General features: G+C 62.3%; 53 protein-coding genes and 2 pseudogenes (1 of these 55 only partly in view). 35 read left to right on the top strand and 20 right to left on the bottom strand.

Annotated elements, in window-relative coordinates; genetic code table 11:
• From QRN45_RS19800 to QRN45_RS19785, 4 genes are all read left to right on the top strand, one after another.
• Positions 1-687, top strand: partial view of an ROK family protein gene (locus QRN45_RS19800; RefSeq protein ID WP_284764403.1) — the 3' portion only. The gene continues 516 nt to the left of window position 1, outside the view; 687 of the gene's 1,203 nt are visible here — the last part of the coding sequence; its start codon lies beyond the left edge, outside the window; its stop codon occupies positions 685-687.
• 103 nt (positions 688-790) lie between these two features.
• The gene (locus QRN45_RS19795) at positions 791-2,146 is read left to right on the top strand and encodes an extracellular solute-binding protein (RefSeq protein WP_241707832.1); all 1,356 of its coding nucleotides are present in this window, start codon (positions 791-793) and stop codon (positions 2,144-2,146) included.
• Positions 2,147-2,149: 3 nt separating this feature from the next.
• On the top strand, positions 2,150-3,076 hold the full coding sequence (locus QRN45_RS19790) for a carbohydrate ABC transporter permease (protein WP_284764401.1): 927 nt from the start codon (positions 2,150-2,152) through the stop codon (positions 3,074-3,076).
• 47 nt (positions 3,077-3,123) lie between these two features.
• Positions 3,124-3,951: a carbohydrate ABC transporter permease gene (locus QRN45_RS19785; RefSeq protein ID WP_502870737.1), complete on the top strand. Its 828-nt coding sequence runs from the start codon at positions 3,124-3,126 to the stop codon at positions 3,949-3,951.
• A gap of 11 nt (positions 3,952-3,962) precedes the next feature.
• On the opposite strand, the gene QRN45_RS19780 is transcribed toward QRN45_RS19785, so the two are convergent.
• Complete coding sequence (locus QRN45_RS19780; RefSeq protein WP_284764399.1) at positions 3,963-4,160, bottom strand: hypothetical protein; 198 nt, start codon at positions 4,158-4,160, stop codon at positions 3,963-3,965.
• A 443-nt stretch (positions 4,161-4,603) separates the two neighbouring features.
• Between QRN45_RS19780 and QRN45_RS19775 the strand changes: the two genes are divergently transcribed.
• Together QRN45_RS19775 and metE are read left to right on the top strand one after the other, a co-directional pair.
• Positions 4,604-5,572, top strand: coding sequence for a methylenetetrahydrofolate reductase (locus tag QRN45_RS19775; RefSeq protein WP_284764397.1), 969 nt, complete (start codon positions 4,604-4,606; stop codon positions 5,570-5,572).
• Between the two features lie 66 nt (positions 5,573-5,638).
• A complete protein-coding gene (gene metE, locus QRN45_RS19770; protein ID WP_284764395.1) occupies positions 5,639-7,987 on the top strand; it encodes a 5-methyltetrahydropteroyltriglutamate--homocysteine S-methyltransferase in 2,349 nt (782 codons plus the stop codon).
• Between the two features lie 87 nt (positions 7,988-8,074).
• On the opposite strand, the gene QRN45_RS19765 is transcribed toward metE, so the two are convergent.
• Together QRN45_RS19765 and QRN45_RS19760 are read right to left on the bottom strand one after the other, a co-directional pair.
• Entirely contained in the window at positions 8,075-8,581 is a 507-nt protein-coding gene (locus tag QRN45_RS19765) for a DUF2004 domain-containing protein (RefSeq protein WP_078108736.1), read from the bottom strand.
• Positions 8,582-8,632: 51 nt separating this feature from the next.
• Complete coding sequence (locus QRN45_RS19760; RefSeq protein ID WP_078108737.1) at positions 8,633-9,610, bottom strand: LysR family transcriptional regulator; 978 nt, start codon at positions 9,608-9,610, stop codon at positions 8,633-8,635.
• Between the two features lie 523 nt (positions 9,611-10,133).
• Between QRN45_RS19760 and nrdH the strand changes: the two genes are divergently transcribed.
• The 6 genes from nrdH to QRN45_RS19730 all read left to right on the top strand — a co-directional run bounded on the left by nrdH (position 10,134) and on the right by QRN45_RS19730 (position 15,512).
• Complete coding sequence (gene nrdH / locus QRN45_RS19755) at positions 10,134-10,376, top strand: glutaredoxin-like protein NrdH (protein WP_028267421.1); 243 nt, start codon at positions 10,134-10,136, stop codon at positions 10,374-10,376.
• Between the two features lie 56 nt (positions 10,377-10,432).
• Complete coding sequence (gene nrdI / locus QRN45_RS19750; RefSeq protein ID WP_284764394.1) at positions 10,433-10,903, top strand: class Ib ribonucleoside-diphosphate reductase assembly flavoprotein NrdI; 471 nt, start codon at positions 10,433-10,435, stop codon at positions 10,901-10,903.
• A gap of 11 nt (positions 10,904-10,914) precedes the next feature.
• On the top strand, positions 10,915-13,062 hold the full coding sequence (gene nrdE, locus QRN45_RS19745) for a class 1b ribonucleoside-diphosphate reductase subunit alpha (protein WP_241707844.1): 2,148 nt from the start codon (positions 10,915-10,917) through the stop codon (positions 13,060-13,062).
• A gap of 118 nt (positions 13,063-13,180) precedes the next feature.
• The gene (gene nrdF / locus QRN45_RS19740; protein ID WP_059389329.1) at positions 13,181-14,155 is read left to right on the top strand and encodes a class 1b ribonucleoside-diphosphate reductase subunit beta; all 975 of its coding nucleotides are present in this window, start codon (positions 13,181-13,183) and stop codon (positions 14,153-14,155) included.
• A 178-nt stretch (positions 14,156-14,333) separates the two neighbouring features.
• Positions 14,334-14,924 carry a hypothetical protein gene (locus tag QRN45_RS19735; RefSeq protein WP_241707827.1) on the top strand — a complete coding sequence of 197 codons (591 nt, stop codon included), beginning with the start codon at positions 14,334-14,336 and terminating at the stop codon, positions 14,922-14,924.
• Positions 14,925-14,957: 33 nt separating this feature from the next.
• Complete coding sequence (locus tag QRN45_RS19730) at positions 14,958-15,512, top strand: hypothetical protein (protein ID WP_241707826.1); 555 nt, start codon at positions 14,958-14,960, stop codon at positions 15,510-15,512.
• A gap of 122 nt (positions 15,513-15,634) precedes the next feature.
• Here the strand turns inward: QRN45_RS19730 and QRN45_RS19725 are convergent, their stop codons facing one another.
• The 3 genes from QRN45_RS19725 to QRN45_RS19715 form a co-directional block, all read right to left on the bottom strand.
• Positions 15,635-16,342 carry a DNA alkylation repair protein gene (locus tag QRN45_RS19725; protein WP_241707825.1) on the bottom strand — a complete coding sequence of 236 codons (708 nt, stop codon included), beginning with the start codon at positions 16,340-16,342 and terminating at the stop codon, positions 15,635-15,637.
• A 61-nt stretch (positions 16,343-16,403) separates the two neighbouring features.
• Positions 16,404-18,113 carry an HNH endonuclease signature motif containing protein gene (locus QRN45_RS19720; RefSeq protein ID WP_284764391.1) on the bottom strand — a complete coding sequence of 570 codons (1,710 nt, stop codon included), beginning with the start codon at positions 18,111-18,113 and terminating at the stop codon, positions 16,404-16,406.
• 29 nt (positions 18,114-18,142) lie between these two features.
• Positions 18,143-18,574: a PDDEXK nuclease domain-containing protein gene (locus QRN45_RS19715; RefSeq protein WP_284764388.1), complete on the bottom strand. Its 432-nt coding sequence runs from the start codon at positions 18,572-18,574 to the stop codon at positions 18,143-18,145.
• Between QRN45_RS19715 and QRN45_RS19710 the strand changes: the two are divergent.
• Positions 18,552-18,932 (top strand): annotated as a pseudogene (locus QRN45_RS19710) (PDDEXK nuclease domain-containing protein); the annotation flags it as partial. The gene QRN45_RS19715 and the pseudogene QRN45_RS19710 sit on opposite strands and share 23 nt — an antisense overlap.
• A gap of 860 nt (positions 18,933-19,792) precedes the next feature.
• On the opposite strand, the gene QRN45_RS19705 reads toward QRN45_RS19710, so the two are convergent.
• From QRN45_RS19705 to QRN45_RS19685, 5 genes are all read right to left on the bottom strand, one after another.
• The gene (locus QRN45_RS19705; protein ID WP_284764387.1) at positions 19,793-20,509 is read right to left on the bottom strand and encodes a uracil-DNA glycosylase family protein; all 717 of its coding nucleotides are present in this window, start codon (positions 20,507-20,509) and stop codon (positions 19,793-19,795) included.
• A gap of 137 nt (positions 20,510-20,646) precedes the next feature.
• Entirely contained in the window at positions 20,647-21,372 is a 726-nt protein-coding gene (locus QRN45_RS19700) for a class I SAM-dependent methyltransferase (RefSeq protein ID WP_284764386.1), read from the bottom strand.
• A gap of 112 nt (positions 21,373-21,484) precedes the next feature.
• Positions 21,485-21,973 carry a DUF4304 domain-containing protein gene (locus QRN45_RS19695; protein WP_284764384.1) on the bottom strand — a complete coding sequence of 163 codons (489 nt, stop codon included), beginning with the start codon at positions 21,971-21,973 and terminating at the stop codon, positions 21,485-21,487.
• 609 nt (positions 21,974-22,582) lie between these two features.
• Complete coding sequence (locus QRN45_RS19690) at positions 22,583-22,846, bottom strand: hypothetical protein (RefSeq protein WP_284764383.1); 264 nt, start codon at positions 22,844-22,846, stop codon at positions 22,583-22,585.
• Positions 22,847-22,885: 39 nt separating this feature from the next.
• Positions 22,886-23,122, bottom strand: a complete 237-nt coding sequence (locus tag QRN45_RS19685) for a hypothetical protein (protein WP_284764382.1) — start codon at positions 23,120-23,122, stop codon at positions 22,886-22,888.
• 171 nt (positions 23,123-23,293) lie between these two features.
• Here QRN45_RS19685 and QRN45_RS19680 point away from each other — a divergent pair, with 171 nt between their 5' ends.
• Together QRN45_RS19680 and QRN45_RS19675 are read left to right on the top strand one after the other, a co-directional pair.
• A complete protein-coding gene (locus tag QRN45_RS19680) occupies positions 23,294-23,512 on the top strand; it encodes a hypothetical protein (RefSeq protein ID WP_284764380.1) in 219 nt (72 codons plus the stop codon).
• 158 nt (positions 23,513-23,670) lie between these two features.
• Positions 23,671-24,126, top strand: coding sequence for a hypothetical protein (locus tag QRN45_RS19675; protein WP_284764378.1), 456 nt, complete (start codon positions 23,671-23,673; stop codon positions 24,124-24,126).
• Between the two features lie 202 nt (positions 24,127-24,328).
• Here QRN45_RS19675 and QRN45_RS19670 read toward each other — a convergent pair whose 3' ends face one another.
• The 5 genes from QRN45_RS19670 to QRN45_RS19650 form a co-directional block, all read right to left on the bottom strand.
• On the bottom strand, positions 24,329-24,802 hold the full coding sequence (locus tag QRN45_RS19670) for a hypothetical protein (protein ID WP_284764376.1): 474 nt from the start codon (positions 24,800-24,802) through the stop codon (positions 24,329-24,331).
• A 1,081-nt stretch (positions 24,803-25,883) separates the two neighbouring features.
• A complete protein-coding gene (locus tag QRN45_RS19665; protein WP_284764374.1) occupies positions 25,884-26,363 on the bottom strand; it encodes a hypothetical protein in 480 nt (159 codons plus the stop codon).
• Positions 26,364-26,676: 313 nt separating this feature from the next.
• Entirely contained in the window at positions 26,677-27,552 is an 876-nt protein-coding gene (locus QRN45_RS19660; RefSeq protein WP_284764373.1) for a hypothetical protein, read from the bottom strand.
• A gap of 97 nt (positions 27,553-27,649) precedes the next feature.
• Positions 27,650-28,819, bottom strand: coding sequence for an IS30 family transposase (locus QRN45_RS19655; RefSeq protein ID WP_284764372.1), 1,170 nt, complete (start codon positions 28,817-28,819; stop codon positions 27,650-27,652).
• 265 nt (positions 28,820-29,084) lie between these two features.
• The gene (locus tag QRN45_RS19650; RefSeq protein WP_284764370.1) at positions 29,085-29,732 is read right to left on the bottom strand and encodes a leucine-rich repeat domain-containing protein; all 648 of its coding nucleotides are present in this window, start codon (positions 29,730-29,732) and stop codon (positions 29,085-29,087) included.
• A 305-nt stretch (positions 29,733-30,037) separates the two neighbouring features.
• Between QRN45_RS19650 and QRN45_RS19645 the strand changes: the two genes are divergently transcribed.
• The 6 genes from QRN45_RS19645 to QRN45_RS19620 all read left to right on the top strand — a co-directional run bounded on the left by QRN45_RS19645 (position 30,038) and on the right by QRN45_RS19620 (position 35,416).
• The gene (locus QRN45_RS19645) at positions 30,038-30,637 is read left to right on the top strand and encodes a recombinase family protein (RefSeq protein WP_284764368.1); all 600 of its coding nucleotides are present in this window, start codon (positions 30,038-30,040) and stop codon (positions 30,635-30,637) included.
• Positions 30,638-30,955: 318 nt separating this feature from the next.
• Complete coding sequence (locus QRN45_RS19640) at positions 30,956-31,567, top strand: hypothetical protein (protein WP_284764367.1); 612 nt, start codon at positions 30,956-30,958, stop codon at positions 31,565-31,567.
• 256 nt (positions 31,568-31,823) lie between these two features.
• Entirely contained in the window at positions 31,824-32,429 is a 606-nt protein-coding gene (locus QRN45_RS19635) for a recombinase family protein (protein ID WP_284764366.1), read from the top strand.
• Positions 32,430-32,467: 38 nt separating this feature from the next.
• Complete coding sequence (locus tag QRN45_RS19630; RefSeq protein ID WP_284764365.1) at positions 32,468-33,895, top strand: TnsB C-terminal domain-containing protein; 1,428 nt, start codon at positions 32,468-32,470, stop codon at positions 33,893-33,895.
• Positions 33,892-34,704: an AAA family ATPase gene (locus QRN45_RS19625; protein WP_284764364.1), complete on the top strand. Its 813-nt coding sequence runs from the start codon at positions 33,892-33,894 to the stop codon at positions 34,702-34,704. The genes QRN45_RS19630 and QRN45_RS19625 overlap by 4 nt, the downstream gene beginning before the upstream one ends.
• A 109-nt stretch (positions 34,705-34,813) precedes the next feature.
• Entirely contained in the window at positions 34,814-35,416 is a 603-nt protein-coding gene (locus QRN45_RS19620; RefSeq protein WP_284764363.1) for a recombinase family protein, read from the top strand.
• Positions 35,417-35,657: 241 nt separating this feature from the next.
• On the opposite strand, the gene QRN45_RS19615 is transcribed toward QRN45_RS19620, so the two are convergent.
• Entirely contained in the window at positions 35,658-38,579 is a 2,922-nt protein-coding gene (locus tag QRN45_RS19615) for a Tn3 family transposase (protein ID WP_284764362.1), read from the bottom strand.
• A 77-nt stretch (positions 38,580-38,656) separates the two neighbouring features.
• On the opposite strand from QRN45_RS19615, the pseudogene QRN45_RS19610 reads away from it, so the two are divergent.
• The 3 genes and pseudogenes from QRN45_RS19610 to QRN45_RS19600 form a co-directional block, all read left to right on the top strand.
• Positions 38,657-39,136 (top strand): annotated as a pseudogene (locus tag QRN45_RS19610) (ATP/GTP-binding protein); the annotation flags it as partial.
• Complete coding sequence (locus QRN45_RS19605; RefSeq protein ID WP_284764361.1) at positions 39,133-40,893, top strand: type IV secretory system conjugative DNA transfer family protein; 1,761 nt, start codon at positions 39,133-39,135, stop codon at positions 40,891-40,893. The pseudogene QRN45_RS19610 and the gene QRN45_RS19605, both read left to right, overlap by 4 nt.
• 11 nt (positions 40,894-40,904) lie before the next feature.
• Positions 40,905-41,348, top strand: a complete 444-nt coding sequence (locus QRN45_RS19600; protein WP_284764360.1) for a DUF4913 domain-containing protein — start codon at positions 40,905-40,907, stop codon at positions 41,346-41,348.
• Between the two features lie 426 nt (positions 41,349-41,774).
• On the opposite strand, the gene QRN45_RS19595 is transcribed toward QRN45_RS19600, so the two are convergent.
• Positions 41,775-43,157, bottom strand: a complete 1,383-nt coding sequence (locus QRN45_RS19595; protein ID WP_284764359.1) for an LLM class flavin-dependent oxidoreductase — start codon at positions 43,155-43,157, stop codon at positions 41,775-41,777.
• 781 nt (positions 43,158-43,938) lie between these two features.
• Between QRN45_RS19595 and QRN45_RS19590 the strand changes: the two genes are divergently transcribed.
• The 5 genes from QRN45_RS19590 (at position 43,939) to QRN45_RS19570 (ending at position 48,638) form a co-directional block, all read left to right on the top strand.
• Positions 43,939-44,997 (top strand): ABC transporter substrate-binding protein, encoded by a 1,059-nt coding sequence (locus QRN45_RS19590; protein WP_284764358.1) that lies wholly within the window; start codon positions 43,939-43,941, stop codon positions 44,995-44,997.
• Positions 44,998-44,999: 2 nt separating this feature from the next.
• Positions 45,000-45,932, top strand: coding sequence for an ABC transporter ATP-binding protein (locus QRN45_RS19585; protein ID WP_284764356.1), 933 nt, complete (start codon positions 45,000-45,002; stop codon positions 45,930-45,932).
• On the top strand, positions 45,932-46,840 hold the full coding sequence (locus QRN45_RS19580) for an ABC transporter permease (protein WP_284764354.1): 909 nt from the start codon (positions 45,932-45,934) through the stop codon (positions 46,838-46,840). The genes QRN45_RS19585 and QRN45_RS19580 overlap by 1 nt, the downstream gene beginning before the upstream one ends.
• 49 nt (positions 46,841-46,889) lie before the next feature.
• Positions 46,890-47,810, top strand: a complete 921-nt coding sequence (locus QRN45_RS19575) for a TauD/TfdA dioxygenase family protein (protein ID WP_284764353.1) — start codon at positions 46,890-46,892, stop codon at positions 47,808-47,810.
• A 312-nt stretch (positions 47,811-48,122) separates the two neighbouring features.
• Entirely contained in the window at positions 48,123-48,638 is a 516-nt protein-coding gene (locus QRN45_RS19570) for a flavin reductase family protein (protein ID WP_284764352.1), read from the top strand.
• A 596-nt stretch (positions 48,639-49,234) separates the two neighbouring features.
• Here the strand turns inward: QRN45_RS19570 and QRN45_RS19565 are convergent.
• Positions 49,235-50,368: an ABC transporter substrate-binding protein gene (locus QRN45_RS19565; RefSeq protein WP_284764350.1), complete on the bottom strand. Its 1,134-nt coding sequence runs from the start codon at positions 50,366-50,368 to the stop codon at positions 49,235-49,237.
• A gap of 1,912 nt (positions 50,369-52,280) precedes the next feature.
• On the opposite strand from QRN45_RS19565, the gene QRN45_RS19560 reads away from it, so the two are divergent.
• On the top strand, positions 52,281-52,505 hold the full coding sequence (locus tag QRN45_RS19560) for a hypothetical protein (protein ID WP_284764349.1): 225 nt from the start codon (positions 52,281-52,283) through the stop codon (positions 52,503-52,505).
• A gap of 134 nt (positions 52,506-52,639) precedes the next feature.
• Here QRN45_RS19560 and QRN45_RS19555 read toward each other — a convergent pair whose 3' ends face one another.
• Positions 52,640-53,725 (bottom strand): ATP-binding protein, encoded by a 1,086-nt coding sequence (locus QRN45_RS19555; RefSeq protein ID WP_284764348.1) that lies wholly within the window; start codon positions 53,723-53,725, stop codon positions 52,640-52,642.
• Positions 53,726-54,000: 275 nt separating this feature from the next.
• On the opposite strand from QRN45_RS19555, the gene QRN45_RS19550 reads away from it, so the two are divergent.
• From QRN45_RS19550 to QRN45_RS19530, 5 genes are all read left to right on the top strand, one after another.
• On the top strand, positions 54,001-54,801 hold the full coding sequence (locus QRN45_RS19550) for a KAP family P-loop NTPase fold protein (RefSeq protein ID WP_284764347.1): 801 nt from the start codon (positions 54,001-54,003) through the stop codon (positions 54,799-54,801).
• 135 nt (positions 54,802-54,936) lie between these two features.
• Positions 54,937-55,323: a hypothetical protein gene (locus QRN45_RS19545; protein WP_284764346.1), complete on the top strand. Its 387-nt coding sequence runs from the start codon at positions 54,937-54,939 to the stop codon at positions 55,321-55,323.
• A 31-nt stretch (positions 55,324-55,354) separates the two neighbouring features.
• Positions 55,355-55,636, top strand: a complete 282-nt coding sequence (locus tag QRN45_RS19540) for a hypothetical protein (protein ID WP_284764345.1) — start codon at positions 55,355-55,357, stop codon at positions 55,634-55,636.
• A 61-nt stretch (positions 55,637-55,697) separates the two neighbouring features.
• Positions 55,698-55,919 carry a hypothetical protein gene (locus QRN45_RS19535; protein WP_284764344.1) on the top strand — a complete coding sequence of 74 codons (222 nt, stop codon included), beginning with the start codon at positions 55,698-55,700 and terminating at the stop codon, positions 55,917-55,919.
• 84 nt (positions 55,920-56,003) lie between these two features.
• Entirely contained in the window at positions 56,004-56,420 is a 417-nt protein-coding gene (locus tag QRN45_RS19530) for an SRPBCC family protein (RefSeq protein WP_284764343.1), read from the top strand.
• Positions 56,421-56,670: the final 250 nt, after the last annotated feature.

Genomic DNA, 56,670 nt, shown 5'->3' with positions numbered 1-56,670 from the left:
GAAGCCACCGGACTTGAGACCCTCGTGGACAAGGACGTCACCAGCGCGGCGGTCGCCGAAACCTGGGCGGGTGGGGCCAGCGGCACCGGAAGTTTCATCTTCATGTATATGGGTACCGGCATCGGTTGCGGCATCGTCTTGAACGACGAAGTTGTCCGGGGAACATCCGGCAACGCCGGCGAAATCGGACACATCATTGTGGAGCCGGACGGCCCGGAATGTGATTGCGGCCTTCGTGGATGCGTCAAGTCGTCCTGTATTCCGCAGGTCCTCGTGGCCGAAGCCGAAAAGCAAGGTGTCCTGAACGGTGGCCGCAAAGGCACCGAGGGCCCGGAAGTGCAGGAAGGCTTTGCCCGGCTTTGCGATGCCGCGGATGCAGGTGACGAACGCGCCATCGCGATCATCGATAAGTCGGCGGTGCTGGTTTCCCGAGCGGTTGCGGTGGTGACCAACACCCTCGACGTCGAACGCGTCGTCTTCGGCGGCCCGTTCTGGGGCCGCATGGCGGAACGCTATTTGGAGCGCATACCTCCCCTGCTCGCGGCCAACAGTGCCGCCAACAGCATCCACGGCATCGACGTTGTCGGGACCGGAGTGGGCGAAGACGTCGGCGCGATCGGTGCGGCCTGCCTGGTCCTTGAACACACGCTTGCGCCGCGCGCCCAGCGGCTTCTCTTGGAAGGCTGAGGCCTTCACCACGTCCTGTGTCTCAGGGCTGCATTTATCAATATTGGCAACAGGCTGGGCCAGCTGAAGTGTGGGGGCTGCAGCCGCTTGAAGAAGGAGCGTCATGCGTCGCCCAGTCCGGATCGGAGCAGCACTGCTCGGCGTCGTAGGCCTTTTGGCCTCGGCAGCCTGCTCTGCCCAACCGCAAGCCACAAGCAAGCAAACCATCAAGATCGTCTACCAAAAGACGGACTCCTTCACCGCACTGGACAAGGTCTTCCAGGACGCCAAGCAGGAATTCGAAGCAGCAAACGCGGGCGTCACCGTGGACCTGGAGCCCATCCAGGCCAACGACGACGACTATGGCACCAAGCTCGCGCTGGCCCAACGTTCCCCCGACACCGCTCCGGACGTCTTCTACGAGGACACCTTCAAGGTCCGCTCGGACGTCGATGCCGGATACTTGCTGAAACTCGACTCGCAGCTGGCCTCGTGGGACGAGTGGTCCAAGTTCAACGAGGGCGCCAAAGCTGCGGGGCGCGGTGACGACGGCAGTATCTACGCCGTCCCGCTCGGCACTGATACCAGGGCGATCTGGTACAACAAGACTGTCCTCCAGAAGGCCGGCATACCCGTGCCCTGGCAGCCGAAGACCTGGGATGACATCCTGGCCGCGGCCCGCAAGATGAAGGCCGCGGATCCCGGCGTGATTCCCTTCAGCATGTACGCCGGAACCGGCACCGGTGAGGGAACCGTCATGCAGAGCTTCTACGAACTGCTCTACGGAACGGGCAGCTCCCTGTATTCGGAGAGCGACAAGAAGTGGGTGCTCGGCTCCAAGGGATTCACCGATTCACTCCAGTTCCTGAAGACCCTCTACGATGAGAAGCTTTCCGTGACACCGGCCGACGCCCTCGATGCGAATGTGTGGAAGAAAGTCTTTGGCCAGTGGCTGCCGCAGGGCAAAATGGGCGCTACCGTGGAAGGCTCCTACGCACCATCGTTCTGGCAGAAGGGCGGTTCATATGAATGGGCCGGCTACACGCAGGATATGGGAGTAGCCACGTTCCCCACCCAGTTCGGACAGGACCCCGGTGGGGTGAGCATGTCCGGTGGCTGGACGCTTGCCGTCGGCGCGAAGACCAAGGCCCCGGACCTGGCCTTCAAGTTCCTGACCACTGCGTTGAACAAGAAGAATGCCTTGGCCTTCGACGTCAACAACTCCCAGATCGCGGTCCGAACCGATGTCGCGTCCGATCCCGGTTACCAAGCGGCCAACCCGTTCGTGAAGGCTGTTTCCGATCTGGTCGGAGTGACGCACTACCGTCCGGCAACAGCCGACTATCCGAAGATCTCCCTCGCCGTCCAACAAGCCACTGAGGCAGTCATCACCGGCAAGCAAAGCCCGGCAGAGGCCGCGGCCGAATACGACGCCTCGGTCAAGAAACTCGTCGGCGACGCCAAGGTCATGCAGAAATGACGCATGGCAGTCCCTGATTCCCTCAGCCGCAGTTCCCTCCGGCGCAGAACCCCCATCCAAAGGACTCTGCGTCGCAGGCTCCGCTTGTTGCCGGTTGTTCCGTCAATCGTGCTGCTGGGCTTCTTCATGCTGGCCCCTGTGGCGTGGTCCTTCTATGCCTCCTTCACCAACGCCGCGTTGTCCGGCGAGGCGGCCCTGAACCCTCAATGGGTCGGCCTGGACAACTACGCCCGGATGTTGACGGATTCCATCTTCCCGCTCTCGGCATGGCTGACGATGGTCTTCGTTATCGCGTCCGCGATCCTCGGACAGAACGCCCTGGGCCTGGGCATCGCCTTGTTGATGACCCGATCCGGGGGAGCCACCGCTTCGCTCGTGGGCACGGTGGTGGTCGCTTCTTGGATATTGCCTGAAATCGTGGCGGCCTTCGCGGCCTACGCGTACTTCAGCCAGGACGGGACGCTCAACCAGCTTCTGGGACTGTTCGGTGTCCAGGGCACCAACTGGCTTTATGCCTTTCCCATGGCCGCGGTCGTCCTGGCCAATGTCTGGCGCGGCACCGCGTTCTCGATGCTGGTCTACCGGGCCGCGCTTTCCCAGGTCCCGCGCGACATCTCCGAAGCCGCCCTCATGGACGGCGCCAGGAGTTGGCAACGCCTGGCGTTCATCACGCTTCCGATCATCCGCGGGAGCATCGCCACCAACCTCATGCTCATCACCCTGCAGACGCTCGCGGTATTCACCCTCATCTGGGTGATGACGGGGGGTGGTCCGTCCAACGCGAGCACCACCCTCCCCGTACTGGCGTACCAGGAAGCCTTCAAGCTCGGAGACATCGGATACGGCACCGCGATCGCTTCGGTCCTGATCCTGATCGGCATGGTCTTCGGGGCCGTGTACGTCAGGCTGCTCCGGGGGGCGAAACCGTGACCTCCCTGCGCCGCCCTGCGCTGCTCGCCGGGAAGCGCCCGACGGCGGTGGGCCGGGGACGGCTCCGCGTCCGCTTGGCCGCGAATGCGGCGTTGGCCGTGATCGGCGTGTGCTTCGTGCTTCCCCTTGCGTGGCTGCTTCTCGCTTCCGTCGATCCGTACGCCGGATACGAGACGCGGTGGCCCCTATCGCCGTCGTTCGCGAATTTTGCCGCCGTACTGACGCCCGGCCTGCTGTTCCAGCCGCTCGCGAACAGCTTCCTGCTCTCCGCCGGGACCGCAGTCGTAAACCTGGCAGCTGCCGTCCTGGCGGCCTATCCGCTGTCCCGCTACCAATCGCGCTTCAACAAGCCGTTCCTCTATGCGATCCTGTTCGGAACCTCGCTCCCGGTCACGGCAATCATGGTGCCGGTCTATGGGCTGTTCGTGCAGTTGCAACTGCTGGACTCGATGCCGGCAACCATCTTCTTCATGGCAACCACCACCTTGCCCATGGCCATTTGGATGACGAAGAACTTCATGGACTCCGTGCCGCTGGAGCTGGAGGAAGCTGCCTGGATGGACGGCGCCTCCGGACTGGCCACGCTGCGGAGAATCGTCCTGCCGCTGATGAGGCAAGGGCTGGGCGTGGTGTTCATCTTCGTCTTCATCCAGGCGTGGGGGAACTTCTTCGTCCCCTTCATCCTGTTGTTGTCCAACTCCAAACAGCCGGCCGCGGTGTCCGTTTTCAGCTTCTTTGGCCAGCATGGAGCCATCGCTTACGGAGAACTCGCCGCGTTCTCCATCCTGTATTCCGTCCCGGTGCTTATCCTCTACACGGTGGTCGCCAGGGGCTCCGGCAACGCGTTCGCGCTTTCGGGCGCGATGAAAGGCTGAGCAGCCAAGACTCAGTCGATGTCCTCCACGACAGTGCCGTACGGGATGGAATCATCCAAATGCGCTTGGTGGCCGCTGTGGTTGTAGACCACGCGGACGCCATGAAGCTGGTCTGCGGCCGATTGCATCAGGATGGGGCGGACGGTCTGGACGAATCTTTCCTCTTTGCCGGCGAGGTACTCCTGGTAACTGGCGGGAAGCTGGATCATGGCAAAAGAATAGTCCTGCGGGACCGCCAAGGGGAGTGCTCACGCCGGACTTCCCCGTGGCGTATTCTTCGCCGGCTGGACCCGGTCGGAAGACTCAGCGAACAATCTTCAGAAATCGGGCGAAACGTAGCGTAAAAGTGCGTCTTAATTCGGCGGAGGATTTGTGGCGGCCGGAGCCCCGTTCTAGAGTCGTATTCAAGTTACCGCGGTAACGTGTCAGCGATCCTCCGCCGGATCTGCCTCTTGAAGGCAGGCAGGAGGGTGTGGGTGCCCCCATGTGGGCCTGACATTTGCACACGGACAACTTCATTCCAGGCGTAACAGTCGCGGCTGCGCCCTGCTGGAGTTCGTTGCGTGTATCCCCAAACTCAATTCACCGATTCTGCAGTCCACGGTTTCACGTCCGTGAACGCAGGCCCGCTGACACACAGCCAAGGACGCAAATGTCACCACCAAGCCTCATTGACACTCATCCGAACCTGACCGGCGCCGCCCCTGTTGCCTTGTCCTACGAACTTTTCCCACCCCGCTCTCCAGCGGCTGCGGAGTCCCTCTGGACGACCATCGGGGAGCTTGAGGCCACGGATCCCGACTTCGTCTCCGTGACGTACGGTGCCAGCGGTTCCAACCGGGACACCGCCGTCGAGCTCATCAACCGGCTGCTGCTCGAAACGACCCTGCGGCCACTGGCACACCTGACCTGCGTCGGAAACACCCCGCAGGAATTGGCCGAGATCATCGGCGAACTCCTGGACAACGGCGTGCGCGGCATCCTTGCCCTGCGTGGCGACCTTCCCAAGGACAGCGGCCAGCCGGACAGTGGTTCGCTGCGCTACGCCCAGGACCTCATCGAACTGATCCGGCGTGTGGAACAGCGGCGTTCGGCCCTCCTGTGCGCGGGCAAGATCGCCGTTGGCGTGGCCGCCTATCCCACGCGCCACCCGGAGTCCCCGAGCGTGGAGCACGACGTCGAGGTGCTGCTCGCGAAGCAGCGTTCGGGTGCCGACTTCGCCATCACGCAGGTCTTCTTCCACACCGAGCAGTATGCGGACCTGATCTCCCGTGCACGGCGTGCCGGCGTCACGATCCCGATCATCCCGGGCGTCATGCCGCTGACCAGCCTTCGCCGGCTCAAGCGCCTCGGCGAGCTCACCGGCGTCGAACCCGCACCGGAACTGATCGAGCGACTTGCCGCGGCGGACAGCGACGCCGAACGGCGCAAGATCGGAGTCCGCGCCACGGTGGACCTGGCCAACGCCGCCCTGCAGGCCGGTGCTCCGGGCATCCACCTGTACACCTTCAACGAGCACGCCTGCGCCCTGGACGTGCTGGACAAGCTTGCCTTGCCCCGCCCGGCCCGGCCGGCCAGCAGGCTCAGCGCCATCGCCCGCCGCCAGGAACTCGTCAGCTGATCAGCCAACACTGCTCCGCAAACCCCTCGACACATCGATTTGCACCTACTGCCCCAAGGAAATCCCATGACTGAACAGAACCTCACTGAAAAGACCAATGCAGCTTTCCCCGCTGCATCCCTGCTCGGCTACCCGCGCATCGGCCGCCGCCGCGAACTCAAGAAGGCAATCGAAGCCTACTGGGCCGGCAAGATCGACGCCGCTGCCCTTGACGCCGCTGCCAAGGACATCCAACTGACCACCGCCAAGCGCCTCCAGGAACTCGGCCTCAACGAAGCCGCCGCCGTTCCAGGCACCTTCTCCTACTACGACCAGGTGCTCGACGCCACCGCGCACCTGGGCGCGGTCCCGGCCCGTTTCGGCCAGCTGCTCAACGCCGAAGGCCAGCTCGACATCGATGGCTACTTCACCCTGGCCCGCGGCAACAAGGAACAGCAGCCGCTCGAAATGACCAAGTGGTTCGACACGAACTACCACTACCTCGTTCCGGAAATCGGCCCCGAGACCGACTTCAAGCTCGCCTCCAACCGCATCGTCGAGGAGTTCGAGTTCGCCCTCGCCAACGGCATCGAGACCCGCCCGTACATTGTTGGGCCGGTGACCTACCTGCTGCTCTCCAAGGCTTCCGACGATGCTCCCGCGGGCTTCGCTCCGCTGTCCCGCTTGGAGGACATCCTCCCGGTCTATGGTGAACTCCTTGGCAAGCTTGCCGCTGCCGGCGCCAGCTGGATCCAGTTGGACGAGCCCGCCCTCGTTGTCGACCAGGACACCCCGGCCGCGGAAATCCAGGCTGCCACTGCCCGTGCCTACGAAGTCCTCTCCGGTGCCGCAGCGCGCCCGCAGCTCTTCGTCTCCACGCCCTACGGTTCCCTCGACGGCCAGCTCGGCACCCTCGCTGCGACCAACATCGACGCCCTGCACGTCGACGTTTTCAAGGGCGCTGTACCGTCTGCGGCAGCCCTGGCCGGCCTGGGCAGCAAGACCCTGGTCGCCGGCGTCGTCGATGGCCACAACATCTGGCGCAACGACCTCGCCGTCTCGGCCGGCAAGCTGGACGAACTGAAGGCCGCGGCCGGCAAGCTTGCCGTCAGCACCTCCACCTCCACCCAGCACGTCCCGCACGACACTGCCGAGGAAACCCAGCTCTCCGCGCAGCTGCGTAGCTGGCTCGCATTCGCTGACCAGAAGGCCGTCGAGGTCAAGGTCCTGGCGGACTACCTGGCCGACCCGGCTTCCGCGAAGGCCGCGATCGACGAGGCTTCCGCGGTGATCGCGTCCCGCGCCACCGCCAAGGGGGTCCAGCGCGCCGACGTCCGTGCCCGCACGGCTGCCCTCACCGAGGCCGACTTCAACCGCTCCGAGTACCCGGTCCGCGAAGCCGCCCAGGAAGCTGCGCTTCACTTGCCGCCGCTGCCCACCACCACCATCGGGTCCTTCCCCCAGACCTCGGAAATCCGCTCCGCCCGTGCCCGCAACAACAAGGGGGAGCTGAGCAACGAGCAGTACGAGCAGCTCATGAAGGACGAGATCAAGCGCGTCGTCGAGCTGCAGGAAGAGCTCGGCTACGATGTCCTGGTGCACGGCGAGCCCGAGCGCAACGACATGGTCCAGTACTTCGCCGAGAACCTCGAAGGCTTCGACGTAACCGTTCACGGCTGGGTCCAGTCCTACGGCTCGCGTTGCACCCGGCCGTCCATCCTCTGGGGCGACGTCACCCGCTCGGCGCCCATCACGGTTGCCTGGGCGGAATACGCGCAGTCCCTCACCAGCAAGCCGATGAAGGGCATGCTCACCGGTCCGGTGACCATCCTGGCCTGGTCCTTCGTCCGCGACGACCAGCCGCTCGGCGAGACCGCCAACCAGGTCGGCCTGGCGCTGCGTGACGAAATCGCCGACCTCGAAGCTGCCGGCATCAAGGTCATCCAGGTGGACGAGCCCGCACTGCGCGAACTCCTGCCGCTGCGCAAGGCCGACCACGCCGCCTACCTGAAGTGGTCGGTCGACTCCTTCCGCCTGGCCACCGCCGGCGCCGCCGACGCCACCCAGATCCACACCCACCTCTGCTACTCGGAGTTCGGTGTGATCATCGACGCGATCGACGGCCTCGACGCCGACGTCACGTCCATCGAAGCAGCACGCTCACGCATGGAGGTTGTCCACGACCTCGAGGCGCACCACTTCGGCCGCGGGGTTGGTCCTGGCGTTTACGACATCCACTCGCCGCGTGTTCCGGGGGAGGCCGAGGTCACCGAACTGCTGTCCACCGCCGTCAAGCACGTTCCGTCCCGCCAGCTCTGGGTCAACCCGGACTGCGGCTTGAAGACCCGCGGCTACGCCGAGACTGAAGAGTCCCTGCGCAACCTGGTCAAGGCCACCAAGACGGTCCGCGCCGGACTGCTCGAAGCAGCAAAGTAAACCTCACGTAGTACAAACTGCGGCGGCCGGTCACCTCGAAGGTGACCGGCCGCCGTCGTTCTTTCGATCTTCGGGATAACCGACTTGTCACGACTCCCAGAGGATCTCGTCGTCCACTACACCGTCCTCATCGGCCGCAACCACCAGCAGTTCGTCGGTGAAGTGCGAGCCCAGAGTGAAATCCAGGACGAAATAGCGCTCCGGCTGGCCGGGGTAGATCGCCACATGGCCCAGTTTGAGGGCTTTGAGGAAAACGTCCTTGGTGAGCTGCGTCTTGTCGCGGACGCCGAACACCGCCTCCAGTTGCTCTTCTTTGAGCTGGTTGGAGTGGAAGTGCAGGAACTGCTGGGAGTTGGTGCCGTCCTGCTCCAGCTCCTCGGCGATCATGTCCCGGACCTGGTCCACCAATTCGGGGAGGTAGCCCAGGCGGTAGTCCACCTTGTGGAGTGCCTTCTCGTCGAAGTGGTCATGCGCCGTGACGTTCAGGTCCAGTTCGAGGGGATTTCCGGCGAGCTCGTGGGAAGCCACGTAACAGCGCTCCCGCCCGTGGTTGAGCTCGATCTCCCCAAAATGTTTGCTCGCTACCTTGCTCATGTCTTCAAGATAGTCCCAAACAAGCGGCGTGTTCCAGCATCCGGGAAGATTTCAGGTGCGGGGTTTGGGCGTTGACTTTTGAGTGGTTTTGGGCATCGTCGCGGCGCTGCCGGCCCGGACGGTTGCGGCGCTCCCGTGCAGCGTGTCGGCCAGCAATTCCGTGAAGAGCTGCACCTGGGCCGTTCGCTTCTCATTGAGGAGGAGGGCGAACACATTGCGGGCGAGCCGGATGTCCGGAACATCGAGAACCACGACGCCGGGCGGCCGGTGCCGCAGCGCCAGTTCCGGAACCAGGGCGGCGCCGAGCCCCGCTGCCGCCATCTCGAGGCTTGCGTGGAAGTCATCGCTGTAGGCCGCGACGCGTGGGTGCAGATTGCAGCTGGCAAACAGGCGTTCGATCACCACCGCGTCGCTGGTGCCCGGGTGGTGCATGATCCAGGGCATGTCCGAGAGTTGCGAGGCCTGCATTTCGGCGTCCTCCCGGATGCCCCACGATGCCGGGAGCACCACCCGGAAGTCGTCGTCGCCGATCCACTGCCGCTCCAGGGTGTGTGGCCACGCGAGCCCTGACTGGCCCACTTGGTACACGAGTGCGAGGTCCAGTTCGCCGCCGGTGCGCAGGCCTTGGATGGTCTGGGACGGCTCGGCCACCCACACGCGGAGTTCTATTCCCAGCTTCTTCCAGCGCGGGTTCCGGAGAATGTCCGGCAGGACGTAGGTTGCAAGGCTTGGGAAGATGCCGAGCCGCAGTTCCTGGACGGGGGAGTCGGTGCTCCTCGAGGCTGCCGCCAGCAAGGTCTCGACGTCGGTGAGCACTTTGGAGGCATGGCGCACCATGGTCAGGGCCGCCTCCGTGGGAACCACGCTGCGTGCGGAGCGGTGGAAGAGTTCGACGCCGGTGTCCCGTTCCAATGCTGCCATCTGTTGGGATACGGCCGAGGCGGTGTAGCCGAGCCGCGCGGCGGCTGCCGCGAAGGAACCGAGCCGCGTGACTTCAAGCAGTGTCCGTAGGTGGAGGAGGTTGACCATCAGTGATCCTTAGGCTCGGTGCCGGCCGAAAGACCGTGGAAACCAGCATATCGGTGTGAATTCGGTCTCCGCAGCCGCCGGGTTTGATGCCTGTCCGGCGTCGGGAAGTGTGGCGGGCGACTCACGGGACGGCGTTTGCAGGATGCCGCGACACGCCGGGATCCTGGCGACACGCTGGCGATTAAATGTGGCTAAGTAGTCCACAGGGTGTGGATGACGTCTCCGGATTTGGCGGATTTCCGGACATTTTTACCCCCTGCGCCTGTGGACTACCGGTGCGTAAAATGACATACTTGTAATACATCATCTTGGGGTTCCGCCGAGGCGCTTGCACTACATGTAGTATCGATTTACGGATTGAGCGGGAAACCAGCACAAGACATGAATGCAAGACGTGAATGCAAGACGTGAATAGATAGTTTGGCCGCCTTGGCGGCCAGCGGGCCAGTATCGGAGACGGAATCAGTTCCGGTCGGGGCCTGCCGAACGAAGAGCAAAGACTTCAACAAAGGGGACAGGGACCATGACTGTTACGGTTTACACGAAGCCGGCCTGTGTTCAGTGCAACGCGACTTACCGTGCACTCGACAAAAAGGGCATCGCCTACCAGAGCGTTGACATCTCACAGGATGCCGAGGCCCTTGAGCGCCTGAAGGCCCTTGGATACATGCAGGCCCCCGTTGTGGTGACCGAGCAGGACCACTGGTCAGGATTCCGTCCGGACAAGATCGAAGAACTGGCACTGGCTGCCGCTTCGGTGGCCTAGTCTTTCGGGACTCCGCCGCAACAACAAAGCATTCCAATGTAGTCGAGGTGACTCCCATGGCAGCGCTGGCAACAGCACCTGCTCAAACAATGGCTGAAGCTGTCATCACGCGGAGCCACCTCATCTACTTTTCCTCGACATCTGAGAACACCAAGCGCTTCGTCCAGAAGCTCGGCGTGGACGCGGCACGCATCCCGCTCCATGCCAAGGACGCGCCGCTGCTCGCACTGGAACCCTTCGTCCTCGTGTTGCCCACGTATGGTGGCACGAACGGCGAAGGATCGGTGCCGAAGCAGGTCATCAGGTTTCTGAACAACCCGCAGAACAGGGAACTGATCCGCGGCGTCATCGGAGCAGGAAACACGAACTTCGCGGAAAACTACTGCATGGCGGGAGACATCATCGCCACCAAATGCCGGGTTCCGCTTCTTTATCGATTCGAACTCATGGGGACTCCGGAAGATGTTGACCGGGTCAATCAAGGATTGGAAAAGTTTTGGACACGACTGTCGCAGATACAGAAGTAACCAAGGGCGCTATGGACACCGCCAAGGCCAAGAAGCCATTGCCGGAGGCCTACAAGGGCCTTGGCTACCATGAGCTCAATGCCATGTTGAACCTCTACGGTCCGAACGGGGAAATCCAGTTCGAAGCAGACCGCGAGGCCGCGCACCAGTACTTCCTGCAGCACGTGAACAACAACACCGTCTTCTTCCATGACCTGGAAGAGAAGCTGGACTACCTGGTCAAGAACCAGTACTACGAGCGCGAGACCCTCGACCAGTACACGATGAACTTCATCCGTGACCTGTTCAACCGCGCCTACAAGAAGAAGTTCCGCTTCGAGACCTTCCTCGGCGCCTTCAAGTTCTACACCTCCTACACGCTGAAGACCTTCGACGGCAAGCGTTTCCTGGAGCGCTACGAAGACCGCGTCTGCATGGTTGCCTTGCACCTTGCCCGCGGCAACGAGGAGCTGGCCAGCCGCCTCGTCGACGAGATCATCGACGGCCGCTTCCAGCCCGCCACTCCCACGTTCCTCAACGCCGGCAAGGCCCAGCGCGGCGAGCTGGTCTCCTGCTTCCTGTTGCGCATCGAAGACAACATGGAGTCGATCGCCCGCGGCATCAACTCGGCGCTGCAGCTGTCCAAGCGCGGCGGCGGCGTGGCCCTCTCGCTGACCAACATCCGCGAGCACGGCGCCCCGATCAAGCAGATCGAGAACCAGTCCTCCGGCGTCATCCCGGTCATGAAGCTCCTTGAAGACAGCTTCTCCTACGCCAACCAGCTCGGTGCCCGCCAGGGTGCGGGTGCCGTGTACCTGCACGCGCACCACCCGGACATCTATCGCTTCCTGGACACCAAGCGTGAAAACGCCGACGAGAAGATCCGCATCAAGACGCTGTCCCTCGGCGTCGTGGTCCCGGACATCACGTTCGAGCTGGCCAAGAAGAACGAGGACATGTACCTCTTCTCCCCGTACGACGTCGAACGCGTCTACGGCGTCCCGTTCTCCGACATCTCGGTCACCGAGAAGTACTACGAGATGGTGGACGACTCCCGGATCAAGAAGACCAAGATCAGCGCCCGCGAGTTCTTCCAGACCCTCGCGGAGATCCAGTTCGAGTCCGGCTACCCGTACATCATGTTCGAGGACACCGTGAACCGGGCCAACCCGATCGCGGGCAAGATAACCATGAGCAACCTGTGCTCGGAGATCCTGCAGGTTTCCACGCCGTCGATCTACGCCGAGGACCTCAGCTACGAGACGGTCGGCAAGGACATCTCCTGCAACCTTGGCTCGATGAACATCGCCAAGACCATGGATTCCCCGAACTTCGGCCTGTCGATCGAGACGTCCATCCGTGCCCTGAGCGCAGTGTCGGACATGTCCTACATCAACTCGGTGCCGTCCATCGCGCAGGGCAACGCCCAGAGCCACGCCATCGGTCTCGGCCAGATGAACCTGCACGGCTACCTTGCCCGCGAGCACGTCCACTACGGTTCCGAAGAGGGCCTGGACTTCACCAACATCTACTTCTACACGGTGCTGTTCCACGCCCTCCGTGCCTCGAACAAGCTGGCCATCGAGACCGGCCAGCCCTTCGGCGGCTTCGAGAACTCCACCTACGCGAGCGGCACGTTCTTCGACAAGTACACCGAGCAGGTGTGGGCTCCGGAGACCGAGCGCGTGAGCGAGCTCTTCGCCGGTATTCACATCCCGACGCAGGACGACTGGCGCGAGCTGAAGGCTTCCGTCATGGAGCACGGTATCTACAACCAGAACCTGCAGGCCGTCCCGCCCACGGGCTCCATCAGCTACATCAACAACTCGACGTCGTCGATCCACCCGGTGGCCGCCAAGATCGAAATCCGCAAGGAAGGCAAGATCGGCCGCGTCTACTACCCGGCTCCGTACCTTGACAACGACAACCTGGAGTACTACCAGGACGCGTATGAGATCGGCTACGAGAAGATCATCGACACCTACGCCGCTGCTACGCAGCACGTGGACCAGGGCCTGTCCCTGACGCTGTTCTTCAAGGACACTGCCACCACGCGTGACATCAACAAGGCGCAGATCTACGCATGGCGCAAGGGCATCAAGACGCTCTACTACATCCGCCTCCGCCAGCTCGCGCTGGAAGGCACCGAGGTTGAGGGCTGCGTTTCCTGCATGCTGTAACTGTTTTCGGTTGTTTATTTGCGGCAGCCGCCGCGCCTCAAAACTGAAGAGTACGACGCCGGGCGAGCGCCCGGCGTCGTACGCTTACCTTAAAGAACACATACGTTAAGGGGACGAAATGACCGAGAAGGTCAAGCTGCTTAGCCACGTCGAAGCGATCAACTGGAACCGCATCCAGGATGACAAGGACGTGGAGGTCTGGAACCGCCTGGTCAACAACTTCTGGCTGCCGGAGAAGGTGCCGCTGTCCAACGACGTCCAGTCCTGGCACACCCTGACGCCGGACGAGCAGCAGCTCACCATGCGCGTCTTCACGGGCCTGACCCTGCTGGACACCATCCAGGGAACCGTGGGCGCTGTGTCCTTGATCCCGGACGCCATCACCCCGCACGAAGAGGCCGTGTACACGAACATCGCCTTCATGGAGTCGGTGCACGCGAAGTCGTATTCCTCGATTTTCTCCACCCTGTGCTCCACCAAGGAGATCGACGACGCCTTCCGCTGGTCCCTCGAGAACGAGAACCTGCAGAAGAAGGCGCAGATCGTCATGGACTACTACCAAGGCGACGATCCCCTGAAGCGCAAGGTCGCTTCGACGCTGCTGGAATCGTTCCTGTTCTACTCCGGGTTCTACCTTCCGATGTACTGGTCTTCGCGTGCCAAGCTCACGAACACGGCAGACCTCATCCGCCTGATCATCCGCGACGAAGCCGTGCACGGCTACTACATCGGGTACAAGTTCCAGAAGGGGCTTGAGAAGGTCTCCGAGGAGAAGCGCCAGGAAATCAAGGACTACACGTTCGAGCTGCTCTTCGAGCTGTACGAAAACGAAGTCCAGTACACCCACGACCTCTACGACGGCGTCGGCCTCGCGGAGGACGTGAAGAAGTTCCTGCACTACAACGCCAACAAGGCCCTCATGAACCTCGGCTACGAGGCCATGTTCCCGGCCTCCGTCACCGACGTGAACCCGGCCATCCTGTCGGCCCTGTCACCCAACGCTGACGAGAACCACGACTTCTTCTCTGGGTCGGGGTCTTCCTATGTGATCGGCAAGGCTGTCAATACCGAGGATGAGGACTGGGAGTTTTAATCCTCCCTTCCCTTCCTGGCGGCCCACAACGCGGGGTCACTTATCGCCCATCCAAGGCATCGGAATGGGCGCTAAGTGACCCCGCGTTGTTTTTCACGAGGACGGGGACTGGACCACCGGAACGGTCCCCTCGCACGGCTCGGGCATTACGGCGTTCAAGTGGGCGATATGGGGAGGCATGGTGCCCCAGCCATCGCTGGAAGATCCGGATGTGGTCGGCATACAGTACGGGCAGGACTCCCGCGGATATAACGAGATGTCGGCGAGCATTACCTATACGCTGTGGCGCAATCCCGCTGGCCGATCCGACCCGATGAATCTGGCCGAGCTCGACGAGCAAGCGCGAAGGTCGATCGAAGACTTTCCGCCATGGCCGCGACCGGCATGGCTGATTGAAGGGGTTCAACGGATGCGATACCCGCAGCTCTGGGAGGCCGTGCGGACCACGTGGCATCGGGACCCTTCCGAACGCCCATCCCCGGCCCAGGTGCTGACAGAACACATGAACCACATCCTCGTGAATCGCTACCGGAGTGAATGGCCCGGGGGCATCGCGTGGGACCGTAACGCCGGGGACATCAGTAATCGTCCGGGCAGCCGCGTCGTAACCGTATGGATTGACGGCGTCGAAGTGCAGGGTGTGGAGATCGACGCGGATCCCCTCGTGTACGGGGTTGGCGCGTCACTTGAACAGGGTGGGGTTATGACTGCTGTCCTCCCACGCGAAGAGCTCGAATACATACGCATTGAATTCGCGAAACGCGCGTAGGCTGTGGGGACATCCACAGCGAGGGGGCCAAGGATGAAGCATCCGCGCACTGTGGCCGCCGTCGCCGTGCTGTTGGGGTTGGCCCTCTCCGGGTGCCAGACGATAGCCGGGCCGCTCCCGGTCGACTCCTCCACAACAGCGGTGCCCAGCCCGTCGTCGTCGGAGCTCACTGCCATCATCCAGACTGCTGTCGAGGACCGAAACGCCACCGTCCTCGACAATCCCACTGCTCCACGCCTGGCCGAAGGGCAGACGACGGCGGCGTACCGGGCCAAGCGCGCGCGGGACCTCCCGGTGGTGGCCCGGTCAAAGGCCGGGTTCAAGTCAAAGGGCTTTTGGTACACGGACTTTTCGACGAAGATCACGGTGGAATCCGTGGAGGTGAGCGGGTCGACGGCAAGCGTCCATTTCAAGGAACTCACGGAAGAACACCAGGCCTCGGCGGCGAACGGGCCAAGCAACGTCCCGTTGGGCTACTCGGTGTCGCAGCCCGCTATGTTCCTGGCATCCGTGGATGGATGGCAGCTGGACAGCATCGCCCCTTCCACGCCGGGGGGCCTTTTGCCGATGTCCATCGTCAAGGGCTGAAACCGGAGCTGCACCGGTCCCGGGTCGGATTGGCGCGGGATCCGCCAGATCTACCCTCCTCGGCCAGGGAACGTGCCAGCCGAAACTGTAGGAAGTAGAGGGTCGGATGGCCCGTTCAATTCCTACTTATCCTGCTGTCGGCGCACCATCTCGCTGATCCAGATGGGTGCGAACGGAGACGTGCAGTTCGGGGGAGTCGGATAATCCCTGAGCACCCCCAAGCGCTCACCGATGTCAATGGCGCGGGCGCGATGCTCGGCGTGTTCGATCCCGATCTGGGCCAAGCACTGGTTCATGGCCCATTGCAGGCGATCCGGCGCGTCTTCCATCTCCGCCTCGATGACGTCGAGCAATCCTGCGAGATCCAGGCCCTCGGGATTCTTCGCCACCCGTTCGCTCGTCAACGCCCAACCGGCACTCGCCACCACCGGATCCGGATCGGTGAACCAGGCAAGACGCAATTCTTCGCAGTGCGGGTTCTTCTTCGCCACGTAATTGACGAGCCAGTCGTGCACCTTCGGAGTCCGCGCCTGGCGCAACATGACGTCCAACTCATCACGGTCGAACCCCTTCGGACGGCAGATCAGGATGGCCAAAAGCCTGGCGGCCGTTTCATCCGTCGCCCAGAGCTGGTGCGCGAGTTCCTGCTGCGTCTTCAACCGCTTCGCGAGGGCGCGGAGTTTGCCGAGGTTCACACCGTGATCGTCCCCGTGTTTTTCGTTCACCGCGCGAGGCTTCGGGTCCTCGAGCGCGGCCAGCTCGGCCACTATCTCGAGCACAGTCTCTTCGACCACTTCAGCCTCCTGTTGGTCACTGGTGGGGTTGAGCATACTAGGACAGGAAGCTCCGGATGCTGTGGCCTGCGTCCCTCCTGCACGGACTTCCAGTGGATCAAGCGGTTTGGAACTCGGGACATTCCGGGTAGGGGTCGTTCAGCCGCACGGGTCGATCCGGATCCCCAGGATCGACTGGACCGTGGTCAACGTCCATGTCGTCGGGGTCGGGCCATGGATGTGCGGCCGTGAAGGAGCACCAGTCCGGGAAGGGATCCTGCGGCAGTTCCGGATCCCGCGGAAATTCCGGATGTGCCGGCAGCTCATGGCCCGGTGGCGCACCCGTGTCCAGGTCCGTGTCGATGATCGTGAAGTGGTGTGGCCAGCGGGGTGGTTCCCAGTCCTGCTGTTCGCTGGGGTAGTGCCGTTTGGATGGTGAGGTCCAGCCCGGCGGGTGGTCCTTGCTGGCCGGGGAGGGAGTCCATCCGGTCCGATGTCTGAGACGGTGGTGCTTGGGGCAGGGTTGGCCGAGGTTGGTGATGCCGGTGGTGCCGCCGTCGGCCCAGGCCAAGAGATGGTCCGCGTCGTTGTCCAGGGAGTGGTTGTTGCAGCCGGGGAAAGGGCATTTGCCGTCGCGGAGCCGCAGCCACTGGCGCTGGGCCTTGGTGAGGCGGTAGCTCGTCCGTCCGATTTCCAGCGGAGCGCCGTCGCGGGGGTCGATCAAGACGCGGTGAAAAGAGTCAGCGCCGTCGGCGATCAGGCTCCTGGCCATGGACGGCGGGATCGGCCCATACCCGTCCAGCATGGCCGGTTCCTCCGTGACGCCCAGCAGGGACAGGATCGGGACGGTGACCAGCACCTGCGCCCGCGGGGACGGAACGCGCCCCGTCAGCCCCGGTTCCGCGCGTCCGCCGCCCGCCAGGCCGCCGTCGGGCACAACGCCCGGCAGGCAGCCGTCGGGCACAACGCCCGCCAGGCCGCCGTCGGGCACACCGCCGGTGGTGTTGGTGAGGAGCCAGGTGGCGGTGATGTCAGCGCGGAGCTGGGCGAGGGTCCGGGGCTCGTCGGGGCCTTGGAGGGCGCGGGCGGCGGCGGTGGTCCGTTCCCATATGCCCGCGGCGGTGGCCGCCGGGAGGTAGGCGGAGAGCCAGGCCATGCCGTCGCGGTCCGGGAGGTATTCGACCCGCCGGTCTTCGGCGCTCTTGGCGTGGCGCGATTCGATGCTGACGGGGTGGTGGCGTTCGCGCCAGGTGCGTGCTTTGGCCCGGAACCGGGACGGGACGAGGGCCCCGGCCGGGCAGCCGCGGGCGGGGTTGGGAGCATCGGGGTCCAGGAAGTGCGCTTCCAGGGCGGCTGCCCCGGCGGGGCCCAGGCCGCTTGTTTCGTCGACGATGATCCGGGCGTGCTGCCAGGAGATCGTTCCGGACTGCAGGGCCTTCAGGGTCAGCGGCAGCGTCGTGGTCAGGGACCGGGATTCGACCAGGAGGCCCCCGGCAGTCCGTTCGCTGACGGTCAGGACGCAGGCGACCTCGGCGATCAGGGCAAGTTCCTGGGCGGTGGATTCCTGTGGCGAGGACGCTGGCGGCGCCAGGGCACTGGCCGCCTGGACGTAATCCGCGGCGAGCTTCGCTTTCAGCGCGGCGGTCCGGGCTTCCAGCCTGGCCACTTCGGCGAGGCCGTCCAGGCAACCATCGGCGAGATCCCGGAGCGGATCGGGGCGTTCGGAGGGACCAGCGTCCTGAGCGAAGGCGGCAAGCACGGCAACGGACGCGGCAACGGCCTCCACTGCCGCCCTGCTCTCCGCGCTCCAGGCTGTCTTTCCATCCATGCCCCCAGCATCTCAGGAGGCACCGACAATTAAGCTCCGTCGCTGGGAGAGCCCCACACCGGTTCCCGCTGCTCGACCGGCTTGCTGCTGATGCCCTGCGAAAGCTCAGCCTCCAGCTCGCTGATGCTCGGCAGCGTTGACGCGATTTCGGGCAGCGACCCCGCGATCTCGGCTTCCCATTCTGCGATGCCAACGGGCTTGTTGAACCCGCGCAGCGCATATTCGGCCACGACGTTGTTTTTGGTCTTGCATAGCAGGAGCCCAATGGTTGGCTGATCGTCGGCGTGCGCGAGCAGATCGTCCACGGCGGACATGTACATGTTGATTTGGCCTAGGTATTCGGGTTTGAAGGCGGTGGCCTTCAGTTCAATGACCACGAAGCATCGCAGTTTGAAGTTGTAGAACAGCAGATCCGTGTTATTCCGAGCTCGGAATAATGTCGACTTGCTGTTTTTCCACATAGAACAGCTTCGGTACGTTGTCGTTGAACTTAAGACAGGCCGGTTTCAGCCGGAGCATGTCGGCAAACTCAATTTCTACGTGGCCCTCGTCGATGACGTGCTTCGCCGGGAATACCACAACGAAACCGTTGGCATCCTGATCTGCGGTACCAAGAACGACCGAAGCGTCCGCTACAGCTTGGGACGGTCAACTTCACCTATGGCCGTCGCGGCCTACACTTATGACAAACTCCCGGCTGCGGAGCAGCGGGCGTTGCCTGATGAAGGGCACCTCGTGGCTGCGCTGGAATGGGCGGAACCCGACGCCCAAACCGACGCCGATCCGGCGGACTTCAAGGGGAGCATTTCCTTGCCTTGAGCAGCGGTTGGTGGAAGGCTCTGGCCATGAGTCCTTGGTTCGAGCGCCAGCAGCCCGAGGTTCGCACGACCCAAGGTGCTCCGGTTGTGCACTACGTATCGGCCCAGTACTCCTATGGTTGTCCTGAGCCGCCAAGTTTTTTGATTGGGGAGCGCGGTGGATGGTCCTACCCGGCCGCCATTGGTGCGATTCGCGTTCACGCTGGGTAAAGCCCAGGCCCGCGTACCATCTGGATAGGGGCCACTGCAGAAAACGGACAATATTGTGTCGTAGCGAAACGCGTTTGGATGCTCTTGCGACACTCTGGAGTCCGTTTTCCGTTGACCAGCCTGTCCGCATCCGCCCGAGACAGTCGCTGGAAGACGCCGGTGGCGTACAACGACACGCCCTTGGTGTCCGTATTTTCCGCGAAATCCTTTAGCGAGTCCCAGGACTCGCTAACTGCGTCTGCCAATAACCCGGCCGCGAAACTCTCTTCAAACGTGGCCCGCTGTCTTTCGACCAATTTCAACTTGCCGCCCTGGATGCGGTAAGCGCTAACGCAACCTGAGTCGAAGTGGACCAGGACTTTGCCTTCTGTAACCAATGAACCGCCCTCATTCCTTTCCTGTGCCAAATGGGCCGGACTGCCGCGACCGCATCCGAGCCGCTGATGGGTTGACGGGCGCCCTGAGCGCGTGAGTCGACGATGGGCGACGACGTCACTATCGAACCAGTCGACGCGCTCCCTGTGTAGCAATACACCACGGTGCACCGGTGATTGCCAGGTGCGCCAAGACGCTCCGACACCGCACAACCTCTTGGGCGTCGGAAGCTCGTTAGGGCTTTAGGCGGGCGCACCATGGAGGGGTCCGCCACTGCTAATCGCTTCTTCCGTTCAGGACCCTGACGTACTTCTCGACGAACTCTTCCCGTCTCTCCGGATTGTATTGAGTAATGAACCGCGGGTGCTCCAAGGGCACGATCTTTTCAAAGAACTGTTCTGTCTTGTTTACCTTTGACAAGAATCTGAAGTTCTCGCCGCTGCCAATGCAATAGCACACCGAAGTGTCAGTTCCAAACTCCAGCTGACGCCTTATGGTGTCAACGATGAAGGAACTCAGGCTCTCTAGCAGCATCTTGTTTTCGTAATAGTTTGCGTTGACCTCGCTTCCCTTGGCATTCGTCCTCACCAAGCCAAGGGGGCATACGAAGCTCATGACGATGTCGCCATAGAACCTATCGCGTCCCCCGTAGCGCCCGATGACATCGTCTATAAATCCGGAGGAGTTTCGGCTTATCGCATAGCCGTCGATATCCGCACCAGCCTCGCTTGCGAGGAGCTCGGCGTCCGCAAAAGGAACTCCGGTCACGGCCGTACCGCGTCGAGCTGGTGAACTTCCCAGAACTAGACGGCGCGGCTCATTGTCGTCGTAGAATCTCTGGTAGAAGGCCGTCGTTACCTCCCGAACATGCTCCTTCTGTGGTCCGCTGAACGGGTTGAGGACCGTGAACCCGGGGGGTAGCTCAAGAGCTGTCTCGGCAAGTTGCTCGTTGAACTGCAGTACCCGATCGGCAACAGTCGTTTGGCCGCTCATTGCAAAGTTCCTTCCGTTGGTGTTAGGCAAGATTGCCACTTCTGACCTGTCCGATCACACCGGGCCGTCTGCGACAGCCTTCCCCTTTAAACGTATGGACGTCGTGCACGTGATTGTACGAGGGAGCAGAGTTGTCGTTAGCTTGCGACTCCCGACAGATAGATTTCTGTGCTTGCTGGGGTCATTCGGATGTCCTCGAATCCCACACTGCCAAGCTCAGCGCAAATCAACCTGGCTGTATCCATACCCCGGTAGAGGTCCACGAAGTCAGTCCCCGGGAGGATCAGGCCCGGCACGACGCTGTTCGACCGTCCAGTGTACAGGAACCCGTTGGCTACGGAGACGATGATGGTCCCGCCCGGTTTCAACACCCTGTGAGCCTCCGACGCTGCTGTAGAGGTGTCGAAGAACGACGAGTTGTATGTTCTCAAGGAGACATACAGGTCGTAACTGTTCTCCGGTAGGGATGTCAGGTTGTCAGCACTAGCGAGGATTGTCTTTGACGACGGAATCCGTTCGCTGATATTCAGCAAGCCGCGTTCCGCGATGTCAACAAAGGTGGTCCGCGGACAATCTGAAAACAGTGTTGCTGCTTCGTACCCTGCACCGACGCCGACGTTGAGGATATCTGCTGAGGGCAGGGGCCTAGTGGACAACCTCCTGTAAGTCGACACGAAGTCGTCGGCCCAATTCAAGTTGGCAGACCGGGCGTCGTATGAATAGTCATAGGAGCCATACTTCGCGTCAAACGCCTCGGCCAGTGCGTCATGTACGGCGCGGTCTGCCTCCGCGTATTCGACCCCATGCCTCTTGCAGATTAGCGCTGCGAGTGCAGACTTCTTCCTGTTTGCAACGCTATACAACGGCGGCCCTCGGCGGGAGCTTGATCCATAAACGACCGTTTCCGCTACAAACCGGAGTCTCCTTCAGAAAGATTTGTGACTCGCAGCGATAAATGGCCGTCTTTTCGCAGCGCTATTTGTCACCCTCAGCACGTAAGGGGATCGGCGGATTCAAGCAGTCATTGGAAGACTCCTGGGCGCGTAACCAGGAGATGCCCTTGTCTCTGATGGCGTCCAAGACCTCACGGGCGACGTCTTTAGTGGATCGGTTCGGTTGAATAGCAAACCAGGTGTCGGTTCCCCATACGAGTATTCCCAAACGCTTTGATGTCGTGACAGGACCCAAGACGTTTGCGCTCGGCCGCACGCCCATCCACTTCTCCGTCTCACGCTTGGTGTTCCAAGCCTGGCGGTCGACTGCAGAAAGGTTCACCGTGAAGCGCACCTCATCCGCGGTACTGGACGTTGATCTCTGAAGGCCCAGTAATAACCAATGAGTGGCGGACGGAAGTTCGAACTGTGCGCCGCTTCCGCGGAAGCCAAGGCGACGCAGCTCCGGCGCCAGTTCCGTGCGCACCATTGAACGAAAGTGGTCCTGCGCAGTGCCTCCAACGATGCTCACGGCACGAGCATAGCCGCAGCAACGGAGACCAGCGGTGCAGGGGACAACCGTGCCCGGTGAAGGATCCCTCTCCGTGCATTCAACGCTCCATCGAGCTCAGAAAGAGAACGAGTTCGCAGCGATTACGACCACGACAGCGCGGACCCCGCTATCGTGGTCAAACTGTCGGTAGTGAATTCCCGGATAATCAGCTTCCTTAGCTGTTCTTCCCCGTGAGGTTGTGAACGCGGGCTGAGGGGCTTGGCCGCCGAGTGATCACTTCCTTCGGCGGATGACGTACAGAGCGACAAAGACCACGAACAGGGTGACAAAGACTGCGACCAGGACGCCTGGGGTGATTCCCACTGTCATCTCTCCTCAAACAAGTCGCTGAGTCTCCCCGGGGTGCGACGAAGACTCTGATACCTGATGTCCGGGCGCCGTGGAGACTTGTTCCTGACGGTACACCGACCCTATCGATCGCGGCTGCTGCCGCATCCGCGCGCGGAGCACGTTTCGAGGCTACCGCGTTCACAACCTCAAGGGTATGAATCTCAGCGCTGAATGGCGGCATCTCATTGCAGCACTGACTGTCGCCTCGCCGCGCGTAAGCCGATCCTCTACCGGACGCTAGGCGAATGGAACGGATTCCAGCGCAACCGACCCTGATTCAATTATTGCGACCTTGCATCCGAGCAACTGGCCAACGATCTGCTCCAATGTTCGGACATCTCGAAGCTGGCCTAAATCGGCTCGATCAAGTACAAACATGCGTTCGTCGTCGCTGACGACCGGCAAGGTTCGAATGGGGCCCTTGTAGCCGGCGAGGCTGAACGCGCCCAATACAGCGGTGCGCTGTCCGATGTTAAACACCATCAGATAGTAGTGCCCCATTCATACGGAGCGCCGTAAGCCAGTGAGCGAACGAACGCCTCAGTTGTCATGACGACGTTGCGCCTCGAACTCCCTGCGTTCGCGCCGGGCAGCAACGCCGAAAGGCACGAGGACGGCAAGCAGCACCAATCCCAGCAGGACTGTTGTCGGCCAGAACCCCAACCAAGGTCGAATGAACCCTGATGCAACAATCGCCCCTGTGAATGCCCAGAGGTTTGCTTTAGCAAAACGCTTCATCTTTGGGGAAAGATCTTTGTACGCATCCGAACCGGCCATGGCTCACGATAGCGACGCAACAGGAGCACCGCCAAGGGGCGTTGACTCGAAAGCTCCCTACAGGACGGCTGGGCTGCGACGCGCCGCCCGGTAAAGGATCACTGCCTTACGGGACGGCAGGCGATGGAGTCTTGGATGGGGCACTCTTGACCGTGGGATTAGGCTCTGGGCATGACCACTCAAAGGAATAATCAGCCGACGAAAGGCCAAGCCGTGTTCATGGCGGCCATTGCGTCGCTGTGGCTGGCCAGCAACGCGGTGGCTGTGCTGGTGGAGGGACGTCCAGCCACAGTCTTTTTCTGGTTCGTCATGGCCATGAACGTCGTCCTCTTGGGAGTCTCCATTTGGATGTATCTCCGCGCTGCCAGAAACTCAAGAACATCGAGCTAAAACGCACTACGAGGCCAGCCGGCACCTTCTGAGCATTCACCGAACACACGAAATATGGCCTGGTTAAAAGTCCTCCGGCACTAACCCGCCCGGTGAAGGATCCCTAACCGGACGCGAAAACAGCGAGTCGCGCGAGGGGGTGGGAGTATTCTGACGGGATGAGCCGCGGACCCACTAGAAGAGTTCGTCAACTGATCGAATCCGGAGCCGTCGATCGAGAATTGCTCCTGGCTGCCGAGCATGAGGCGGACCTTGCTGCGTGCCCTTACATCGGGCTGGAACACATCGAAGTGGCCCTGCTGCGTGCCCAAGGCAGGGACGAGGAAGCCGACCGGAACCGGAGTCAGGCGCCCGCTCCCGGCCCCCACCATTGGTGGCGCCCCCTCGGACCACGATCCGCTTTCCGGCCCCGAGGGCTCGCGGAGACAGCGGCCGCTCAACGCGCCGCCCAGCGCAACGAACAAATCCTGCGCCCTGATGAGCCCAACGATGGGGACTGGCAGACCGGGCACCAAGTCCCGGGTCAAGGACGGGACAGTTCAGCCGTCGAAGAAGGTTGCCAGCGGTCAACGACTCATTCAACTAGCGAGTCTCCACGCGAAAAGTTCCACTGACTACGCGGCCAGCCTCCATGGATGAGCATCCTTTTCGCCGGGATTCTTGCCGGTCCTCACGTCATCATTTGGCACCGATACCTATTCAGCCCTGGTCGGCCCTCAGCAGATCGCAACAAACAACACTGACTGATCGGTAGAGCTTTTCCCGCAGGAGATAATGCCCGCTGGTGGATCCTTCACCGGACGCTTATGCAAGCCGCTACGGGAGCGAGAGGTCCATGATCTGTGTGAAAACCATCTCCTCGCTCGGATTGCTGGCAGGCAGCATGGCGCCTCCCGTGTTTTGGACAATGCTAGGCGTGGGGGGTCTCCGCCGGTCACGTCCGAGCCCGAGCGTCGCAGTCTGGGCGCCGAGCGGGCGGGCGAACGCGGTTGCCATGACGCTGAAGCGGTCGCTGCCGCCGCCGTTCCCGTGAACCGATTTCGCGAATGTGCCGTCGGAGAGCCGTAGAACGAGCGCGTCGTCGTTGTGCCCCCTCCGGCGCGGACGATTAATGAAAGTCACGTTCACCCGCACAAACGAATCCCAGACCTCGTAGCTGGTCACATAACCTCGGACCACCGAGCCGTCCGGGACCGGCACCTCGAATTCGTGCCGCGCCGGCAGTAGCACCCGTTCCAGCCGCGGCGGCTCGCCCCCCATAGAGTGCACTGCACCGATCGTCGTCACCATTGGTTAGCTCCTCTTTCTGCCAGCAGCGCGCCCCCGCATCCCGTTCAGCGACACACCACCGATCATGCCTGATAGCCAGCGGCTGTCAACACTCACAGCCGGGGCAAGAAGCTTCCAATAGAAGCAGCGGGCTTCTGCTGCCGGGAACAATTTCTTTCGGCTGCAGCTATCTCGGTGAGGGATCCCGAACCGGACGACGCGACCAGAAGCTGCGTCTGAATAAATCCGCTCATCTACAGTGACGTTTGGGACTGGCCGCTATGCTCCAAGCATGAACCGGCCCGGATTGAAGGTAACTCTTCTCGGATTTGTCGTCATGACTGTCTGCTGGTTACTAGCTGCACTTGCTGGGCCGCCCACGCAACGTGGGCCGTACATTGCCCTCGCGGTCCTCTTTGCGCTTGGTGGCCTATGGGTGTGGCGGCGTCTTAGAAAGACGGATTAGTCGCATTCCCAAAGGATCGTCATTTCATAGCTATCCAGCAGAAGCATCGCGGCAGTCGTGCCCGCGAACCGATCCACCAGCGTGCATTATCTCCTGCGGGAAAAGCTCTACCGATCAGTCAGTGTTGTTTGTTGCGATCTGCTGAGGGCCAACCAGGGCTGAATAGGTATCGGTGCCAAATGATGACGTGAGGACCGGCAAGAATCCCGGCGAAAAGGATGCTCATCCATGGAGGCTGGCCGCTGTTAACAACGATCAGGAGTGCCCATGGCCCTGAGCAGAACAGCGCCACGATCGACCACAACAGTCTCTTACGTACGTCGGCTGGTTCCATGCCGCCATCGTAGCTGGGCACGGTTACGGGCGACAGCCTCGGAACGAAGAGCTTTTTCCCGCAGGAGATAATGCACGCTGGTGGATCCCGCACCGGGCGGAAGAGGAGCGCACTGCTGTTTCGGTTCGGTCCAGTCCACCGCCTCGAGAATGGGATCGTTTCGGAGCCTCCTTATTAAGTATTCGGGGCCGCTTACTTTTGTGGCCTGGAGGTCGTAATCAGTTAAGACGAACCAGGTGCGGTCGGCCGACATCTGGGGACCAGAAGAGGGTGGGGATCCTCAGCGGCGCGAATCGATGGGGCTACTTCTGCAAGGAAGGGACTCGGAGCCGGGCGCAGGATCCGGGGTCCCCGGGGAGGACGGCGACGGTGTTGTCTACCACGCATTCGGTGAGATGCGGGATGTAGTGCCCGAAGCTCCCCGTCATCTGCGGGTCGGTCACGAGCTGATTCCCGTTCTGGTCCTTGAACTTGTATCCGGGTGCCTGGCTCCCTGGGGCGGGGGACAGGAAGTCGGCGGGGATGAGGTCGTCGGTGATCCCGTCTGGGTTCATCCTTCCCTCGCTCCAAAGGCGGCTGCAGAGGTTCACGGGATTGCTGACCTGCTTCATCCCGGTGGTCATGTGGCCGGTGTTCGGGTCCTTCGTTGCGTTCGCACCGTCCGAATCGACGATCCCGGCCGTCATGTATGGCGGGAGCGTACCTTCCTGAGGTGGCGTGAGCTTGTGGGTTGTCGTGAGGTCCGCGTGGAAGTAGCAGCGGATGTCCTGCTTGTCGTTCACCGGCGCTGGCGCCGCCGCTGACGTCGGCGTTGGCGACGGGGCATGCGATGAGGTGTCGTTGGAAGCACAGGCACTCACGGTGGTCGCCATCAGAACCGCGACGCAAAGCGCCGCCCTTACCGTTCCCCTCGCAGCCAAAGGCGCGCCCCCGTTCATCTCATCGCCACGAGAATCACTCCGACTCCCGCCGCAGCTGAGCCTATCGGATCTTCAGCGGACGGGGCGGCGTCCGGTGAGGGATCCCTTGATCGGAGGGGAGGAAAGCATCATTCTGGGCGCTTGCGAACTCCCGTCATGAATCGGGCTCTCGCTTTCACGCCATGGCGTGCAACTCGAACTCGTTGGGAGCATATGCCCTGCCAAGGGTTGCCCGACCAGCACCAGGTTGGTTGATGAGGACATTGCCGTAGCCGTCACTGGCGAGCCAGAACGTTATCGTCGTTCCGGTTTGACCATTCGTGAATTCGGGTAGCGTGTTGGCTGGCCCTGAAAGGACGAATGTGCGTTCCTTGCCGTCGGTGTCCAGCGCCCATAACCGGGCGCTTACCCAACCCCGGTAGACGGTCCGTGAGATGAAGCGGGCAGTTACGGCCCGCCACGGCTGGCTGCCACCGGCCTTACGAGCCCGCCGGAAGCGCGCAGCTGTGACGAGGAAGTACACGCAAGCGCAGAGGATGGGCGTGGCCAGCAGGGTAGCGGGCATGCCGATGTCGCCCCACAATGGATCGTCATAGCCGATGATGCGGACCGCACTCGGGTCCCAGGGGTCCGTGCTGACCGTGACAGTTGCCCCGAGAGATGGCAGTTGGCTGCAGGGTGCATCACCGGAGAACATGACGGTGCGCGGTTCGGGCACCTGGGCGAGACTCAGGTAGACCTCGCAGTGCTTCCCCTTCGCATTGAACTCGTGGGTGCGAACCACAGTTGCCCCGGTACGCGGCCAGTCCTCATGAAACGGCCTTGTCATGACCCAGAAACCCGCTCCCCAGAGTAAGACCGCCGCAGCGACCAGCGCGCAGGCCACCCAAAAGCGTCTTAACAACCGACGACGCAGTCCCGATTCAACCCAAGCCGTCCCGTTCCCGGACGGACGGCCATCGGAAAGAAGGCACAGGTCCTTCGTCAACGGCAAGCTCTCCGGTTCGCCGGCCATGCCCGCACCCATGCTGCCCATGGTTTCAGTCCCCATGGGTAGAAGCGTAGAGGATCAAGACAGGCCCGATGCGGCCTGCAGCATTCACCGCGTCGGTCCCAGTGCCCGGTTAAGGATCGGTGGATTCAGGCGGTTATTGCAACAGGAGTCCTTCGATCAATTCGATCGGTTTTCTGAACTCTAGTCTTTTGCGTGGCCGGTCGTTGAGTTCCTGGGCGACCCAGTCGAGGTCTTCCGCGCTGTGGATGCTCAGGTCCGTGCCTTTCGGGAAGTACTGGCGCAGCAGGCCATTTGTGTTTTCGTTGATGCCCCGCTGCCAGGGTGAGTGCGGATCGCAGAAGTAGATGTCGATTCCAGCGTCTATTTTCACGGTTTTCCAGTCCTGCATTTCGATGCCCTGGTCCCAGGTGAGGGAATGCCTCAGCGCCTCGGGGAGCGTCTTGATCTTGGCTGCCAGGGCGTCGCGCATTTGTTCAGCTTTGTACCCGTCCGGAAGATGAACGAGCATCGTGTAGTGGGTGGTCCGCTCCACAAGAGTCCCGATCGCGGACTGGTTGCCTTTGCCGATGATGAGGTCGCCCTCCCAATGCCCTGGCACCGCACGGTCCTGAACCTCGGCGGGACGCTCGGAGATATTGATCATCCCGGGGATCCGGTTCTTCCGCTGGCCGGCCTTCCTGCAGGGCTGCCTGAGCGCACGCCCGGTGCGTAAACACGCGGCCAGATCACGATTGAGTGCTCCGCGAGACTGAACGTAGAGGGACTGGTAAATGGTCTCAGGTGACACCCGCATCTCCGGCTCATCGGGAAACTCAACCCGCAGTCGTCCTGCGATCTGCTCCGGCGAGTACTTCTTTTTCAGGTCCTCTTCCACCTTCGCACGCAACACCGTGTTCGTGTGCAGTTTCGCCGGTTTCGGCCGCGAGGCCCGCTCATACGCCAGAGCATGAGCCGACGTCGCCCGGTAAGGCAACCCGGCCACCGAATTGCGCCGAAGCTCCCTGGACACAGTCGAGGGTGCCCGGCCGACCACGGCCCCGATCCGGCGCAGTGAGTGTCCCTGGGCGCGCAGTATCGCGATCTCCTCGCGCTGGGCGAAGGTCAGGCATCTGCCCTTCAGATCCCGGCCGCGGCGCGGCCTGACACCCCCGGCTTCGGCCAAGACCCGTCGCCCGGTCCGCCTGCTCGTATTGATCGGCAAAACAGCGTCAGTGATGAAATCACCGGCCTGCATCCCGGCCCAAAACAGCTGCAGAAGATCCGGTCTTACAAAAATCGAATATCTCGCCACGACAACACCCATCCGCTAAGTGTTGCAATCACTGCAAGAACCCAAGGATCCTCCACCGGACGCTCCAGAGAGGACTTAGACGTTGGCCCGCTGGGGAGACTGCGGGAAGCGGGCATCGAACCCCTGGGAGCACCCAACGCATCCCTCCGCGGTCTAGTAACCGCGGTTCCGGCCCCGCTCGTAGCGGAGCCCGGGTCTCGCTACATGCCAGCCATTCCTAGACATTGATCAATAGACTTCAACCGAGGCGAAGAGTCTGGATCGGACTTCTGCTGGATCACGGGTTCTGCTCGAACCAATCCGAAGCACTCACAGCTTTAGCTTTTGGCCGCCCTACTCGATCAACGATCGGAGCCCAGGTCTTGACGGGTACATCTTCCGCAAACCATTCAAAGGCCCTGAGCGAAGGGTGGGCAGCGATTGCCTCCGGATCAGCACTACCCAAAGAGACTGCTCTGTGAAGTACCAGTTCCTCTAAATGCGGTGCCTCTAGAAGCGGACCCAACCCAGCCAGCCCTTTCATTGATCCAATCTCGACTCGTTTGAGACTCAGAAGGTTAGCGAGCGAAGGAAGAGCCTGCACTTGTGGCAGTCCATAAAGGCTCAGCAGCCGAAGAGTCGTTTGAGCACTTAGAGCCGACAGATCATGCAGACCGCGGATCTGATTGACAGCAAGATAGCTCAACTTAGAGCAACCATTGACGAAGTCGATGGACGCACCGGATCCCCCGCGGAGGTCTAACCACTCAAGGTGCGGCAGCGAGGCCAACAAGCCCGAGGGCATCTTTACCGCCCAGAGCGTCAGGCGCCGGACACCCGATAGCCACTCCACATCAGAGAGGTCGAGCGATACGTGATCTATCCACACGTCATCCTCGGACAGCCACTTGGCAGCAGACTGAGCGGACTTCCGTTGAGCAACCATGACCCGAGTATGCCGCAGAACCCTAGGACCAGGACGCGCAGAGGCTGCCGGTGAGTCTCTTCAACGGGGATTAGCACTAAGACGGATATGCATAACTACCAGTATTTCGGAGCATCGGTACAACTCACGAAAGACGGCGAAACAGTCCTTGAACGCTGCTGGCTTAGACTGTCCCGTAAGCCGGTCCTCCACCGGACAGGCCAAGCCATGATCTCTGCTTTTGAAGCTCCGGGCGGTGGAGTGTCCCGTAAGACCAGTCCGGTGATCTGACCGGTGAGGGGGCCATATATGGCACACTTCTACACATGTCTGAACTACTGGTCGGTTACGCGAGAGTCTCCACCGATGAACAAGACCTCACCGCACAGCGCGATGCGCTTCTGGCTTTGGGTATTGAGTCCAAGCGGATCTATGTCGATCATGGCCTCACCGGCAGAGACAGGAATCGCCCAGGGCTGCGTGAAGCTTTGGCCGCTTGCCGCGCCGGCGACACCTTTGTCGTGACGAAACTGGACCGGCTGGCCCGGTCGGTCCGGGATGCACACCAGATTGCTGACGACCTCGCCGGCCGTGAGGTGAAGCTCAGCATCGGTGGCTCGGTGCATGATCCTGCGGATCCGATGGGCAAGCTGCTGTTCAATGTCCTGGCGATGGTCGCCGAGTTCGAAGGCGACCTCATCCGGGCCCGTACCCGCGAAGGCATGAAGGTCGCCAAGGCCAAGGGCCGGCTGCGCGGGAAGCAGCCCAAACTCTCACCCAGGCAGGAAGCGCACCTGGTCAAACTGCACGCCGCGGGCGAGCACACCATGTACGAACTCGCCGAACTGTTCTCTGTCGGCCGTTCCACTGTTTATCGCGCCGTCGAACGGGCGCGCCAGAAAGCCGGAATCACAATCGACTCCTGACGCTCGGCGCAGGCAGGGGCCAAAGGTTCGAAAACCGCCAAACTGACCTGTGAAAAAACCGCCATTCTGAACCAACAGTCACAATTTTTGACCCGATTGTCGTGTGTGTCTCATGGACGGTCGTCTACGAGATCGATAATTGCGCAGACGCGCGACGCGGCGTTTGTTTGCAAGGCGGGTTGGCTGCTCAGTCGTTGACTATTTCGGGACTCGGTCTGCTGAGCTGAGCGGCAATTTTCCCCACGGTCAGGGTTGCTCCACGAGGAGCTCTGCACAAGGGCCATTGACAAGCAGGCCTCGGAGGTCTGCACTTAGCGCATGCCAGCAGTAGCAACTGACCCGCGCCTCCGGATTGTTGTCGCCTTGATAGTTATCGCCACCGCTGTTACGTCGTTCCTAATGGTTTTGCGTCCTGAGACCGAGCCGCTGTTCCGGAACATTCAAAGCGTCATGTGCGGAGTTCTGCTGGTCTGGGCTATCACGATTCTGATTGGAAAGACCAAAGGCGGAAGGCTGGTCCTAACTCCGCGACGATGGAAGTATTTCACGCTCCTTGGCGTGATTGCAGCGGCCGCCATCGTGTTCATCGTCACGGCTTTCATCCCTGCACGACCGGGGGGAAACGCGGCACTGCCCTTGTTCCCCACCATCATTGGCTTGTTCGTGGCGCAGCTGTACGAACCTGAAGGCAGCACTCAATTCGCGGCATCAGACCTAAGTGACCATGATGCCAAGGCCTGGAAGAGAATCGCCGTCGTCTCAGCACCTATTGGAGCCGCTCTCATATGCATAGCCGTCGTCGCCGGAATCGCAGGAAACATTGGAATCCTTGCCCTTCTCCTGCCGATCGGAGTTCTCCTTCTCGTCACCGCTGCCGCCATCTGGACTATGCTCCGGACCAGAAGCCGAAAGCTGAGGCCCAACCGGTAATCTGGGGCGAGCTCCGTCCCAACGACAAGAAGCTCTCAAGCCGAAGTAGGGGCGCTTCAGGAAACCCGTAGGTCATCCCAGGGGCAGCCAGCGCGGGAATGGGCGGGCATGCCAAATAGCGCTGCGAAAATCGAGCCAAATAAGTCTGCGACTCACAGAAAGATTCGATGCACCCTTATTCTTTGTAGCTAAACCCAGTGCCGGTTTCTATGTGCCTGTTCTTCCCCTGGTCGACGGGTATTGGTACGTTTGGCGCATGGGACATCTTCTGGGCTATGCCCGTGTATCGACCGGGGACCAGGACGCGGCCCTTCAACAGGACGCGTTGAAGGCGGCCGGCTGCTACCGCATTTTCACCGATACGGCTTCCGGGTCCCTGGAGTCCCGTCCCGAACTGACGAAGGTCATGGATCAGCTCCGGCCCGGAGACACCTTGGTGGTGTGGCGCCTGGACCGGCTCGGCAGGTCCATCCGGCATCTGATCGACCAGTTGGCCGACCTCCAGGAGCGAGGCATCGGATTCCGCTCCCTTCAAGAGGCGATCGACACGACCTCCTCGGGCGGACGGCTGGTCTTTCACGTGTTCGCGGCGCTGGCGGAGTTCGAACGGGACCTGATCCGGGAACGCACCAACGCGGGTCTTCAGGCGGCCAGGGCACGAGGACGCACCGGAGGCAGGCCTGCGTTGCTGACCAAGGATAAGCTCCGGACCGCACGACGGTTGTATGAGCAGCAGGAAATGACCGTCGAGAAGATAGGTGAGGTGCTCGGCGTCAGCCGTACCACCGTCTACCGTTCCCTCCGGCGCGAGCCGACACCTGCCGTGCCGCGGCGCCGTTCCGGGCAGAAGACCGTCCGGTGACCGGCGGAGGCGGCACCCTGAACGGGGAGACTGCCTCTATGCCTGAACACACGGCACTGTTGCGTTGGCAGATCCTGCGCCGGCATGTCGAAGACGGTGTGCCGTTGAAAACCCTCTCGGCGCACGAAGGCATAGGACTTCGGACGCTTCAGCGCTGGCATGCGGCCCATAAACGTCACGGCATTTCCGGGCTGGCGGCAGCAAAGCGCCGGACTGCTCAGCGCAGGACCAACCCTGAACTGGTTGCGCTCATTGAGGGTCTGGCCCTGGTGAAACCGCCTCTGCCCGTGGCTCTTATCGCCCGGAAGGCCAACCGGGTCGCTGCGGGCCGCGGCTGGCGGGCCCCTTCGTACAGCACCGTCCGGTCTATCATTGCCGACCTTGACCCCGGCATGAGAATGCTCGCCCAGCAGGGAACGGCTGCCTACCGGGACAACTATGAACTGGCGTGGCGGCACCGCGCCGAGCGGCCAAACTCGATCTGGCAGGCAGACCACACCGAACTGGACATCCTCGTGCTGGACGCCAACCTGAAACCGGTGCGCCCTTGGCTCACCACGATCCTGGACGACTACTCCCGCGCGATCTGCGGCTACACGATCTTCCTCGGGGCACCGTCGGCCATGAACACAGCCCTGGCACTTCGGCAGGCCATCTGGCCTAAAGCCGGGGCTGGCTGGCCGATGTGCGGGATCCCTGACGTCCTCTATGTTGACCACGGGTCGGACTTCACGAGCAACCACCTGACCCAGACCGGGAAGGACCTTCACTTCGAGATCATCTACTCAACGGTCGCCAGGCCCCAGGGCCGGGGCAAGGTGGAACGGTTTTTCGGCACCGTCAATACGGAGCTGCTGGCCGAACTGCCCGGTCATCTGATCCGCGGCCACACCCCGCCGGCACCGGGAATAACCCTCAAGGAACTCGACAAAGCCATTGGCCGCTTCATCACGGATGATTACCACCAGTGCGAGCACCCGGAGATCAAGGCGACCCCGCACGATGCGTGGGTAGGTGACGGATGGCTGCCCAGGCTGCCGGCATCGATGGATGAACTTAACCTGCTCCTTCTGACCGTGGCCAAACCCCGAATCGTCCATCGTGACGGCGTGCACTTCCAAGGACTCAGATACGTCTCACCCCTGTTGGCCGCCTACGTCCGGGAAGCTGTCATTGTCCGCTATGACCCGCGAGACATCACCGAGATCCGGGTTTTCCACAAGAACCAGTTCATCTGCCGTGCCGTGGACCCCGACCATGAATCTTCCACTCTGACGCTCAAGGACATCCAGGCCGCACGATCGGCCCGCCGCCGCGAACTTCGCGGACAAATCAACCAGCGCATCGCCGTCGTAGCCAAGCATCTGCCTGACCTGGCACCAGCCAAACAGGCTCCGGCTCCCGAGCCGACGGACCGGCCAAAGAAGCGTCCAAAGCTCCGCACCTATCTGGAGGACGACCGATGACAGGTCAAGGCTTCATTGCCACGAAGGAACACCGCAGATTTGTCGAGTTCGCCGACGCAGTGCGCCGCCAGCACACCATCGGGATCTGCTACGGCCAAGCCGGCATAGGAAAGACCCTCTCCGCCAGACGCTACGCCAACTGGCACAAGGCGCAGAATCTACTGGAAGAGTGGGGGCCCCGGAAGGATTCCGACCATCAGGTCTATGCCGCACTTTCCCGCTCCCGCACCGTCTTCTACACCCCCGCCGTGCTCACCACCCCCAAACAGATCCACGCGGAGATCGAGCACATCAGCTCACGCGTATCGATCTGCGTGGACCAACACCTGTCAGATATCGGAAAGGGGACAGGGCCCCACACCCGAGTCAACAAATACGTCGAACTGCTCATCATCGACGAATCCGAGCGCCTCAGCGCCACAGCCCTGGAACTGTTGCGCGACCGCTACGACCGCGACAACGTAGCCCTGATCCTTATTGGCATGCCCGGCATTGAAAAATGGTTCAGCCGCTACCCCCAGCTCTACAGCAGGGTCGGATTCGCTCACGAATACCGTCCCCTCGAAGAAGAAGAACTGCATTTCGTCCTGCAGCGCCGCTGGCACAAACTAGGCCAATCCTTGGACCCCGAAGACTTCACTGACGCGCAGGCCATTGCCGCTGTCGCCCGCATAACCAGGGGAAACTTCCGGCTCATCGACCGACTCTTCACCCAGGTCGAACGCGTCATGAAAATCAACGAACTCAACACCATCACCGACGACGTCATCGAAGCCGCACGCTCAACACTCGTCATCGGCATTAGCTAACCGCCAAACCGCGCCGGCATGCGCAGGGGCGGCGCCTGGTTCACCTCGAAGACGGATACGAAATCCAGAAAGATCAGAAACCAATGACTCATCCGACGAGCGGTGCGAAGTGGTAAGCATCGGATATGCCAGGATCAGCACCACAGAGCAGTCAGTAGAGCCTCAAACATCCGCGCTGCGGGAAGCCGGCTGTGACTGGATTTTCACGGATCATGATGTGAACAACACACGGGCCGGCAGGCCCGAGCTGGATAAGATCTTTGACCACCTGCGCCCCGGGGACGAACTGGTGATCTGGAAGCTGGACCGGTTAGGTCGCTCCACGAAAAAGCTGCTCCAGTTCATCGAACTACTGGAGGCGAAAGGCGTGACATTCCGCTCCCTGTCCGAGGGCATCACCACCACCGGCCCAAACGGCAAGGCCATGCTGACGATCCTGACCGCTCTCGCCCGGCTCGAACGCGACAAGACAACCGAGCGAACACAGGCAGGCATGGCCTTCTCGGAAGCCCACGGACGCAAAGGCGGACGACCCGCCATCACAGCAGAAAACGCCGCCGTGAAACGCGCCCACCAACTCAAAGCACTGGGGCACAAGCCCGCCGACATCGGAAAGATGATCGGACTGAGTCGGGCGACGATATACCGATACCTGAGCATCGCAAGCAACGGGCAATCCATAACGGGCGCCGAATGCAACACCTCACCCTGAAGCCGATACTGAGCAACGCTTACATTGACTGGCCAGGATGATCACGACGGGAGAGCTTCGTGGGTTCCGTATGAGAGCCTACAGACCCTCGAAACCGCCATCTTGGACTGCGATTTAACCGCCATTTTCCGCTAACAGTCACAAAAATCCCGGGTTCGACAGGGATTTTCTGAGCGACGGCGGGATCGAGGCGATCTGGTGGGTGGCGTCCTGTCAAAGGATCGTTTGATGAGATTCCCGATTAGACACCGCTGAGCACCTGGGTGTTGCTGGAGCCCGCGAAGTCAAGGTGTGTGCTCATGTCGAGGGTAAAGCGTCCGTAAGGGTTGATATGGGTCCAGAACAATGGAGTAAGGCCTCTGCGGTCTTCAAGGGTGAGCATGTCGTGGAACTCCGGATCTTCAAGGATGGTTTGGAGCATCAGCGTGTTGATCAGGACCAGGGACGACTGTAGAAGGTGCAGGGCGAGCATGGACACCTCGGTTGTTTCACGGTCCGGTCCCGTGAGGTCGCGGTTCTTGCCGTAGAAGACGACGTCGTTTCCGCTGTTCCAGTTCTCCACGACCTGAAGCCCGGAATTGATCTCGCGTCGGAGTTCTTCGCTGGCCAGGTAGTCGGCCGCGAAGATCGTCCGGACAACCCTGCCGAGCTCTTCGAGGGCCTGGTAGGTGGGGTGTTTGGGCCCGCCTCGGGTGAAGCGGCGCAGGATCGTCTCCGATTCGGCGGTGCCGAGTTTGAGGGCGGTGGCGTACTTGATCATCTGGTCGTATTGCTGGGCGATGATGTCCCAGTTGATCGGCCTGGACAGCACCGGGTTGACATCCCCGTAGACCTCTTCGTTGCTGGCCCGGTACAGGCGGATGGATCCGATGTTCTTCAGGCGCGGCAGCAGCTTGAAACCGAGGAGCTCGGTGAACGCGAACCCTACGATTGAGGCCCCGTGGGTGTCGACATAGTTCGCTTCAATCTCAGCTTCGGTGTCGTGGCGCAGGACGCCCTCGATCATGGCAGCAACCTCGGACGAGGAACAGTTCTTCAGCTGGGAATAGATGCACGTCGACTTCTTCTCCACGTGCCAGTAGATCATCACCCCCGGCCCGCCGTAACGGTTGTGCCACTCGGTCATCAGATTTGATTCCCAGGACCCGAACTTCTTCGAATCCGACGCACACGCGTTCCCTTCACCCCACCATTCCGGGTTCCGTGCTTCAAAGGTCGCGTTGACGACTTTCACGATGGCCTGGCGGAGGTTGTCCTTGGTGATGAACATCCGGCGGACATGGCGTAACTCCCGCTCAGTCTCCCCGTGACCGCCGGCGTCCGTGACGGCTTTGATGCCCATGTTGGTCCCGAGCCCGAACAAGCACAGCAGCAGACGCTTACGGAGCGTGTCGGGGTCGAGGACCTCGCGGGAACCCACGGAGGCGAATTCTCCGGTCATGCCAGTCAGGAAATCGGCTTCCTTAAAGACCTCCAACAGGTCCAACGTGCCCCACCGGGCCACGGCCTCGTCCTTGATCTTGCCCAGATTCGCCGGTTCCTCCAGCTTGTCCAGCTTGGGTACCTTGATCCAAGGCGAACCCTTGCGCGTGGTGATCTTCACCCCGCCGGTGGAATCAGCCAGCAAACCGTTATCCAAGCCATCCAGAGCCCGCGTCATCCTCGATTGCAGGTCATGGATGAACTTCGCCGGGTCCAACGGCTTGGCCAAGGCCTCATAGTGGAACTCGCGGGAAGCGTCAAAGTCCGGGGGAAGGTCCTCTTCCGGGTCCCGCCACTTCCCGGCACCCTCAACGAAAACCTCACGGCGACGCAACGCGTCCCGCAACGACACGAGCAGGCAAAGCTCATACGGGATCCGCTCGATCCTGCCCTTCTCGTCCCGGACGGCGCCCTCCCAGGACCTGGGCACCACACCCGCGACCGGAACGGCATCTGTCGGGGCGAAAAACTGGCTCTTACTCCCCGCCGCGGCGTACCGTTGCAGCAACGCAATGGCATCCATGATGGGCCGGAACGCCGTGTTGTGGCACCGGAACCGTAGAACCGAGAGCAGCGCCGGCAACATCCGCCGGTAATGATTCGAATACGAACCCCGCAAGACCATCCGGACCTTGCCCTGAAACGCGGATTCGTTGGCTTTTGCCTCCCGCACAAGTTGACGCAGGGTCTTCTCGCTGACCACCGGGAACACCGCCTCACGGACCGTCTCATCCGGACAAGCGACGGCCGTCTCGGCCAGTTTGAACAACAAAGCCGTCTTCCCGTGCACCCTTTGCAGATCCTCGGTGAGCTCTTTCTCGACCTTCTTCACCGCGCCGGTGTTGATCTTCAATACCAAGACCAGCAACAAGTCAATCAGGCTGTCCGCGATCTCCGCGGTCCGCTGATGACACAACGCCGCTAACAACGTCAACCGCACCGGCTCAGGAGCAGCCCAGAAATCCGAGGGATACATCCGCCCAGCCCTGGCCCGCCAGGCACCCACGACTTTCTCCGAGACCCCGGCAAACAAATCCGCCGGCAACCCCAGGCCCTGGGCAGCCGAAAGCTTCTCCACTTCCGCCAGCAACGATTCCAAACCCGCCGGCCCGGGATCAGTCTTCAACATCGACAACAAGGAACCCGCCGTGCCATCAGCGACCAACGCCTCCAACCGTCCAATACCCGCCGGACCAAGACGAGATAGGAGATCCGTGGAGAAATCCTGCTCAAACATTGCCCGAGCAGCACCGATTATCCGGCTCAGGCGTCCCGGAGGCTCAAGCTTTTCCTGACGGCAACGGCCCAGAACGGCCTCCGTCAGGGCACTTTCTCGAACTTCTGAAGGGCAGACTTTCGCGGCAAGCCACGCCGTTAGATCAGTCTCATCGGCACGAGTAAACTCTCTAAAGCCAAACAGCGCCCGGATCTCAGCACGATGACGCTCGATTGTCCGCCCCGTCCAGGCATAAGACGCAAAGTCCTGAGCACGAACCCCAACCTGCTCGGAAACATATTCCACAGTCACACGGTCGAACTCATCAGCCCCGTTGGGAAATCTTGCCTCGTTCTCGAAGAACTTCAGCATTAACGCGAACCCCAGGCGCGTGGAGCCGGGCTTCTGGCCGAGCAGCTCAAAATCGCGCTCAACCAAGGTCCATACCTCAATAAGCCCAGTCACTCCACCACAATTGCACAGTCAGTCCTAAAACCGCACGAACTTGGCGGCTCAGGACAGCTATAGGAGAACCGGGCCGTAAGGGCATGGTTGACCGGGTGGACGCCCTGACCCGGTTGAACCGCTCGGTCGGTGTCGGGCAGATCATGATTTCCCACACCATGTCCGACCTCCTGGCGTTGCCGGCCGAAGAAGACAGGATGAAGGCCCGCGGATTCGTGGAGCGTTCCGGCATGGTGATCTGCGGCGGCCTGCCCGCCTCGGAGATGCCGCTGCTGACCTCAGCTATCCCGCTCTCCCGCCAGGAGCAGCAGAAACTCATCGGGTGGCAGGACCCGCCCGCGTGGGACTCCCGCGGGGTCGACGTCGAACCCCCGGGCCGGGGGAAGTTCCTCATCAAGGTCGGCGGCCGCCCGGGGATCCCCGTCCGGATCGGGCTCACCTCGATCGAACAGAACGAGGGCTTGAACGACACCAACTCCAGATGGACGAAAGACCCAGCCGGGACCCTCATGGAGCCGGCAGCTCCGCAGCTGCCCGTGGACGGAGGCACATCGTGAGTGCACCGAACCGCAAAGGAATGGGCCTCGGTGATGCGCTGCTGGTGTGGTTGGCCATTGGCTTCATCGTCGTCTTTGGCGGCGGAACCTACGCGGCCGTACACCTCGGTTCCTGGATGGCCGGCATCGCCGCACCCCCGGTCCAGCCCGTTGATCTGATCGCCGGGCTGATCAAGGGCCGGGTGCCCTGGCCCGTCCAGTCCACTGTGGCCGCCGCCTTCATGGCCGGCACGGTCCTGGTCCTGGCCATCGTCGTGCTGCTGGCCTGGAAGAAGGGCGCGTCCAAGGGGGCCCGGGTCGATAAGGCCGCCCGGTACCTGGGGCGCGGCAAATCCCTGGCCGCGTTCTCCGAGAAGGGCGCAAAAGCCACGGCCGAACGGCTGGGCGTGAAGGACGCCCCGGGCATCGTGGTGGGCAAGGTGGTCTCCACCGGCCAGACGTTCATCCAGTCCTGGGAAGACCTCAGCATCGACATCTGGGGGCCCCGGACAGGTAAGTCGACCTCACGGGTCATGCCTGCGATCCTGGACGCACCCGGTGCCGTGGTCTCGACCTCGAACAAGCGCGACGTCGTCGACGGCACCCGCGGCGTCCGGGTCCTGACCGCTCCGGTGTGGGTGTTTGATCCGCAGAAGATCGCCCAGGAGGAACCGGATTGGTGGTGGAACCCGCTCTCTTACGTCACGGACGAGGAGAAGGCCTACAAACTCACGCAGCATTTCGCCGTCGGTTCGCGTCTTCCGGGGTCCAAACCGGATGCGTACTTCGACCCGAAGGCCGAAGACATCCTCTCCTCGTACTTCCTGGCGGCCGCGCTCGGGGAGCTGCCCATCACCCAGGTGTACCTGTGGGTGACGGAGCAGGTCAGCCAGGAGCCCATCGAAATCCTCAAAGAGCACGACTACGAGCTGCAGTACAAGGGCCTGGAGTCCACCCTGAAGCTGGCCGACAAGCAGCGCGACGGCATCTTCGGCACCGCCGAGAAAATGATCCAATGCCTCAAGAGCAGAAACACGCTGCGCTGGGTCGCCCCCGCCCGCGGCACGTCCGTGGCCACCGATCCCCGCCGCCGGTTCAACCCCCACCACTTCGCCGCCTCCCGGGAGACGATCTACATCCTCTCCAAGGAAGGTGCCGGCTCGGCCGCCCCGCTCACCACTGCCCTGACCGTGGCCATCGCAGAAGCCATGGAGGAACGGGCCGAACGCAGCGGCGGCCGACTGCCGAAACCTGCACTGTTCGCCCTCGATGAGCTGGCCAACGTCGTCCGCTGGGCCGGACTGCCGGACCAGTTCAGCCACTACGGCTCCAAGGGCCTGATCGTCATGGCCATCCTGCAGTCCTGGTCCCAGGGCGTCGAACTATGGGGCGAGGCGAACATGCGGAAAATCTGGTCCGCCGCGAACGTCAAGGTCTACGGCGGCGGCGTCGCCGAAGAAGGCTTCCTCCGGGCACTCTCGGACCTCATCGGAGACTACAGCTACACCAACATCTCCATCTCCTCCGGCAAAACCGGCTCCAGCCGCTCCCGACAGGAAGGCAAGGAACGCATCTTCGACGTCTCCAACCTCGCCGAACTCGACCGCGGACGCGCCGTCGTCCTCGCCTCCGGCGCACCCGCCACCCTGATCCGGACAATGCCCTGGTACACCGGCCCCCACAAGGAAGCCGTCGAAGCCTCCATCAAGTCCCACAGCCCCCGCCCCGAAGAACCGGCCGCAGCCGAGCCCGTGGCCAATCCCTGGGTCACGACGTAGGAGGCTCTATCATGGACAGCAATATCGGACGTTTCAGCACAGCCCCCGCCCCCGGCGAGACGGAGGCTTCTGCAGAGAGGCCGGCGGAAAAGCAGAAACCACCTGAACTCGTCTACGGCTCAGCCGAGGAGTTCCTGCACGAGCAGCTCCTGCCCACCTACGTCCGCGACGTCGACGGCCGCGCCGCCAAATGGTGCATCGAATGGTACTTCCACCCCGAAGCCCTCTCCCGCGTCGAAGCACTGTGGCGGGCCTGGGAACACCTCCGCCTCGACGGCGCCACAGGGATCAGCGTCTGGTGGAGGGACCACGCGGACCACCACATGAGCATGCTCCTGGACCCCCGCGGCCCGTTCTACAAATGCGACATGCAAAAACACCGCGACCCCGAACACCTCGAGCCCAAAAGGGCACCCGAAGGCTGGTTCCCCGATGTCCGGACGATCCAGCCATGACCCGGCCCACCGACCGGACGGAAGCCCGGTCCGAGCCAGGAACGGACAATTGAGGTGAAGCTCCCAAATATGCCACAGCCTGTGGCGCATTTACCGGTCCTGCCATTCGTCATCGGTGGCGGGCAACGGATGAATTAAGGTTTAGGCGGCCCGAATGACCGAAGGGCGCAATTGTCCAGACAGTGTCTGGACAATTGAATCCGGGCTGTCAGTAGGCCCCGACAGGGGTGGAATCATGCCCCAGATCGAGCCGGAAGTCCGCGAGGACACCTCATCGAATTTGGCTTTGCTCTGCCCGCTGGGCAAGCTTCCGGCAGAAGCGGATATCCAGGACCCGGTCCGGGCTCGGATGCCGGGTGCTGCCACACGGCTTCGTCGCGGCCGGTCGGGGGAGAAGGGCAGGTTGGACTTGAGCTGCCGGGTTATCTACAGCGCCGATCCGATGGACGCCAGCGCGGGCGCGACGGTTCCGGCGTACTGGTTGCCGGGGCGCTTCAGGCCGTAGTGCTCGCGCAGCGTCCGGCCGGTGTATTCGGTGCGGAAAAGGCCGCGGTCCTGCAGGATCGGCACCACCTGGTCCACGAACGTCTCCAGACCCGAGGGCAGCACGGGGGCCATGATGTTGAAGCCGTCCGCGGCGCCTGCGTCGAACCATTCCTGGATGGCGTCCGCCACCTGCACAGGGGTGCCGGTGAAGGTCCGGTGCCCGCGGCCCCCGCCCAGGCGCCCGATCAGTTCCCGGACGGTGAGCTTCTCCCGGCGGGCGAGCTGGACGATCAGGGTGTAGCGGCTCTTGGCGCCCTCGATCTCGTCTTCGCCGGGCAGGTTCTCCGGCAGCTGGCGGTCCAGGGGCAGGTCCTCGGGCGCGACGCGCAGGGTCTTGGCGAGCTGGATCCGGGCGTATTCGGGTTTGATCAGCCGGTCCAGTTCCCTTTCCAGCGCCTGGGCGTCATCCTCGGTGGCTCCGATGACCGGAACGATGCCGGGAAGAATCTTGATGGCCTGAGGATCACGTCCCGCGGCGGCGGCGCGGGCTTTGAGGTCCCGGTAGAAGTCCTGCGCGTCCGTCAGGGTCTGATGGGCGGTGAACACAGCGTCCGCGTACCGGGCGGCGAGGTCCTTGCCGTCCTCGGAGGAGCCGGCCTGGACGATGAGCGGGTGTCCTTGCGGGGGCCGGGCCACGTTCAGCGGGCCGCGGACCTTGAAGTGCTTGCCTTCGTGGTCGATGGTGCGGATCCGCTCCGCGTCGGCCCAGACGCCGTCGGCTTTGTCCGCGAGGACGGCGTCGTCCTCCCAGCTGTCCCAGAGTTTCTTCGCGACCTCGATGAACTCGGCGGCACGCTCGTACCGGATCGCGTGGGCGGGCTGATCGTCCACGCCGAAGTTGCGGGCGGCGTCCGGACCGGCCGTGGTGACCACGTTCCACCCGGCGCGCCCGCCGCTGACCCAGTCCACGGACGCGAAGCGCCGGGCAAGGTTGAACGGGTCGTTGTAGGTGGTGGAGGCGGTGGCGATCAAGCCGATGTGTTCCGTGGCGCCGGCGATGGCGGTCAGGAGCACGGTGGGCTCAAGTTTTCCGGCCGGGCGGCGTCCCACCTCGCCGAAGAGGACCGGGGAATCGGCGAAGAAGATGGAGTCCAGCTTGCCGCGTTCAGCGGTGCGGGCCAGCTGCTTGTAGTGCTCCACGTTGGTGCTGGAACGCGGATCGCTTTCGGGCAGCCGCCACGAGGCCTCGTGGTGGCCGGTGCTCATCAAAAAGGCGTTGAGGTGAAGGGTCCGCTGGGCGGAACTGGCGGTCGGCGAATTCATGGATGTGCTCCTTGGATGTCAGGTTGGGTGGGGTTCAGCCGCTGGCGACGTTGACGTCGACGACGAGGGCTCTGGGCCGGTCCCGGCGCCGAGGCGAAGGGGGAGGAAGCGGCAAGGAGGTGCTCCCGGCCAGCCGATGAAGCCGGGGGTCCGGGGCGGCCGGTTCCTGGTGCGTTCGTTCTGCGTACGGCCCTGGCCTGTGCCGTGGAATCACCTAAACACGGCCCCCACCGGGCTGGCCAGCACCCTGCAATGAAACGAAACGGGACGAAACCGGGCTACATATGACGCCTTGGAACATGCCGCAAAAGGCCAAACCAGGCAAACCTGCGCCACATTCGGCAACGTGGCTTCATCCAGGCGCCACGTCCGCAGGGAACCCGCCCGCCGGGGCCGGCGGGTGGCCCGCCTCACGGTTCGGTCACGTCTTCTCGAATAGGCACGGTACGCGACGTGACCCACGTTCTGGATCACCGCGAAAAAGCTGGAAAGAAACCACCGGCCGTTCCCGCCGGTACCGGCGGAGGAATCGGCTTCCGGTACCGCGCACTGCTCAACCATCAGACGCGAACATCCGACGAGAATCCCGATTATGTCTCCGTATTGCCCGCAGTTGCGCTGGGATTTCGCCGGATTTCCCCCGGTTTCCCGGCGTTTCCGGGCGTTACTGCCGGGCTTCCCCTGAGCAGTGGACATGCGCTTACATCGTTCCCACCGGCAATTCGGTCTACCCCAGACCACGTCCGGACCAACGACATCCACTCCCCAGAAAGTAGCCCCCATGAAACTGCACCAGCCCCTGCTAGGCGTGGCGGCCGCCGTCGTCCTTGCGCTGACGATGACCGGCTGCGGCGGCAATGCCCAAGCAGGAGGCCAGACAGCCGGCCAACCGGAAGTCACGGAACTCCGTTACCAGGGTTCGGCCAACAGCGTCAGCCTCCCCGAACTGGCGGCGGACCTCGGTTACCTGGGCGACATCAAGCTCGACTGGGTGGGCAACACCATCAGCGGTCCCCAAGACGTCCAGTCAGCGGCGACCAACCAGACCGACTTCGGCGGCGCATTCTCCGGGGCCGTGGTGAAGCTGATTGAGGCGGGCGCTCCGGTGACCGCCGTCGTCAACTACTACGGCGAGGATGCGAAGACCTTCAACGGCTTCTACGTCAAGACGGACAGCCCCATCAAAACCGCCAGGGACCTCATCGGCAAGAAGATCGCAGTCAACACGCTGGGTGCCCACTACGAAGCGGTCATCAACACGTACCTCAGCAAGAACGGCCTCAGCCAGGACGAAATCAAGCAAGTACAACTGGTTGTCCTCGCGCCCAACGATACTGAGGAAGCGATACGCCGCGGCCAAGTGGACGTCGGAAGCCTGGGCGGAGTGCTGCAGGATCATGCGGTAGCCGCCGGTGGTCTGCGTTCGCTCTTCAGCGACTATGAGCTCTTCGGCGCCTTTGCGGGCGGACAGTACGTACTCCGCAATGACTTCATCGAAAAGAACCCCGACACTGCCCGGACCTTTGCAACGGGCGTCGCCAAAGCCATCAAGTGGGAGACCGAGACGCCGCGTGACCAAGTGATCGCACGGTTCAAGAAGATCATCGAGGCCCGCGGGCGCAACGAGAGCACCGCGAACCTGCAGTACTGGAAGAGCCCCGGCGTACCGGACAACGGCGTGATCAAGGACGAGGACTTCACCCGCTGGTCTGCGTGGCTGAAGAGCTCCGGAATCGTCAAGAGCGATCTGACGCCGTCGAAGTACTACACCAACAAGTTCGACGATCTCGCATCAAGCACCCCACCCTCAAGCACCCCAACAAGCACAGCGAAGGGATAGTGATGACCGCAAAAATCAGCCTCCGCAATGTCACCAAGCAATTCGCCGTCCGCCCCGGCAAGGGCTCCAAGGTCTCCCAACGCGGCGCGGCTGGCAAGTCCGGCGCGCAAGAGCCCACCACTCTGACAGCCCTCGACTCCTTGAGCCTGGACGTGCGCGACGGCGAATTCCTCACCTTGGTGGGGCCCAGCGGTTCGGGCAAGACCACCTTGCTGGACCTCCTGGCTGGCCTGTCCACACCCACCTCCGGCGAGGTATTGGTGGACGGCCGGCCCGTGACGGGACCTGGCAAGGACCGTGCCGTGGTTTTCCAGCAGTACGCGCTCTTTCCCTGGCGCACGGCATCGGCCAATGTATCGATCGGGCTCGAAGGCAAAGGCACGGACGGGCGCAAGCTCAACCGCCGCGAACGCGCCGCCCAGGCAAGCGAGTACCTCAAACTGGTTGGCTTGGCCGGCTTCGAGGACCGTTTCCCGCATGAGCTCTCAGGTGGCATGAAGCAGCGAGTGGCCATCGCCCGGAGCCTCGCCTACGAGCCCGATGTGCTCCTCATGGACGAACCCTTCGCCGCGTTGGACGCCCAGACCCGCGAACAACTCCAGGACGAGCTCCTGCGGATCTGGCGGGCCACCGGAAAGACGATCGTCTTCATCACCCACGGCATCGACGAGGCCGTGTACCTCGGGCAGCGAGTCGCCGTCCTCAGCGCCCGGCCCGGACGGCTCAAGGAAATCGTGGACGTGGACATCCCGGACCGCGACGGCGAGGACGACATCCGTTCCCATCCGGCCTTCGTCGAACAACGGCACAAGGTCTGGACCTTGTTGCACGATGAAGTCCGCTTGGCCCAGGACGCCGGCCACCGCAAGATCCTGCCGGACGGCACCGCCCCGGATGAAGTCCCGGGAACAACTCCCGAAAGGAGAGCAGCCTGATGACAACAACACTCGAACAACAACGGGCGGCGAACCCGGCACTTGGTCGGCAGGCCGCCGTCGGGCACTCCGGCCCTGCTGAGGCGCGGCCTCGGCGCACGACGGCGGCGCGCGCCTTTGCGCGGACAGCTGCCGCCCGCGCCGGTTCCGGCCTGTGGAAGGCTGCGGGGATCATCGCGTTCCTGGCTCTGTGGGAACTCGGGCCGACATATATGGCCAGCCCCTCAACCCGGGTATTCCTGCCGCCCTTGCACGAGGTCCTGGCCGCCTGGGGCAAGCTGTTCGAATCCGGCACCATACAGGCGCATCTGGGCGCGAGCCTCACCCGTTCGGTGTCGGGATTCGGCGCAGCCCTCGTGGCCGGCGTGTCACTCGGTTTGCTGATCGCCTGGCACGGACGCCTCAATTCCATCCTGAATCCGTTGCTGGAATTGTTCCGCAACACGGCCGCGCTTGCACTGCTTCCTGTCTTCACACTGCTGCTGGGGATCGGCGAGGAGTCCAAGATCAGCATCGTGGCCTACGCGGCGTTCTTCCCGGTCCTGCTGAACACGATCGCCGGTGTGAAGACCGTGGACCCGCTGCTCATCCGGGCCGCGAAATCGCTCGGCCTCTCAAGCCTCGCCCTGTTCCGCAAGGTGATCTTGCCCTCCGCGGTGCCCACGATTTTCACGGGAATCCGCATGGCCGGAACAGCCTCCATTCTGGTGCTGATCGCTGCAGAGATGGTGGGGGCGAAGGCCGGTCTCGGCTACCTGATCGTGAACGCCCAGAGCAGTTTCCTCATCCCGGACATGTACGCCGGAATCCTCACGGTATCCCTTCTGGGTTTGGCCGTGAATTTCCTCCTCGTAGCCCTGGAACAGCATTTCTCCCGCTGGCGGACCGCCGCCGGTTCCGGGTCCTGACCGTCAATCAATCCCGTCACAACCAAGTCACAACAGAAAAGGAACAAACATGTCCGTCATTACCGAAACCAAGCTCGAATTCGCCAAGCTCGGCTCGCGCATCGGCGCCGAAATCCGCGGCTTCGACCTGAGCGGCGAACTCTCCCCGGAAACCGTGGCGCAAATCCGGGCCGCGCTCAACGAACACAAGGCCCTCGTTTTCCGGGAAGCCAACATTCTCAGCGACGAGGCCCAGGTGAAATTCGCCAGCCACTTCGGCCCGCTCACCACGGCACATCCGACCGTGGCCTCCGTGGAGGGCGAAGAGAACGTCTTGCCCGTGGACAGTGAGAACGGTTCGGCCAACAACTGGCACACCGACGTCACGTTCGTGGTCAACCCGCCGCAGGCTTCCACCCTGCGCAGCATCGATCTTCCGTCCTACGGTGGCGAAACCCTGATTGCTTCTTCGGCCGGGGCGTACGCGGATTTGCCGGATGAGCTCCGGAACTTCGCGGACACGCTCTGGGCGATCCACACCAACGACTATGACTACTCGGTGCCGAAGAACCTGGAGCATGAGAATGCCGATGAGCGCCGCAAGGAATTCACCCGCATCAAGTTCGAAACCGCCCATCCGGTGGTGCGTGTCCATCCTTTGACCGGGGAGCGCGGATTGTTCATTGGGGGCTTCGCGCAGCGCCTTCGGATCGTGGGGCTCTCAAACACGGAGTCCAAGGACATCATCCGCTTGCTGCAGGCCTACGTCATCCGTCCGGAGAATATAGTGCGGGTGAACTGGGAACCGAACCAGCTGGTGCTCTTCGACAACCGCATCACCCAGCACTACGCCCCGGACAACTACGACGGCCAGCCGCGCAAGCTCAACCGCGTGACCATTGCCGGCGACATCCCGGTGGGCGTGGACGGCAAACCGAGCCAATCGATCCAGGGTGACTCGTCCGCCTACTCCGTTGTCGCGCCGGTATAGCGTTCGCAACCCGACACGAGCATTTCGGGCAAAGCCGGGCCATGTACACGCACGCTGAGGTCGTCCGGATACTGACGTGGAGGACGTCGCGCTGAGGGAATCCGGACGCGTGGTGCAAACTCTGCGGGCCCTGCTGGCCCTGCTGGCGCGAGAAGAGGCGAAAGCCGGATAGCGGTTCGGCATCGCCGGCGTTCTTTACGCTGTGATGCGGGATGTGAAGCCGGGTTGCCCTTGGTGTCCGTTGATTTCGGCCGTGTTGAGAAGCAAATGTCCGGGTGGTTGTTGAGGGAAGAATTCAGGAAAGGACTCATTATGACCGCGGATTTCGATGTGACACCGCAAAGGCTTCGGCATGTTTTGGGACATTTCGCCACGGGCCTGACCGTGATCACGGCTGCGACGGAGAGCGGACTGGCAGGCTTTACCTGTCAGTCGTTCGCTTCGCTTTCCCTGGATCCGGCGCTGGTGTCGTTCAGTCCGTCGCGCACTTCCAGTACTTGGCCGGTGCTACGCGAAGCAGCCCGGTTCACAGTCAATGTCCTACCTGCCGGGCCCCAACATCTGGCGTCGCAGTTTGCCAGGTCGGGCACCGATAAATTTGCAGGGGTGCCGCACTCTCCGTCGCCATTGGGGAACCCCATCCTCGGGCAGGCGCTGGCTTGGGGTGATTGCGAATTTCATCGGGAGTACGACGGCGGGGATCACACCATTGTTGTTGCGTCCGTGCGCGCTTTGAGCGCCCGCGCGGATGCTGAGCCGTTGCTGTTCTTCAGGGGAGAGTATTTAGAGGTGCAACCTCAGGCAGGGATCCTGGAGACGGTGGCGTGACCCGCCTGGGAACCACCTCTTGCGGGGAATTGTGTCCGGCCGGTCTTGAACGCGTTGGCAGCTTCTTCTGAGATGACGACAGGCATGATAGGCATTCTGTCCCGGAGGATTAGAACGATTTGCGAGAAGGATCTGAAGTGGTTTCGTGAGCAGGTGTTTGCAGGTGCCGATCAGGATGCATTAGCCGAAGGTGTTGACGGCGTTGGCGTCCCGACGTCAATGCAGCAGAAGCCATCAGTAATCACGAGAGGCTTGTCTGTAGAAGTCATCGGCTTTAAACGGGCAGACCTCGAAAAGACCTCTGGACGACGGCAGAATTCGACGAGGTTGTCCAGGGCTAGTGCCCGCTTGGGACGGATTCCGGGCGGTTTCGGCTCTGTCGGGGCCAACCTGATCGCAAAGGGCCTGGCCTCCACGCCCGGGCACAGAGTGATCGCGTTCACGTTCCCCGGAATGTCGGCCTCCATCAAACCCTAGCCCAAATGAAGCGTTGTGCTTGGGCTGCATGAACCCGGATCCGGTGCCCGGGCCTTTCGGTCCGGGCACCGGATCTGTTCAGTCCCTGCGTTTCAGTGCTTGCGGTCAGTTCCGGTGGTTCATTCCTGGCCGAGGCCGCCGGCCGAGGTTTTCTGCCCGGTCACGCTGTTGAGGGCGCGGAGGTCGAAGATGCCGTTGATGTCGGCCGGTTTGGTGATGCCGGCGTCGACCCCGTCCTGGAGGAGTTTCTTGTAGGTTCCGGCGAGCGGGTCCACGGTGAAGGTGATGTTCTTCAGGGAGCGGTCGATGACGTCGGCCGGCAGCGTACTTCCGGCGGTCGCCTTCAGGGCGGCGTTGATTGCGGTGGCCTTGTCGGCCGCCGAGGCGGTGTTGAGCCAGTTGACGGAGGCTTCGTGGCCCTGGAGCAGGGCCGTTACCGTCTGCGGGTGGTCGGCGGCGAACTTCTTGCTCACGATCAGGATGGTGGTGGGGAACGCACCCTTATCCCAGAGGTCCTTCTCGTCCACGAGGACCTTCCCGCCGGCTTGGAGCACCAGGCGCGAGGCCCAGGGCTCTGGCAACCACGCGCCGTCGAGCTTTCCGTCCTGGAAGAGCTTGAGGGTCTGGGCGTTGTCGGTGGGGTTGATGGCGACGTCGCCCCCGGCGTTCGGGTTGCTCTTCAGACCTTGCTTGCCAAGCCAGGCGCGCAGTGCCACGTCCTGGGTGCCGCCGAGTTGTGGGGATGCGAGGGTCTTGCCCTTAAGGTCCGCGGCGCTGTTGATGCCGGGCTTCACCACGAGCTGCGCACCCCCGGAGGCAGCACCCGCGATGATGCTGATGGAGGCGCCCTTGCTCTGGACGAAGGAGTTGATGGCCGGGTTGGGCCCGAGGTAGGCGGCGTCGATCGCTCCGGCGTTCAGGGCCTCGATCGCGGCGGGTCCGGCGTTGAAGATCTGGGTAGTGAGCTTGGTGCTGCCGAGCTTGCCGGCGATGATCCCCTTGCTGACGCCCACCAGCGCGGGAGCATGGGTGACGTTGCCGAAGTAGCCGAGCCGAAGTTCAGCGGCGGGCGTCGTTGCCGCGGCTGCCTGGGTTTCGTTGTTCTTGGCCACCACCGATGCGACGGCGGCGCCGGCACCGATCAGCAGGACGAGTCCGACGGCGATGCCGATCTCGAGCGCGCGGCGGCGCTTGGGCTTGCTGCTCTCACCGGCGACGATGCGGGTGGTCGATTTGTCATGAGGTGATGACACGGGAGTATTCCTTTGGGGGAGAGGGCGGGCCTGGGCAGTGCACCAGGCCTGGCGAACGGAGAATTTTTGGGGGTGGTGCGGATGATGCGCCGCGTTCCGGTGAGTGTCGGCGGATCGGGCCTGGACCTCCGGGGCAGTGATGCCCCGGACTGGGGCTGGCCGCCCGGGCTTCAGGACCGGTGCATGGATTGAGATTACGGACGCCAAAGGGTCGGGACAACGCGCAGTGACACCAGCGGTCACCGGGCGAAACGCGGGTTAACGTGGTCGACGCGCAGCTTCATGCGGAGACCAAAACCTTCATCTGATCGTGGGACGTTGATGGGAAACCCGGATCCGGTTGAAACCAATGCCCGTCGTGCCATTGATCACGGAGGTAGACCGAATCATCGTTGATCTGACAGGCGGAGCGCGAACCGAAGGCCGCCACCCGGGCTGCCACGTCAGTCCGCCATGCCAGAGCACATGCTCCACCAGTACGTACGGCGCCGGCTGTGGCCGCCGAACGGCTCGCCCGGCAAGAGTGACATGTCGTGCAATATGTGTTGCCCTTTTGAGGCATTAGTGCCTGCATACGAAGGAAATTGATTTGTATCACATAGGGAACCCGCCGTTCCTACCGACGAGAGTCGTTGGCCGGCAAGACTTTCCAGACCAGACAGGGGAGAACTCTGGTCTCGCGGCCAACACCTGAATCACTTCTGCGGCGGAGCGGATCGTCGCGGCCCTTTTCCGCCATGGATGAGGACTCATAATTCGGACTCCGGGTGCCGGGGGCATCTCGGCGGTTGTGGGCTTGATCCATGTGGCGACCACTTTCACTCCGCCATGGTTATCACGTTCGGTCTCGATCTCGATTTCGGAGGCCGAAGCCCACATCGGACGGCCACCAGCATTCCGGAAGTGTCGGTGATGACAATCGCAACCGGGCGGAAATCCTCATCGTGTTCCAGGACGGCGGGGTCACTTACTCGGCGTCCGGCGCAGCCAAGGCGGTTCCTTCCCGCTCACGGAAACTTGATGGCCGCCGCTGGTGGCGCCGGGTCCGAGTCTGTGCTGCTCAAGCAGCTGACAAATTCTTGGAACTTTCGCGTCACGATCGGCGTCCTGGCCACACTGTATCCGTAAGGAGCCGTCTACCCAGGGCAGGCGAAGCGCCAAAATCATGAGGCTGGCCGGCCGCACACGTGCTCGCCGAGTACGGTCGTTCTTACCATTCACCAACGCAAAGGGTGTGTGCAGCCCGATTGTCCAAAGCGCTTTGGACAATCGGCTTTTGAAGGGTTTACACCCTGGGGAGCTGAGCAACCTTGGGGACGGAGGCCACCCATCCAGCATCTGATCGAGGCTTGGGCAGCAGCCCCTTGCACGCATTTCACTGACCAGAACGGCATTGAAATTTCCAGCTGCCAATCCCCGAGCGCTGCGGGTCGATGGCTTTGGAGGCGCCCCGCGCCCCCGCCGACTCTGCGCCTCTGGGCCTCTGGGCCAGAAGGACTTCATCGGGCGCCGCTGAGGGTCCCGGATTGCATCCGGGCTAGCGAATAGCCGCAGGATTCGTTTACCGCGCGGCAGAATCGTCCACGCCCATCTATGAAAATCTAACATTCTGCTAGACCTGCATAGATTTCCGTAGATCTCCGTAGAGAACGAGGTCGAAGCTGGTCGGACGGCTCCGCCATTCGTTCTCTACGGGTCCCGGGGCCGGGACGGGCTGTGTTGTTACCGGTACGGACACGCCCGCGTCGCGAACCGGGCCAACGCTCAGAGCTCCCGGACATGCGTCCTCTGTGCGGGTGCAATTCGGTAAATGGGGCGAATTTGGTTAAATTTCAGCCATGACCGCGCAGGGCCTGCCTCCGTCACGGCCCGGTCCGGGCATTGCCGGGGATGATCAGAAAGGTGCACCATGATGAGCGATCAGCACGCCGAGGCGCAATGGCAGCATACGGATGGAGAGACCATCGCCGAAATAATCGAGATGCTTCAAAGCCTTGACAACACCGGCCCCATCCAGATGTCACCGCTCTTCTACCAGCACTGGTTCGAACAATTGAACATGTCCATCCGGGACCTGCTCAGGATTCTCGGCCACGACGTCGACGCCTCAGAGCCCGGTGGGAACCCCGGCCAGTGACTGGTTCAGGCACAACTGCACGGAGCGCGGGTTGGCTTCACCGCGGTTATTCCGGAGTGGCGGGGATGTGTTCGCGAATCAGTTTTCTTTGGACAATTGAAACTTCCGGCCGGGATCAGCTGATGTTTGGGCAGCTATTGCCTCAGGTAGTCGCGTAGCCCGGGAATGGCGAAGTCGACCTTGCCGTACCCTGCCGATTCAATCAGCCCCGCCGCGATCAACCGGTTGCGGTATTTCGACACGAGGCTGGGTTTGGACTTGATGATGTTCCCGATCTGGGCGGCCGTCGACGGGCCTTCCTGTTGGGCCATGGCGTCGAGGAATTCGCGGTCCTTCTCCGAGATGTCTGAGAGGGCGGACTCCACGACAACCAGGGCGTTACGCCGCCGCGCGGCTGCGATGGCGCTGCTGACACCGGCCCGGTCGAGGGTCGAGCGTGCTCTATCGGCCTCCATCCAGAGGTAGTAACCAACGAGTTGGATGAGGAACGGGTAGCCTTCGGTGGCTTCTGCGGCCTCGTAGATGAGCTCCTGCGGGACGTCGATGCCGCCTTCGCTGAAAAGTTCCTTGTAGGACGAGGTGACTTCGCCGATGGCGGCCTCGTGGAGATTGATCCTGTCGGCCCGGCGAAGGAAAGTCGCGACGCCCTCGTTAAGGAGGTCTGAAACGGCCGACGGCAGGCCGGCGAAGATCAGGCCGATGGGCAACCCGTCACGAATGAAGTGCTGCACATCCGCTGCGAGCTGGGAGATTTCGGTGCGGTCCACTGCATGGATTTCATCGATCGTGATGACCAGCCCGGTGCCCTTGCTATCCAGCAGACGCAGCAGTTCCTCTCCGGTGCGACGCCAATCCGGGATCCGTTCCGGTGGCAGTTGTGTCGTCACGCCGAAACCGGCGGCGGAGAAGGCGGTGATTTTTCGCGTCGGAGGCCCGTCTCCGAGCTCGTCGAGCAGCCGGAGCATGTCATCTCCGACCTTAGCCAGGAAGCCGGGGTTGGCCGTCCGGGAGATCACCGCCCAGCCATGCTCCCGCGCGATCGATTCCGCTGCGCTGAGCATCACGGTCTTGCCGATGCCCCTGGACCCTGTGATGATCGTTAGCAGCCCGGGCGCTCCGGAACCCTGCCGGAGGCCGTACTCGAATTCGTCCAGGAGCCCGGCGCGCCCCACCAGATCAGGCGGAGTGGCACCGGCCGTCGGTTTGAAGGGATTCTGCACGGAACCTCCCGGGTAAAAGTAGGTGAAACTGGTGAAACTGGTGAAACTGCCGCCAGCTTACCACCTGCTCTAATCGGAGCTTGAATTACGCGAAAGGGGCGCTGACGTTACCCGGCCCGCACGCTGGCGGAGAACGGACTCTCGTGCGTGGTGCCGATAACGAGGCTGTGGCGGCGCGCCATCCGTCTTCGCAGGGGTCCACACGGCAATCTGAGGTCGATGAAGTCTGGCTCAGGTCGCCGACCAGAGCAGGGGAACGGAAAGGCGACCTTGTCATGTGGCTCGACTACGAAACGGACCGGGACTTCCTCAACTTCGAAGGTGATGCGGACACCATCGCGGAGGTAATTGCCAGCGCAGCCGGCCGGTCTCAATTGGAGTGTCTGGTGCTTGGGGCGTCGGCAAGTCGTCAAGTCGTCAATGATAAGTTGGAGGCCGAGGCAGCCAAACGGGAGACGGGTCTCGACAAAAGCCCGGGAATTCTTGGGACGTGTCAAGTGGTTCAGGCTGGCCAAGTTGATCGCGTTGCCGGCTGCATCGATGGCGCTTGGCATTCCGCCCATCGGATTGCCTGGAGAAATTGTCGGTCTTGTAAAAGGGCGGGCAAGGTAGACGGCGAAGACCTGGAGAAGGCTGGAACACTCGCATCCTCCACCGCCGCCGCTGGTCGAGCGCTCCTGAACCCGAAGGCGGAGTACTCGCCGCCGAAAGAGATACGGGCGCTACGAGACTCATTTGAAGATGCGTTGAAAGAGATTGGCGTAACCCTCGTCGTGCTCATCGACGGTCTTGATCGGTGCATGCCTGGGACGACGATCTCGACCCTCGAGGCAATCCGTCTTTTCTTGTTTCTAAAGAACACAGCCTTCGTAATTGCTGCTGATGACAACATGATCAAACACGCCGTCAAACAGCATTTCCAAGGACTGGATGATGATGAACTTGTCACTAACTACTTCCATAAGGTGGTCCAGATCCCGATACGTGTGCCAGCCTTGGGGACTCAAGAGGTTCGCGCCTACCTGATGGTGCTCTTCATGGGGCGGCTTGTGAAAAAGTGGTATATCCAACGCTAAGGTTTCCCCGAGCACCGTTGCCCTGAACAGGGCCGTTCCGGACGGAATCGTCGACCCCGGGGCCGCCAACACCGGGGGGCGGGCGACGAACCGAGGACGTATCCGGTCTCGGTCCTGCGGAGCTACAGTTACGGCATGGGCAGCGAACAGTCCGAAATCGAACACATGCGCAAGCTGCTGGAGCATGCCGTGGAGAACCTGGCCACCGGCACGGAACGTATCCAGCAGCGCCTGGCCGATGCCTACCGATTCAGCCTCATCGGCGACGAATCGAACATCAGCGAGGCACTGCCTCCGGCCGTCTACGCCCTCCAGCTGGATCTGCGCGAGGCCATGACCACGGTCCATGACGAAGAACGCGGATGGGCAAGCGCCAGTGCAGCGATACTTACCGATGACCAGTGCATCATCTTCGCCCGGCGCATCGTTGACGCGGCCCGCCTGATGCGCAGCCAGACGGAGACGACCGTCCCGCCTGCGGGCCGGTCGTGGGAGAGAATAAGGGAACGCCGGCACGGCTAGGTGAACATTGGCAGGGAGAAAGGAAGAGGACGTGGGTGACTCGACTGTTGTTTCCCTGCATTTGGCCTATCTGGGAACACTAGTCGTGGCTTTCAGCATGTTCCTCGCCGGGCTTGTCCTGTTCACGGCCCTGTTGGTCCTTGCCGGGGCGCTCCGGTTGCTGGCACTGACCGCGCGCCGGTTCCTCAGCCGAACCGGCGCGGCTCCAGGCGTTGAGGGCCGGAGACGGTGCCGCTCCCTTCCACGTGTTGCCAAGCACGGAGAAGCCGACTTCGAGATCCTGGATCTGTCCATAAAGCCAGAGCTGCATTAGTGGGCGCCGATTTCTTGACGTCCAGGCCAGCCCTGCCGGACACTGGGCGCAGGAGGCCGTTGTGGGCAACTTGCCGTGGATCTTTGTCCTGCTCGTTCCGTCGCTGGGCTTCTTCCTCTTTCTGATTGTCGCGAACATCCGCTTGATCCGAAGGCGAAAGGCACTCGGGCTGCCGCCTCTGGGGGTTGCCCCGCGCCGGTTTCTGAAGCGCCGCCGTAGGAAGATCAGGTACGTGGTGATTGAGGAACATACGCACGACGACGCCAACGGGAACCCGACGTGACCGCCATCGAAGGCCACGGACCTGCGCATCCTCATCCCGGAACTCCCCCGGAGGTGCCGGGGGCCAGGGTTTAGGCTGTGGTCCATGGATTCGTTTGGGGGTGGGGCGTTGATCTGTGCTGCGCCGGAAACTGTGTGGACGGTCATCACGGATACCGCCGGCTATGCGGAGTGGGATTCGGGGATTGCCGGGGTCAGCGGTGAGATCGGCCATGGAAAAAACGTCCGGATCCGGCCCGGCGGCCTGGCCAGGTCTGTTCCGGTGGCCGTTCACCGCTGCGGTGACCGTGCCATGTCCTGGACAGCCCGGTTGCCGGGAGGATTGTTCAAAGCAGTCCGCACCATCACCGTAACGGCCGAGAACGGCAAGTCCCGCCCGGCGGTGCGCGATGATTTCACCGGTCCCCTGTGGACGCTGATCAGGAAGCACAGCCCGGGATTGGCCCGGTCAGCGGAGGGGTACGCCGAGGGCGTCAGGGCCCGGCCCGAGAAGCTGAGTTAGCCCACGGGCGCAGAAACCACCGATTCCCGGATGCCCTCCCATCCGCCTCACGGCGCAGAACGACGCAGCTCCCGCTCTCTTGGCCTGTTGCGACGCCCGGGCCGATCCCCGGAGGCGTCCGCACACGTCACTGCGGCCGTTGCGCCCGGCGCGTGGACTGAGACCGGGAGAGGCACGCGCTTGACCAAGCCACCTGGGGGGTGTCCCTATGTTTTTGTCAAGCATTGGGACGGGTTTTTCTTCGAGATGG

The sequence above is a fragment of the Arthrobacter sp. efr-133-R2A-63 genome (assembly GCF_030209795.1).
Taxonomy (GTDB): domain Bacteria; phylum Actinomycetota; class Actinomycetes; order Actinomycetales; family Micrococcaceae; genus Arthrobacter; species Arthrobacter bambusae_A.
Note: the sequence above shows the minus strand (reverse complement) of the source record. Positions and strands in the feature narration are given on the sequence as shown.

Excerpts from the sequence above, each read along its gene's own strand:
- QRN45_RS19580 (WP_284764354.1), top strand. The coding sequence starts at position 45,932 with ATGACAACAACACTCGAACAACAACGGGCGGCGAACCCGGCACTTGGT.
- QRN45_RS19600 (WP_284764360.1), top strand. The coding sequence starts at position 40,905 with ATGGACAGCAATATCGGACGTTTCAGCACAGCCCCCGCCCCCGGCGAG.
- QRN45_RS19560 (WP_284764349.1), top strand. The coding sequence starts at position 52,281 with ATGAGCGATCAGCACGCCGAGGCGCAATGGCAGCATACGGATGGAGAG.
- QRN45_RS19590 (WP_284764358.1), top strand. The coding sequence starts at position 43,939 with ATGAAACTGCACCAGCCCCTGCTAGGCGTGGCGGCCGCCGTCGTCCTT.
- QRN45_RS19660 (WP_284764373.1), bottom strand. The coding sequence starts at position 27,552 with ATGGGGACTGAAACCATGGGCAGCATGGGTGCGGGCATGGCCGGCGAA.
- QRN45_RS19680 (WP_284764380.1), top strand. The coding sequence starts at position 23,294 with ATGACCACTCAAAGGAATAATCAGCCGACGAAAGGCCAAGCCGTGTTC.
- QRN45_RS19645 (WP_284764368.1), top strand. The coding sequence starts at position 30,038 with ATGTCTGAACTACTGGTCGGTTACGCGAGAGTCTCCACCGATGAACAA.
- QRN45_RS19575 (WP_284764353.1), top strand. The coding sequence starts at position 46,890 with ATGTCCGTCATTACCGAAACCAAGCTCGAATTCGCCAAGCTCGGCTCG.
- QRN45_RS19585 (WP_284764356.1), top strand. The coding sequence starts at position 45,000 with ATGACCGCAAAAATCAGCCTCCGCAATGTCACCAAGCAATTCGCCGTC.
- QRN45_RS19545 (WP_284764346.1), top strand. The coding sequence starts at position 54,937 with ATGGGCAGCGAACAGTCCGAAATCGAACACATGCGCAAGCTGCTGGAG.
- QRN45_RS19735 (WP_241707827.1), top strand. The coding sequence starts at position 14,334 with ATGGTGCCCCAGCCATCGCTGGAAGATCCGGATGTGGTCGGCATACAG.
- QRN45_RS19795 (WP_241707832.1), top strand. The coding sequence starts at position 791 with ATGCGTCGCCCAGTCCGGATCGGAGCAGCACTGCTCGGCGTCGTAGGC.
- QRN45_RS19630 (WP_284764365.1), top strand. The coding sequence starts at position 32,468 with ATGCCTGAACACACGGCACTGTTGCGTTGGCAGATCCTGCGCCGGCAT.
- QRN45_RS19780 (WP_284764399.1), bottom strand. The coding sequence starts at position 4,160 with ATGATCCAGCTTCCCGCCAGTTACCAGGAGTACCTCGCCGGCAAAGAG.
- QRN45_RS19730 (WP_241707826.1), top strand. The coding sequence starts at position 14,958 with ATGAAGCATCCGCGCACTGTGGCCGCCGTCGCCGTGCTGTTGGGGTTG.
- QRN45_RS19725 (WP_241707825.1), bottom strand. The coding sequence starts at position 16,342 with ATGCTCAACCCCACCAGTGACCAACAGGAGGCTGAAGTGGTCGAAGAG.
- nrdE (WP_241707844.1), top strand. The coding sequence starts at position 10,915 with ATGGACACCGCCAAGGCCAAGAAGCCATTGCCGGAGGCCTACAAGGGC.
- nrdF (WP_059389329.1), top strand. The coding sequence starts at position 13,181 with ATGACCGAGAAGGTCAAGCTGCTTAGCCACGTCGAAGCGATCAACTGG.
- QRN45_RS19790 (WP_284764401.1), top strand. The coding sequence starts at position 2,150 with ATGGCAGTCCCTGATTCCCTCAGCCGCAGTTCCCTCCGGCGCAGAACC.
- nrdH (WP_028267421.1), top strand. The coding sequence starts at position 10,134 with ATGACTGTTACGGTTTACACGAAGCCGGCCTGTGTTCAGTGCAACGCG.
- QRN45_RS19625 (WP_284764364.1), top strand. The coding sequence starts at position 33,892 with ATGACAGGTCAAGGCTTCATTGCCACGAAGGAACACCGCAGATTTGTC.
- QRN45_RS19570 (WP_284764352.1), top strand. The coding sequence starts at position 48,123 with ATGACCGCGGATTTCGATGTGACACCGCAAAGGCTTCGGCATGTTTTG.
- QRN45_RS19715 (WP_284764388.1), bottom strand. The coding sequence starts at position 18,574 with ATGTGGAAAAACAGCAAGTCGACATTATTCCGAGCTCGGAATAACACG.
- QRN45_RS19640 (WP_284764367.1), top strand. The coding sequence starts at position 30,956 with ATGCCAGCAGTAGCAACTGACCCGCGCCTCCGGATTGTTGTCGCCTTG.
- QRN45_RS19655 (WP_284764372.1), bottom strand. The coding sequence starts at position 28,819 with ATGGGTGTTGTCGTGGCGAGATATTCGATTTTTGTAAGACCGGATCTT.
- QRN45_RS19530 (WP_284764343.1), top strand. The coding sequence starts at position 56,004 with ATGGATTCGTTTGGGGGTGGGGCGTTGATCTGTGCTGCGCCGGAAACT.
- QRN45_RS19705 (WP_284764387.1), bottom strand. The coding sequence starts at position 20,509 with ATGAGCGGCCAAACGACTGTTGCCGATCGGGTACTGCAGTTCAACGAG.
- QRN45_RS19760 (WP_078108737.1), bottom strand. The coding sequence starts at position 9,610 with ATGGTCAACCTCCTCCACCTACGGACACTGCTTGAAGTCACGCGGCTC.
- QRN45_RS19595 (WP_284764359.1), bottom strand. The coding sequence starts at position 43,157 with ATGAATTCGCCGACCGCCAGTTCCGCCCAGCGGACCCTTCACCTCAAC.
- QRN45_RS19675 (WP_284764378.1), top strand. The coding sequence starts at position 23,671 with ATGAGCCGCGGACCCACTAGAAGAGTTCGTCAACTGATCGAATCCGGA.
- QRN45_RS19690 (WP_284764383.1), bottom strand. The coding sequence starts at position 22,846 with ATGGGGCACTACTATCTGATGGTGTTTAACATCGGACAGCGCACCGCT.
- QRN45_RS19670 (WP_284764376.1), bottom strand. The coding sequence starts at position 24,802 with ATGGTGACGACGATCGGTGCAGTGCACTCTATGGGGGGCGAGCCGCCG.
- QRN45_RS19550 (WP_284764347.1), top strand. The coding sequence starts at position 54,001 with ATGTGGCTCGACTACGAAACGGACCGGGACTTCCTCAACTTCGAAGGT.
- nrdI (WP_284764394.1), top strand. The coding sequence starts at position 10,433 with ATGGCAGCGCTGGCAACAGCACCTGCTCAAACAATGGCTGAAGCTGTC.
- QRN45_RS19775 (WP_284764397.1), top strand. The coding sequence starts at position 4,604 with ATGTCACCACCAAGCCTCATTGACACTCATCCGAACCTGACCGGCGCC.
- QRN45_RS19685 (WP_284764382.1), bottom strand. The coding sequence starts at position 23,122 with ATGGCCGGTTCGGATGCGTACAAAGATCTTTCCCCAAAGATGAAGCGT.
- QRN45_RS19720 (WP_284764391.1), bottom strand. The coding sequence starts at position 18,113 with ATGGATGGAAAGACAGCCTGGAGCGCGGAGAGCAGGGCGGCAGTGGAG.
- QRN45_RS19765 (WP_078108736.1), bottom strand. The coding sequence starts at position 8,581 with ATGAGCAAGGTAGCGAGCAAACATTTTGGGGAGATCGAGCTCAACCAC.
- metE (WP_284764395.1), top strand. The coding sequence starts at position 5,639 with ATGACTGAACAGAACCTCACTGAAAAGACCAATGCAGCTTTCCCCGCT.
- QRN45_RS19635 (WP_284764366.1), top strand. The coding sequence starts at position 31,824 with ATGGGACATCTTCTGGGCTATGCCCGTGTATCGACCGGGGACCAGGAC.
- QRN45_RS19650 (WP_284764370.1), bottom strand. The coding sequence starts at position 29,732 with ATGGTTGCTCAACGGAAGTCCGCTCAGTCTGCTGCCAAGTGGCTGTCC.